Genomic DNA, 57,671 nt, shown 5'->3' with positions numbered 1-57,671 from the left:
CACTCGCATCCGTGGGTAGTTGGGCCGACGACGAACGCGCCAGAGACAGGAAAACTACCCGCTGGCATTTCGTCGAAATACCATCCGCAGCTACAGCCTATGACGCGACTCGCCACTGCACACCTGACCCGGCGCAGGGTGATTGCATCATCGCAGCGACCGACCGGGAACTCGCGGTCATCGCTGCCAATGCACCGATGGAACAGCGGCAGCGGGCGTTGAAGTTCCTGGTTCACCTCATCGGAGATCTCCACCAACCGTTGCACGCAATCAAGGACGAACGCGGCGGAAACGACATCGATGTTACGATAACCACCCAAGCGGGGGTGAATGGAGACCTGCCCTTCAACACAAACCTGCACTCAGCTTGGGACGCGGCCCTGATCGACAAGACCGCCTGGTCATGGGGTAGCTATGTCGAGCGTCTTGAAACCGGTTGGCTCAGGACCGCTGATGCCACTGCCGTTTCTGCCGGTACCACGGCCGACTGGGCCAACGAGAGCCATCGCATCGCAGTCAGACTGATCGCCAGCGTGCCGAATAACATCGTGCTGGATGATGCTTATCGGAATGAAAATCTTCCTCTGATCGACCAGCAGCTGGGAACCGTAGGCCTTCGGTTGGCGGAACTTCTCAACAAGGCCTTCTCGACCAGCAGCTGCCTACCTAATGACTGAGTAGACGCCGTCACGAAGCGTTGTGAGGTGGCCGGAAGAGCTCCGGCGCGGGAGGTGAACATGCCAAGAGCTCCGCAGGAATTGTCGCTTTCGCCCGAGGCTCGAAGGCAGCTGTACGCGGCACGCCGATACGTCCAGCGGGACGTGCAGGCGGAACTGAACCTACGCATCCCGTTCGATGTCTATTTTCAGGACCCGGCCATCACCGCTTCGGACCAAAATTTCGATTTCGCGGATGGATTTCTGGTGCCCTGGGAGCCGGGGCTGGGTGATGGCCCAACCAGTGCACGATTCGTGGTGGTCGATTATGACGGCGGCACCGAGTCTCTCGCTGTGCCGGCGAAATGGGATCCTCAACGAAGCATTTTTCTCGACGGGGATGGCGATGAGGTAACCCGGAACAAGCTGAACACGCCTCAGTTTCACCAGGTCAATGTCTGGGCGACGTTGCAGAACGGACTCGACTACTTCGAGAACGGGTTTGGATTGGGACGGCCAATTCGCTGGGGTTTCGAGGGCAATCGGCTTATCGTGGTTCCCCACGCCGGATACGGGGAAAACGCCTACTACGATCGAGAAAGCAAGTCGCTCCAGTTTTACTACTTTGACCGACCGGCCGGCCGCGTCTTCACCTGCCTTTCGGCGGACATCATCAACCACGAGTTCGGCCACGCCGTGCTCGATGGCCTGCGTCCCTACTATAACGAGTCCGTGCTGCCCGAGACTGCGGGATTTCACGAGTTCATGGGCGACATGGCCGCAATCCTGATCGCCTTCCGCAATAACGACTTCCGGGCCCAACTCGTCGCTAAAACAGAGGGCGATCTCGACAGCGAGAGCGCGTTGTCGAGCATCGCCGACGAATTCGGCAGGCAAGTGAAAGACCGGCCTTACCTGCGTAGCGCTCTAAACCGTCAGACGTTCACTTCGGTTAAGGACAGCCAGTCCCAACACTTCATGTCGGAGGTGCTGACCGGAACGATATTCGACATCCTTCGGCGACTGTCGCGATATTATATCGACGCCAAGAAGTTCTCCGTCGCGGAGGCATTTTCATACACCGTGCGACGGATGCAAAACGTTGCGGTACAGCCTCTCGATTTGCTGCCGCCCGTAGACGTCACTTTCAGAGATTATGCGCTCGCCGTCCTTCGAGCCGAGGAGATCGCCAATCCGAGCGACCCGGACGGTCAGCGAGCGATGATGCTCGACGCGTTCACACAGCGAGGGTTGATCGACGAGGCTGAGCGGGAAGAACTAAGCCGAGCAAAGGTCACATTCCGGCGTCTTCCTGTCGACATATTTCACGATGTCGAAACCATCGCGAATTCGCGGGCGTACGCCTACCGGTTTCTCGACGACAACCGTAAGTCGCTGCTTATTCCGTATACGGCAGACATTGTTCTTCCTGAGGTCACGACCGCCCAGAAGTTTACCATCGACGGGCGCCGACAGCCAAAGCAGGTCCTCGTCCAATATATCTGGCGCGAGGATATCGAACTCAAAGGTCCTGAATTCGGCGCCTATGAGGGGCAAACCACCAGTCTGCTGTGCGGTGGCACGATCGCGCTCGACGAAAATGGCAACGTTCTTCACTGGGCTCGGAAGCCAGGCACAGGTCCACAGCTTGGTAAAGGTCAGGACGTCGATGATGAGCTTGATGAAGGGCGAAAGCGCAGGGCGACCTTCCTCTCGGCGTTGGCGCGTCGGGTTGCGGCGGGGAGAATCAACAACCCGATTGGCGGCGAGGCTGGGCTGCTCGAGAAGAGCATAGCCCCTCTCAGCTCGCGCGTGATCGATGGCACGGTGCGCTTCCACCTCGCCCCGCATATCGGCCTTCATGATGATCGCGACGATGAAATGGGAGATGTGCAGTGGCAGATAAGCTCCTAGTCCGTGCCTACGATGTCGAAGTCGGCGATTGCATCTATTGCCGCATTCCTGAGGCACGTCAGAAAGACGGCGCGGTCGACGATTTCCATATCCTCATAGACTGCGGCTCAAAGGGCAAGGCGGCGCTACTCAAGCACGCGATCGCAGATCTGAAAGAGATCCTGCCAGACGCCGGCGGTGGCCAGGTGCGGCTCGACCTTCTGGTCGTGACACATGAACATGCCGACCACATCAAAGGGTTCGACCCTGAGGATTTTGACGGCATCAAAGTCGAAAACATCTGGATGAGCGCGGCGATGAACGCGCAGCATCCTCAAGCCGAACACGCCTTTGCCCTCAACCAACTTGCGACGCGGGCTATGCGCAATCTAGCGGCAAGGAACTTGTCCCTGAGCCCCGAGCTCCAGGACCTCGTTGCCCTCTATGAGCTCGGCAACGACGACGCGATGGAGGCGTTGCGAACCACGCTTCCGACCCGAAACGCGATCCAGCCCAAATACGTCCATGCCGACATGACCAAAGACGAGTTGGCGATCGAGACGCTGCAGGGCGCAACTCTCAAGGTTCTCGGGCCCGAAGAGAATATCGACCGCTACTATCTCGGTGATGAGGGGGCGGAGATCGTTCACGCTTTCAATGAAACGACAGGTGCTCTGCGACCGCTCAGTGATGAGCCCCAGGCTCGGCCGGCCAGCATAAGCGGCTCCGATTTCCGGCGTCTGCGGTCGCGGATGATGTCAGGATTGTTCGCGTTCACGCAGGAAAATGACAAAGTCATCAACAACACCAGTGTTGTTCTGCTGATCGAATGGAAAGGACGGCGTCTCTTGTTCGTCGGCGACGCCGAATGGACCAATAAGTTCCGCGCCACGCAGGCAAACGGCTCCTGGAACACAATGTGGAACAAGCGGTCCGAACTCTTAGCCGCCCCGATCGATTTTCTCAAAATCGGCCATCATGGCAGCGAGAACGCTACGCCGTGGTCCAGCAGCGGGAACGACCAAAGCGAGCCTGCCAGGATCCTGAATGCGATCCTTCCCCTCCCCGGCGATGGAGAGCAGCCAACCGCGAAAGCGCTCGTATCAACGGCGCGCGGGAATTCGTATCCCAGCATCCCGCGCTCGGAGCTTCTCGTCGAGCTGGGCAAGCGCGTCGGCAACGCTCGAAAGTATCTGGATAGCCTCGGGGCGGCCGGCGCCGCCAACCTGCCGCATTACGCGGAACGGGAGGAGCGATGGCTCATGGAGGCGCAACCACTGCGAACGGACCTCGAGTGCATTCTCAGCGGCAAGACGTATGTGGATATCGAAATCGACGCGGCGTGACCGTTCGCGCATCGATTTCGAATACGCGGCGACGCCGCAATAGTGCGTTCGCAATTCCTCGCATGACACGAATCGTCGTTTAGCAAAGGGAGGGTCACATGAAACCAAGATACATACATATCGGCAGTTGGAATATCGAACATTTCGGCCGAGTGGATGATTCACCAAACAACCAATACGCCATCGCCGAGCACATCGAACTCTCCGGCGTCAGCATTCTAGCGCTACAGGAACTTTATATCACAGATGACTTCCCACCGGGCGGCCGGCTCGGAAACAAGTTCCTTAGATCGTCCTTGGATCTTGTCGAGGAACACACCGACAATCATTGGGAGTACGAAATCTTCCCGAATCGTGATCCGAGTGATCGAAGCCAGCTTTGCGGCATCGCCTGGAACACTGCCAGAGTGACAAAAGTCGGCGAAACGCTGCGAGTCAACGTGTCGAACCAGGCAGTGGACGACAATGGAGACAGACTCTCCCTTTGGGACAGGCATCCACATGCGGTGAAGTTTGCGGCGCGACCGGGTGAAGACGCAGCCATACAGCTGACAGACTTCGTTGTGATTCCTCTCCACATGAAGTCGAACGTCGGGCAACGCCACGTCGTGATGCGCACGCGATATCATGAGGCGCGCGAATTAATGGCTCAGCTCGGCGCTGTTAGCGAGGCGTTCGCCGAGCGCGATATTATTGTCCTCGGTGACACCAACTGTAAGAGGCGTGACGAAGGGGCGATCCAGGCTTTCATTGACAATGGCTATGAAGACTTGAACGAAGACGACATCCCGACATACGCGATCGGCAATGATGCGCCGTTCGACCGCATCTTTATCCCGCGCGGCGCCGAGCGGAAAACATTCCGGTTTAGCCACCAGTATATTCTGAGGTCGGCAAGCCCCTTGGCGCATGATAAGTATCTTTCCGACCACTATTTGGTGAAAACATCCATCGTGGTGCGTCGAGACGATGATTTTGGCGTCTCCGAGGTTGCGGCTGCCGTGAGCGGAACGCAGGCCTGAAGAGTTCGGCTCTCATCGCCTGCGGGAAGGCGATGCATGGTGGTTGATCGATGTGGAGGGGGCATGGGGCAGACACTCATTGCGATAGGCATCGCCATTCTCGCGGTAGGCCTCCTTGTCGCGTTCGCCCTGAGGCCGGAGGCGCTTCGCATCGTCGGCGATTTCACGCGAATCGGATCGGGTTTCGACAGCGCCCTCCCGCTGCCACCGGATGAAATCAACAAAGCCATCAGCGAAGCCAATGCCATCGCGACTAGCATTAACGAGGCGACCATTGAGACCAAGTCCTGGGCACAATGGCTGTTGATGCTGGTCGTCGTGTTCGGAGCCGCAACGACGATTCTCGCTGGCCTGCAGAAGGCAATTCAATGGGGACCGCGGGCCAGCACCCTCCTGACCCTTGCTATCGGTTTGCTCGGCGCAGGTGCTGCCGTCTCGACATCCGGTGCAACTTATCTGAATGGCGCCGCCGACAGCCGTTTCGCCTGCGTAGACAACATTGAACAGCAGGCCGCGAAAACGCTCAGTTCGGTCAGAGATGAAACCGACGCGCAGGCGGCGCGCCAATACCTTGTTGATTTGCTCCGGTTCGCGAACCGGTGCAAGGCATGAAATGCCTGTACGACTGCTGTCATTCGCCTCGTTGGCGCTAATTCTGAGCGTCGCGAACGCCGTCGCCGCCTGTGATTTTGCCCTGCGGAGCACGAAGCTGACAGATGCCCAGATCGAAAGGGCGATCGACATTGTTAACGCGGCCGTGCGCGATCCAGAACTCGTACTCTTTTTCTCAAACACGATAGAAGGTAACGCGGACAGCGACGGCATTCCCGTCCATCACATCAGGCTGGACCAAGCCAGGCCAGTCGTCGCAGAAGTACCCGCAGGCTGCAGGGCAATTGTGATCAGCGGCGTACATTTCGAGCGCAACTTCGCGGTTCTGTCAAAGGACAATGAGCTCATGCAGGACAAGCAGATTTCGATGCTCGTGTTCCTGCTCCTGCATGAGCTGGGGCATATCGTGAACAAGCACTACGGTGCGTTCCTTCCGGCCACAGCCGATGCCGTGCCAAACAACGACGAGACCGAGGCGAAAGCGCGGGAGCGCCAAGCCGACGACTACGTTGCGACAATCCTGAAACGGGAATTTGGCCGGCTCGGAAATGGCAACCCGCCGATCGATAACTACGACCTCTATTTCGGCACCACCGAGGCGATTATGTTCCTGAGCAGCCTCTCCTTCGTGGTCTCAAGCGAGGCGACACTCGACTGTTTCGGATGCCGGTCCCTTGGAGATCCCCGAATATTCTGGGATCATGGGCAGTCTCACCCTAATCTGGAGTATCGCCTGCTGCTCATTAATCACGCAATCAGCGCTACTGCGGAATCGCAGGCGTTGTTAGACAGCTATGAGAAAGCGCGCGACGAGTTAAGTGCTCGCTAGCCTTTGTAACAGATGGACGTGAGAGCGTTGAGCGATCAGATCCGATGACCGCCGAACTGCCGAACCTTTCGCGGATTGAGCTCGCGCTCGGCGAGCAGGTGGGAAAAGTGGCTGCGCCCCTGCTTAACCAGGGCATGGCGCTTGAAGAAGCCCTGGCGACTGCCTACCCGATCGCGGCGCGGCAGCTCATCGAGGCCGGTGAAAATGCGCAGGAAGTCGAGACGGCTCTGACCCGTCAGCTCACCTCTCGCGGAATCCTGCCCGAGCATGAGACTTTGCCCTCGCCGACGTGCTGCACGCCGCGCTCATGGAGAGCTTCGATCAGGCGCTGAGTACGCTGCCCGAAGGGCCGGTCCGTCTCGACGAGGTGACGGTCAAGGCGAACACCGGCTTCAAAATGGTCCTCTACCCCAACGAGTCCCAGCACGCCGGTTTCCCCCACGTGAAGGTCCAGCTGCAGGATGGCGACGTCAACATCTCGATCGATGATGAGCCACGTGTCGTGGCCGGGAAGCGCAGCCTTCGCGGCGAGGCGGCCGCCCTCCGCGCGGTGAAAGATCACAAGCAAAGCTTGCTCGCCGAGTGGCACGCGACCCGGCCCGACGACCAGAAGACCAGAAGCTTCCGAACGCGGCGAACTCCGCGCCGGCAAACCAGCCCTGATCTAGCCTAGGGGGTGAACCCTCGAACGGGCGGCTATTACGTCCTATGGGTTTCCCTGTAGTCGGTCTGCCCTATGCGTCCCGATTACGGTATGTCCTTCCTTGGGTGCCGCCACGGCCACCCGGACTCCCGTCCTTGCATTCAGGGGCAGGCGAACTTGCGTACGCCCCAGGGCGTACCAGCGGTCGCCCCGTCAACTGCCTCAACGGCTTGATTTCCGGTTGGTTTGGACAGATGTATTGGAGCAACGGACGCTGTCCTATACGTCCTCTCACTATGCGACAATGGCAAGCGCTGTGCGAGCGAGGCGGACGTCAGGGTTTAGTCCGACCACATCACCGGTGCTGGCGTCATAGGCGCGCATGTGGGCGAATTGCTCATTCTTCCAATCGGAGCACCAGAACAGGAAATCGCCATGCGGTGCGGCACCGCACAGCTCATCTGAAGTGGGCAGCCTTGTCCTTGAATGCAGGGCGAACGCGACCGCGTCGTACCAGGAGAGTCGACAAGCCACTGATTGAGAACCGTCGCCATGACGCCGGCCCTTGTGAAGGGCGCCTGATCGGTGCTGATCATAGGGGAAGGTTGCTGATTCCACTCCATCGGAGCTACGCGCAATGCTCGGATGAAGCCCATAGCCCGTGCTTCGGCGCCACCCGCTCTTTTTGAGAAACTCCCGATACTCTCCAGGAACAATCGGGCGCACCCGTTCCGTACCCGTTTTGGCTTGGCGGCGGAGCTCTCTGTTAAGCATCGGCACCAGCAAGCGATTGATGTTGTAGCCGTTGACGAGATCGATGTGCGCGATGGTGTCCGACGAGCACTTACAAATTTCCTCGTACATCAGCGTCGCGAAAAAATATTCCCAAAGGGTGTAATGCGCCCAGCCTATGTTGTTTTGGTCACGTGTCAGCAGGCCGGCCTTCAATCCTGCCTCTATCTCCTGTTCCGCTATTTGCCGGTTCAAGATGTTGGAAAAGCGTCGCAGCCCGGAGATGGCCTTTGTGATTCCCGATTCCCTTATGTGGGGGATGTTCCGGATGAGGGCATGCCGAACATAGAGGGCGTAGATCTTGTCTAGTGCAGGCGCGCCCGCTTCGACCAGAGACGGGAGCACCGTCTTGAGAAGCAGCAAGAGGATCGGCGATGCGAGGAACGGGTCCCAGCGGCGATCGCCACCAAATGCCGCTTCGAGCATGCTTGGGTTGTTTGCCGAGGCAAGGAAGGCGATTGCCTCTTGTCGCGGCACGGCGCCGATCTCGAGAATCTCGAGCGGATCGGCGTTGCCGATAACCTTTCCGATGATCGACTGGTGAAGGAAATCTCGTTCCGCTGCATTGTCGGGAAGAGCGTCGCGCAGCAACCGATCGATGCTGCCATAGGCGACCTTCCGGCAGGTCGCGATTACAGGGCTCCCCGCCGGTAGGCACGCCGCCAGCTCAACCAGTGCGTCTGACGCCACCGCCTCGCCGCCCAGATCGGCACCGACGAGTTCGTCCAACCCGTCGAGGAGCAATACGAGCTTGTGCGACGCCGTGATCTCCGCCGCGAGCTCGGGCGCCAATGGCGGCTGCGCCTTGGCGAACAGGAATGGCAAATCGATCGTTTGTGCAGAGCGGAGTCGCGCTGCCGGGACCAGCAATGTGACGACATCTTCCCGTCTCTGAAGTTCGCTCTCCGCCCAGATCACGAGCCCCGATTTTCCGGAGCCCGCTTCCCCGATGATAGCAAGATGACTCGTTAGATTGGACGCGCACCACTCGGAGATATACTCTCTCGCATCGCGCACTCCTGCGGCCGTCAGGACCACCAACGAGATGGGCCGATTCCACCAGTCGAGCTGCTCGATCCGGCGTAGAATTGCTTTCCGATGGTCCGCCAGATCGACCTGCGGAGCGTGCTGGCCAGGCCTAGCACTGGGTGTTGGCGAGCCGGTCAGGCGCTGAAATGCTGCGGCCTCGGCTTCAGCTTTCCATCTGTGAAGTTCAGTGGGAGGGTAAAGAAGCGGGTCGCTGTCGATCAACTTGGCGCAATTCTGACAAAGCCAGATCGCATTTTCGATGCTGCTGCGCTCTTCCGCCGACGGCTGCGGGTCGTATCGCGGACCACCGGGAGCGGCCGCAGTGATGTGTGCGGCAACGCCGATGTTAATCGCTTTGCTTACATTTATTTGGGGACCGGAGGTCGCGCGCTCGCAGCCTGGACGCGAGCAGATCAAGCCCACCCGTCTGGCCAGCATGTCCTTTACATTGGCGGAGAAGTCGTCGCGCACGGCCATGATTGGAGATTCACTTGACCACTATTGAATATCACGCAAGTCGTCATTTCGTATTGGTCAGTCGGCATAGAGAGGGCTACGGCGCGCTTCTTCGCATAACGACCGCCGTGATCCCAGCAAAAACCGTGTGCGCTCTCAGCAACGTGGCGGCACTTGCCACAACCTGGTCCGCGTTATTGCACCGGTGATCATGTAAAAACCACGTCTATAAAGCCATTTCCTCCCCTGATTCGCTCGAAGTCCGTGCGCAGGGGCTGGGCTTTGCCGAGCCATTCCCGCTCATACGCTTCAAAATCGGCAGGGTCTTTCGGTTTGAAATCTTTGAGATCGGCCTTGTAGATCCGCGTATCGCCGATGCGCCGCGCGATTTCGGTCATCAGCAGCCCGCGTGGAATCGTGCGATACTTCCCACGTTCGGTTGACACGACTGCTATTGCTTGTGATCGATGACCGGCTGCGGGCAGCGGCAGGATTGCATCCAGGATCGCAGTCGCTTCGCTGGGTTTTCCCTTGCCCATATCCCAAGGTGTGCTGTTTTCACTGCCATGATGGCCGATCTTGAGGAAGTCGACTGCCTTGCCGAGCAGATCTCGGCGCTCCTTCCACATCACGTTCCATGAGCCATTCATCTTGCCCTCTTTGAAGTCGCCATGCCATTCGGCGTCGCCGACAAACAGCAAGCGCTTCTTGTTCCATTCGACCAACAGGACAATGCTGGAGTTGTTTTTTAGCGTGCCATCCAGTTCTGCAAATGCCAGAGCGTTCGACTGCATGCGGGCGCGAAGGGCGCGAAAAGAGGCCGGGCTGATATTGCGGGGCAAAGGCGGCTCTTGCGCTTTTGCCGTGGCATCAAACTCTTTTTCCGCGTCGAACGCGGCCGCTCCCAGCACATCCTTCAATGTTCGCTGAGCGGTCGCGCTGAGATAATAACGATCGAAATCAGCCTCCGGGCCAAGGATGTTGATTTTCGCTTTATGGAGTTCAATGCCATGTGTTTCGTTGGTTTCGCCGGCATGCACATAGGTCGGCTCTCCGCCATCGAGCAGCGTCTTGCGCAAGGTCTGCATGGCGCCTTTGTTGTCAATCTGGAAAACTGACAAGAGCTCGCTTGCGCGAGGGCTCAGACTCGGCCCAAGCCCGGCAAGCCCCCGCATGGCTTGCTCAGCGACCCCTCTAATCTTTCGGGTCTTTCTCGCCTGCGGATGTTTGGGATCCATGGCGCAGTTCATCCAAACCGCGCCGACCTTCATGTTCTCGAATTGCTTGGGATCGAAGCCCGCTATGTGATCCTTGTGCTCGTGCGTGACAACGACAAGATCGAGCCGCTTTTTTCCGTTCTGTGCGTCTGGCAACTCGCTCTCGAGCTGTTTCATCGCCGCGACAAGATACTTCTCTTCGCTCCAGGTGCCGCAGTCGATCAGCATATGGAATGCGTCTTCCTTTTTGTCGGTCTTGCCGGGGATGCGGACATAAACGCAGTCGCCCAGACCAACATCGTAGAGGCGTATCAGGAGCTCATTTGCCATCTAAGGGCTCCCAGGCTGGAACCATCGTCATCGTAAACATGAAAGTGTGGCGAGAGCTCAAACCGAACTGAGCCGTCAACTTCGCGCGCAATCAGCGGCGGTGTAAGGCTTCCAACGAGACCTTCGGGACCGGCGAGTTCCTCACCAACCATCCCCTCCTCGATGCGCCTAGCAAGCGCGTCGAGATACTCCCGCCTGCGCTGCTTGCCAGCCTCCAGTTCAGCCAAGGCTGCCTTCTCAGTACCAAAGAGCTTTTTCCGTGCTTTCACCTTCTCCCTCGCCACGCTTGCCGTCGCAAAGGGTTCGCTACCTGCCTTGCGCGCCCAATAGAGCAGACTGCCATTGACGTCGAAGACCATCGTCCCGCCACAGAGCAGGCTGGTCGTCTTGCCATTAAAGGAGCCAAATCGCGTGCCCAGCAACACCAAGTCCTCGCGCCACAGATATTGGAGGATGATCTGTTTGGGCTGAAAGAGGCCCGGACCGACCATTTTCTCGGAGGTGAAGACCTCATCAACGATGATGTCGACGTTGTCGGGAATGAAAAGCTTATCGCGGTTGTCGTCGAGATACCGGTAGGCCGCTGCACGCGAACTCCCGATGAGCTCTGGATCGTGCGAAATTGTTCCTGGCATCCGATCGTACAAGGGCGCACGCACCAGCAGGTCCGTTCTCTCCTCTGCGGTTATGATCTGCCGATTGACGAAAATGTCCGCGATCATCTTGCGATAGTTGTTGGGGTCGGTTGGATTTGCGATCGCGAGGTTGCGTAAGACAGCGCGCGCATAGTCGTTGAACGTAACCTCGACTGGCGGCAAAAGATCGAGCGCCTGGATGGCAATTATCTGCATCTGGGCGACCGCATATTGTAGCGACTGAGCCGGAGTGTGGGTTTCGCCGTCACTGCGCTCTCGCTTGAGATATTGCTCGGTCAGCGCAACGAAGATGTCGAACATCGCTCCTGTCATCACCTCCGAGAGCGTGTGCGGTTCGATCTCATCCTTGTATTCGCCAAGCAAATGCTCGTTTGCCGCGCTACGAAGGTATGGTTGTCCTGCCACGGCGTTGCCGAACTCCGTGGCGACCGACGCTATGAGTTCGTCGCCGGATTTCGTCTTCAAGTGCCCCTTCGTCCGGGCCGCAAGTTCCTTGCGGAATGAACTGTTCCGCAGTGTCATCAAGATTGCAGTCAGGTCACCAAGGAATTCGTGAAAGGCACCCGTCTGCGGCGAAACCGCCTCCAGGTAGTATGGGCGAATCCCATCCAGCAATGCATGACCGAACTCGTGATTGACGATGTCGCTGGACAGGCAGGTGTGAATACGCTGACCGCTGTCGTCGTCAAAATAGTAGAACTGGAGCGACTTGCTCTGGCGATCATAATAGGCATTTGCGCCGTAGCCGGCATTTGGCGTGACCAGAAGCCGATTGCCTTCGAACGCCCAGGAGATGCGCCGGCCGAGGCCGCTTGGGCTCTCGAAGAAATCAAGTGTGCTTTGCAGGATCGCCCAGGTGCTGACCTGGCGGAAGTGAGCCGTTTCTTTCAGCGCTCGATCGACCCTGCGCCCCTTCGGATCGAGAAAAACCTTCTCGCCGACGCTCCATTTGGCCGGTTCTTCCAACCTATTTGTGGTGCTGTCGTAATCGACAATAGCGAACCTGGAACTTGTCGGGCCATCGCCAATGCGTGGCTCCCAAGGCACATAAAAATCGTCATCGATTTGCAGGCCGGGATTCTTCTTCGCGACAAGGGGATCCTTGTAATATGTGTCGAAGCGGACCTTGAGGCCGAGCTTCTTCTGCGTCACCCCATCCAGGAACCGTCGAGAAGCGTAGACGTCTCGCGTCTCTGCAGGTGACAGGGCCACCGCCACAGTCTTTTCACCCTTCTTAACGGGACTGCTTTTTTTCGCCATCTGCATCCCCCTCGGATGACTGAGAATTGGCCCTGCAATCGTGAACTTCGAGATATCAGGCTGTCTGCGCTAGCTGGCAGCTTCTTTAGCCAGGCGATCTTTCATGAGGTCACCATAAGGCTCAACATCGAATGCCGTTGGAAAATTCTCAGGCTTATATGCCGACATGGCCGCCTTCCGATCCAGAACCGACTGATGAACAAACGGCCGCGGCTCCTGTCGCTCGATCGTGCGAGGCTCGGCCTGCGGAATATAGAAACCGAGCGCCGATTTTCGCTTCCATTCACGCCATTTGGCCGATTTTGGAATCCATTCGAGCGCCTTCCAGCCCCAGGTCATTGAATCGTGCACCGTCCCAAGTGGATTGGGGCTGACGAAATTCATCTTCCCCTCACCCTCTCCTGTTCCGAAGACGAGGCGCTCCCGCAGCCGAGAATTGATCTGCAATCCAAATGCCGTGGCTTCATCAATCATCCAGTCGAGCGGAAATTTAGAGATCGCGCTGTCCTCTTCAGGATAGCCACCACCGACATCCGAATGACATCCGGCAAACCAGACTTGCCTGATATCCTGCTCTTGTGCCGGCGCGGTTTTGTCGAAAGGATTTTCGACAAATATCTGCGGATCGAGCCACCGGTTCAGCCGGAACATGCGACGATGCTCATCGATCGCAATTGCATGTCGAAAGACCTCGACGCTCGGGTTGGTCCTTGTATGCGGCAGTGTCAGAAGCTGTGGTAGAAGTCGGTCTCCTCGCGGCACGATGACCGACGCCACCGTATCCCATACGCCAAGAAATTTGACGCGAGCATCTCGGGCACCGGAGACTTTGGAGAAGTGCCACGCGATGCTTAGGTCGTGTTCATCGCTGGCCTGCTTATAGGAGCTTACAGCATATCGGACGATATTGAGCTGGTCCGGTTGCAGCAGACCGATCATGTGGATCAGGCCCGCGACGGCTCTAACTGTGTAGGCACCGCGGCTGAAGCCAAAGAGGAAAATTGCGTCCCCTTCCGAATAGTGCCGGGAGATGAATGCGTAGGCGCCTGCGATTTCAGCGTCGAGTCCATAGCCGGTCGCAAGCTCAAACACTGATTTGGTGTTTTGTCGCCAGCGGGCCCAGGCGTCACTGGCGCCGATCGTGCCTATGCCAGCATCGTAATACACACACTGTTCGTCGTTCTTCCTCAGGATGCGAAAAATCTTCAAGACATTCGAGAGATTGCGCTCGATCTGATTTCCCGTACCGTCGCAGCAGACAACGATGTTTTTCCCCATCAACGCTCCCCACTGATGCACTAAGATTAACCCGGACAACTTCGAACTTCTATTGCCTAGCACGTTTTTCGTATAGGCGTTCGCTGGAGCACTTCGTTCGCCCCGCTATTTTCGCGCCGACCTCGTTCCGAGTGGCTGCTTCCGCCAAAAGCGGATGTTAGCAGTGTTAGAAGTTCCCCGGTCGCGCTTGTATTTTTCAATGTCGGTCAATGAAACTGCCGTCGCCATATCGATCGCTTCCGGAAATCTGCCCAGCTCTTCAAGGCACAGGGAAATAAGGTTGCGATAGCTGGATGTTCGGCTTCGCGCGTTCGGGTCATTACATCTACGCTCGCCGACTTGCGAACGCACTCAGAAGCTGCAATATCCAGACAGGCCTAAGGCGGGGAATCTAATAAATGTCGGAGCTTACGGGCGCAGAACTCGACGCCATATTGTCGGGTGACCCTGACGCATTGGATATACATCTACGTCTCGTTGAACGAGATCTTGCAATTGATGGGCACAAGGTGACAGTGCACTGCCATTGCCTAACAACGGATGCAAATGGAAGAGTAAAGGTCAAGCGTCTCGTAGAGTTCATGCGCAACGCAGTGGCTGACTACGCCATTCCGCGCAAACGGATTGAAGAGGCAAGACAGCGCGACGCGAAATTTCGCTCAACCTCCGCTGTTTCCGCCCTTCATCAGGAGGCGCGAGCGGTCTTCACGGACCTTGCAACCACGGGAGAGGGAGGCGAGATGCTGTTGTTCCTCCTGGCAGAGCGCTATCTTGGGCTGCCGCACGTCCTATGCAAGATGGATCTGAAAACCGACACTCGGATGCATTACCATGGCGCCGACGGTGTCTACGCGGCCGTCACGGATGATGGCCGCTTAAAATTGTATTGGGGCGAGTCGAAGGTTTACGGCAATCCGACCGACGCCATTCGAGACTGTCTCGCATCGCTGGCCCCATTTCTTCTTGAAGAGGATCATGAACAATCCTCGCGCGAGCGTGATCTCGTGCTCCTCAGTGATAAAGCTGATCTAGGCGACCCACGCCTGTCCGAGGCGTTCAAACGCTATTTCGATAGGACGTCGATCCTATCAAACCGCGTCGAGTATTGTGGTGTTGCCTTGGTTGGCTTCGACGCTGATTTTTATCCATCAAGAGAAACAAGGGGCGCGTTGGATGACATGATTTCCGCAGCGAAGGCCGATCTGGAAAACTGGAAGATTGCTGTCGGACGCAGGCTGACCGCGGAAAAGCTCGAACATTTCGAGATTCACTTTCTGTGCATGCCCTTGCCTTCGGTTGAAAAATTCAGAGAGGCGTTCCTTGCGACTATGGGACGTTCATGACCGAAAGTGAACTTCAAGACTGGCTCTTCGAGACGTCGCTGCATCGCGAGCTTCAGCAACTGGGCGTCCTCACAGCATTCCTCGAGCTCGACAACGTCACAAAAGATCAATCGCTCGAAACCGTCTCGTTCGACTGGCGCCGCTTGCTTTTCGCAGCAAGCATTCTCGCCAGATCGGAGACGAGAGCGCACAAAGAAGCGAGCTTGCGAATCGCAACCGGCGCGATGCTGCTTCCCACTTCGGAACCAGTTAGGGATACTGCGGCGGTGCTGTTCGACAAACTGTCAAACCACCGGTCCGCTGCACTAGCCGAACAACGTGGGCGATTGCGCCCCAATCTGGTATCCAGGCTGGGAATTGCCTTGCGCATCGAGGATCAGCGAAGGCAGCTGGAACGCTCAGTTCTCCTTGAGGCGAGCGGCGAGCGCCTGGCTGTCAACGATTTCCAATTGAAGTTCTGGTCGGCCGCCGCCGATGACAAGGCTTGGTTGTCCGCTTCTGCTCCGACAGCATCCGGCAAGACGTTCCTCGTGTTGAAGTGGCTTGTCGACTCCCTGGGCACAGGTAAGGTCCAACGAGCCGTGTATCTTGCGCCAACTCGCGCTCTGGTATCGGAAATCGAAGCCTCCCTGACGCAGATCATATCGCAGTCCGATCTGGATGCTGAGGTCACCTCCCTGCCATCGGCCCAGAAATACAGCGCCGCAACGAAGGGCTCCAAGAAGTGCGTCTTCGTGTTCACGCAGGAGCGGCTTCATCTCCTTGCGAACCTTATGAAGGAGGAACTCGATATTGACTTGGTGGTCGTCGACGAGGCCCATAAAATCGGCGATCCTCAACGAGGCGTCATTCTTCAGGACGCGATTGAGCGACTCTTGCGTTCGAGCCCAAACATGCGTGTTGCCTTTGTTAGTCCGGCAACGCAGAATCCAGAAGTCCTCCTGGACGACGCGCCGGAGACCACGCCGAAGATCGCCGTGGACAGCGACATAGCCACAGTTTTGCAAAATATCATTGTCGCTCACCAGGTGCCCGCAAAGCCAACCAAATGGGCGCTGCAATTCCGCCACGGAGAGGAATACCTGCCCGTCGGTACGTTGACCCTGTCAAGCAAGCCGAACACGATGAAAAAACGCCTCGCATTCATCGCGGCGTCTGTCGGCCAGCGCGGTGGCACTCTTGTCTACGCCAATGGCGCAGCTGAGGCAGAAGAGGTGGCCCTGCTTATCAGCCAGTTCACCGAGAAAACGGAGTCAGTTGATCAAGAGCTCTTCGATCTGGCCGACCTTGCCCGAAAGTGCGTGCACAAGAACTATATGCTTGCGCCATTGGTCGAGCGGGGGGTGGCCTTCCACTACGGCAACATGCCATCTCTTGTCAGGTTGGAAATCGAGCGTCTGTTCCGGACCGGAAAGCTGAAATTCCTCGTTTGCACATCCACTCTGATTGAAGGCGTTAATCTGTCGTGCCGAACCATCGTCGTTCGTGGGCCAAAGAAGGGCAAGAAAACCCCGATGGCGCCTCAGGATTTCTGGAATTTGGCCGGACGCGCGGGGCGCTGGGGCGATGAGTTCCAAGGCAACATCATCTGTATCGACGCTTTAAACGAGGACGTCTGGCCATCGGGTGTGCCACAGCGGACACGCTACCCGATCCGTCGTGAGACGGATGCTGCCATGTCGAAACTCAACGCCCTCACGACATACATTGTAGACCGGTCGACCGTGGGTGCGTTGGATGCCAACCAAGTTAGAACATTCGAACAGGTCAGTGCCTATCTGACCGCCAGCTACATGCGTGATCGATCTCTGGCCGCGGCGCCGTGGGCAAAGCGTACGTCTGAGGAGGATCTTCGCAAGCTTGAAGACATCCTGGCGCAGGCGACAGCCGGAATGGACGTCAGCCCGGAGACCGGCTCGCGAAATCCAGGTGTCAGCCTGTTCGGCCTACAGCGTCTTATAACCTATTTCCGAAGCTATACCGGGCCGCCGGAGGACCTGTTGTTGGCGCCATCCGAGAGTGACGACGCATACGATCGCTTCACCGAGGTCATGGAGCGGCTGAACGAACATGTTCTTGCTGTCTTCCTTCCTGGCACGTTAATTCCGCTTCATGCGCTGATCGTTCTGGAGTGGATGAAAGGTTTCTCGCTGCCGACGATTATCCGCAAGCGCATAGAGTATCTTCAGCGCCGAGACACCGCTTTCGACACCGCACAGGTGATTCGCAACACCCTCGAACTTATCGAGGGTACAGCCCGCTTCTTGGCGCCTCGCTATTTCTCCGCATATGTCGATGTCTTAAATCAGCATCTGCGGGAAATCGGAAGGGAAGACCTCATTGATGATGACCTTGATATCGGTGTAGCGCTCGAATTCGGGGTGACCTCGATCACTATGCGCTCACTCATGGAGCTCGGAATGTCACGCATGAGCGCCGTGGCCCTTTACGAAATCATTGCTCTCGATGGCTTGGATGAGGAGGGCTGCATTCAGTGGGTAGCAGAACGTCGGGACCAACTCGATAGCATCGGTCTCCCGGCTATTGTTGCCCGAGAGGTGCGCGAAAGAGTGCTCACGAAAGTTCCATTGGAGGAGGATTGATGCCCAAGCCGGTGGAATTGTCGAATGGTCGGATCTGGAAAACTAAAACCTCGGCAAAACAGCATTTCAAAGAGATGTTGGCGCGCTACAAAGATGGAGATGTAGTCATCGATTACGACGACCATATGGACCTCTCCGCCCTATTGGAGCGGTTCGATGTGCTGGTGGCCGATGGTGCGTCAAAGATTGGCGCGGGGATCGAACGGTTTGAGCGGCGACTGAATAAAGGCGACGGCTGGTCCAGCCCAGGCTTCTGGGTCGTTCGAACCGACAAGACGTCGACTGATTTTAGTTATGTAAAAGCGGTGGAAGGCAATCCTAAATCTCAATCGCAAGAATTCTACGATGCCTGCCACAATGCCGTCTCGCGAGACCTTTTGCATATGAAGCAGCGGCAGTTTGATCACTTTGCGAACGCCGACGGCGAAATCGAATGCGACATCACGGGCAAGCTTGTCGTTTATGCAGACGCCAATCTTAGCCACGCCAACCCGCCTTTCGGCACGATTGTAAGCGATTTTCGGAAGTCCAAGGGATGGGAGCTTGCATTTCCTTCGGGTACGCTCACGTTTTCCCAAGATGCACAGCTATCGACACATTTTGCCGACGAGGCATTAACTCGCGAGTTCAGAAACTATCATCACAAAATCGCCCTGTTGCGCATCGTGGCCAAGTCGAGGCCACCTGGAAGCACGACCATGTCCTTATCGGTGAACCGACCGTTGCACTTCAAATAGGGGGCAGAATAAGAACGGTTCCCCCAGATCTGGGAAGGGGTCGGTTGTTGTTCGATTGGCAGAATTTGGACCAAAATCCCGCAACGATCAGGGTGAGACTTGCGGTATCAGAGGGAGCGCAGGGTGGGCGTCAGGCGGCTTAGGTGGGGCAACAAAGCTGAGGGCCATAGCGACTGCAAAGAAAATGATGCCGTTTCGGATAAGGTCGATTGCAGCAGACGCTTCGTTTGCTCGTATCATATTGAGAACTTCGAAGCTGGCGGCAGCCTCATTTAATGTCTTTCGAGCGTCCTCCCCGCCCGCTTCGACAGCATTCATAAATTTCACGCCATAACCGAATCGAGGCTTGGGTCGTAGGCCTCTGAATCCAAGAATGGCTCCGTATAGGAAGAACACCATCGACAGGAATAAAATCGTAAGCACGGCGATCTTGATTAGCGATGCAGCCAAGCCGTCGACAATCGTTTTCGCCACTGCTCCACCCACAGTCAGCGCAATAGACAACGATGCTGTAAGTTTCGATAGTTTGTCATCCAGTTCTTTTGCGCGCGTCCATTCGGAATCAATATACTTCTTAATATCACCGTCACTGAGCGACCTAATATCACTGAACTCGTGTGAATCGAGTGATTGAAGTCGCTTCGCTATACGACGATTGACCAAAGGCGTCCGAAACGCATCGAAGAGAAACGACCACAGTGCCTTGATCACGTTCGGACCTCCGAAGCCAGTTCCTGTGCTATGACCTCCGAGATTCCGCGACCATCGCGATCAAGCCAGCCCCACTCACCTGTCGGGTTGATTTCTATAAACCAATATCGCCCTGCGGAGAGAGCCAAATCGATCGCACCATATCTTAGCCCCAATACGCTCATCAACGCCCGACAACGTCGTTCGACTTCGGCTGGAAGTTGGTGCTCTTTGTAAACGAGTTCTGTCTTTGGCCGTAGACGCCAGTCCCCCTCAACTCCACCTTCATCGGTTTCTACCGTGCTGCACCAAAGGCGTTCACCGATCAATGTGACCCGGAGATCCAACTTCGGTGACAAGAGCGCCTGGCAGGCAACAGGAACCGTGTGAAAGTCCACGTCGATACAATCGGACCAATCGGTAAGGATGGTATATCCGAAATGTTGACTGCTCCCCTCCGATAGAAGAACCGTATCAACGCTCTTGATCGCCAATTTCTGCCCCAAGAGACCAGGAACGTCGGCGGTCTTGTCATTTGTAACAAGCGTTTCAGGCACATCGAAACCGAGCTTGTAGGCCACCCGTAACTGATACGGTTTTGATTCTGCGCGATACGTCGCAGCAGGATCATTGAACCAACGGGCTTCATCAAAAAGCATCAGCCCACGCATCGCTGCAGACCATTGAGAGCGATCGAGTTGTTCCTCGACGGTCAGCGCTCTCCCTGGCGTGTTTCTGAGAAACGTTGGCTGCCGCCACCACACCGACTTAAGATTGGACGCTATGTTCCATACATGGTCGGCATAACTGCAGGTCAGGCGTGCTCTCAAAGGGTCTATTTGGAGTCCAAGGTCCGGCAATTGTTCTCTGTTCAAGCGTAAAAATTGAACACCCATCGCCGAAAGATGATAGCAGACGCGATCGGTGGAGAGATCAGCTAAGCTCGATAAGAGCAGTACATCCACCTCAATTTGCAAGTTATTCCCCTTTTTGGTCCTCTCCGGTTTCAAGGTCATTTTTCTTGGTAACGGGGTCGTTCCCATCCTGGAAAGCTACTAATCCATGCTGATTGCGCCAAACCCCGGCCACAAAATCATAAATAGCGTCCTTGGGCTGTCCGTCTCCGTTTGCTTGGTATTTCTTCGCTTTGGTTTGCAAAAAATGCACCAGGATTGTCCCTATTCTGGAGAGTGATTATGAACGCGGCAGACGATCAGGTACCGTATACGATAAAGTAAAACAGTGAACACACAAACTCTTGGGCCGGTCATTTAAGGGCGCTGATCCCGAGCTTTCAATCTGTCCAAGTGGGCGGCCGACAAAGCCGAATCAAGGCATTTCCCATCGAGCCTCCCCACGACCCATTCTGAATATACGGCAGCTTTGTCTGTCAGGCGCGTATTCAACCTGCAACAAACTCGGAGCTAGTTGCAGGATGCGATGCTGGATGCCGGTGACGCGCTTGAAATCCGGAGTCGTCACTGAGACCGCGCCATTGGCCGGATCGATGCTGATCCGACCAGGAAACGCAGGGCTCGCGAATGCAGGAACAGCGCCCTGCATCGTCCATTCTTGCACGATCCACTTCAATATTGGCCCTGATAGCGCCTCGTTTCGAAACTGTTTCCAGATCGCAGCGGTATCGACCGTCGGCCAGTCCGCCTGGTCGCTAAGCGCCGTGACCTCATTCGAGCCCAACCATTGATTCATCTCACCGCGAGTCACGAAATTTGGTTGCGTCTCACGGATCACCGTCATGGCCGCGACACGCGAAGGCAGCCCTGCTCGCACAAGCGTCGCCATCATCGTCTGCGGAACGCCGGCCTCAATCGTAGCGGCGGCGCTTCCTTCGATAACCTCAGACTCGCCGCCGCTAGCGCGGCGACGCATCCGGACGGCTTCGATCGCCCAGACGAGCCGATAGACAAAGGCGTCCTCAACAACTCGCATGTTGTCGAGTCCAAGGACGACGACATCGGTGCCCGCCAACCATGCACTGAGCAGATCGCGCCAGTTGCCCGGTAGCTCGACATCCGGGATGAACGGCCGGATCGCGAACAGCCGTTCAGCCATGCCAATGAGCGCGCCGCTGAGGCCAGGATGGTCTCCGGCCGAAGCGGCAGCATCTGCCTGGTCGAGCAAGGCGGTGAGGTCTTCTGCTATCGCGTCGATTGCTAAACCCGCCTCCAGCCCGACACCCATGGCGAATGTCGCGCGACGCTGCATCGCGCTCGACTTGTTCCAAATCAGGGTCGCACGCGCCCTAAGTACCCAGAGCTGATTCGACCGGGCCTGATCGCCAAGGCGCCCGATCTGCCGTGCCCAAAGGGAGCCGGTCAGCGCCTCGTCCAGCAGACGAGGCAATTCCGCGCTATCGGCGTCGAGCGCTTCGATCAGCCCGAAGACAGTCGCATCCAAACGTTCGATCAAGCTTTCAATTGTGTCCGCGTCACCAGCCTGATCTTGCGGAAACCACGCTTCCTGCGCGTTGGCGAGGTATTCCATGGCATCCGCCCGCAGGAAGACGTTTGTCCGCGCGAGACGCGCCATGACTTCAGCAACGACCGATATGATCCCGCTGGTTAGAGATCGCGCCTTTGCGGACCCAACGAGGTCGCGCCAAGCTCGGAGGCGCCAGTTTTCGGGTTGGTACATCACGTGGAGAACGAGGCCCTCCAGATCGACGAAGGCGCGGCCGGCGCGGCCCGCCACGTTGGCGAACTCTTCGCCCGAAAGTGGCACGCCCGCTCGATAGAGCGTCGGAATAAGCAGCACCGCAGCGTTCAGATTGAGCCCCTGCGCGAGAGTGGGCGAGGCGACGGTTACGCGAAGGATCCCGGCAGTGAGCAACGCCTCGACCTCACGGAGGAAGGGGCCTGGCAGACGACCATGGTGTATTGCGACGCCGATGGGCAGGCATCGCACCGCCGGATGGTCCTGACCCAGCCATTCGTGACCAACAGCCAAAGCGCGTTCGACTTGCGCAGCGTCCTCGAGTAGAGACGGCAAATAACCGCGCCTGTGCAGATCGACAATCGTCTCTGCGTAGCCCTCGACGTGATCACGTTGCGTGCAGAAAATCAGCGCCCGTTTCCCTGTGCCGAAAACGTCCATGCCGCAGCGAGCGTGAGCTCCTTGTTGTCCCTCGGAAACGGTGTTCTCCGTGGTCGGATTGCAGGCTGCTCAGGAATGAAGTGCCTGATATAGGGGCCGCCTGCTTCAAGGTCGAAACTCAGCCGGCCAGAATTGCCCTGCCAAGCGAGCGTTCCAAATCGTTGCCGAGTCGGGCGCCAGCCCGACTGTATTGGGGTGCCGGCCGCGTCACTGCGTACCCAGGCGGTGAGATCGTTGAGTTGGTCTCCCTCGGGGAGAATCGCAGAGAGGCATACGATGCGGCGGCCCGCATTGTCCGGGCGGCGGAGCAGTCGTTGCACCAAACTCTCATAGCGAATCTCGCGTTCGCTTGGTCCGATAAGATGGCCTTCATCGAGAACGACAAGCCCAACATCGCCGATAATGGTTGGATCGTTGCGTAGCGCAAAGTCGAGTTTCTCGGGTGTCGCAATCACGATGTCCTGCGATCGCAGGGCGTCCTCATCGCCGATTGCCACACCGCTTGCGCCATATAGCGATGATACCGTGAAGCCGAGACTGGAGAACGTCTTCCGAAAGGAGCGCTCCGTCTGCGCAGAAAGGGCGCGCAACGGTGTCACGATCAGAACGCGGCGACCCGATGCGAGCGCCATCAGCGCAGCAATCTCGGCTATGCGCGTTTTGCCGGCGCTCGTCGGGAGAGCAACCACAAGATCATCGCTGAGGTCTGTTGCTCTGTGGGCCGCCTCGAGCTGCGACGGCCATAGCTCGACCTCGGCAACACGCCGGGAATAGAGTTCTCCTACGAAGAGTTTCCGCAGGGCCTGATATCCCTCGGCACCAGCCGGACCGTCGACAGGAAGGACCTGATGCAGGCTGCTGGCCCACAAGTCATCGATCAGGTTCAGCGCGATCCGTGCAGTCCACCACAGGCTCACCGCGTTGGCATGCTTTGCCAAGGAAATTGCCCTGCGCAGCAACAATCTCGCCTCGTCGGCAAGGGCTACGACTCCAGTTTGAAGTGCGAACTCAAAAAACGCGAACGCGCGGAAGATCGTCGTCGTGACAATGACCGTCGCCACATCATCCGGGTCGAGCTCGCCATCGGCGGCTGAACGCGCGATGCCATCGTCTCCGTGTGCGGGGTCGAGAAGCCAAGCCCTTGCTCGCGTACCGAGTGTGTCCAGATCGCGCAGGATAAGAAACGCCAGGGCCTCCTCCGCCGGTGCAAAGTTCGGTCGGTCAGACCGCTGTGCGATCAGCGAGAAGGCCAATGCGGAATAGCTTGCAAGGTGATAGGAAGCAGCGCCCGCTATTCGATAGAAGCCACGATTGACGTCTTCTGGCGCGCCATTTTGGACCAGCGCCTCAAACGCGTTCCCCGCGCGTGCAAAGCCTTTCCGCCAAACATCGGCGTCGCCTTGCGACTCGCGAAGAGCCATCGATGCACGCAGCAGCGATAACGCGTATTCCGCGAGATCCGTGTCGATGGTGTTGCCAAAGGCGGGCGCGTCGTCGGGAAGCACCCCCTCCCGGCGAATAATTGCACGCGCTTCGCCGCGTGCCTGCAGTCGGCCCCTGGCGCCGTCCGCTGCCGTCTGGGTCAGAAAGACGGTCAGCTCCTCAATCGTTTCCAAGGGCGAGCGCTCCTTCGTAGGACAGCCTTATAAACTCCTGATGGTCAGCGATCCGAAGATGAACGACGGTGTGGGTCCGCTCCGTACCGGCTGCCTGAAGATCATCCAGCAGAGCCTGTGGCGCGGCGTTTCCCGACATTGTGAAGAGGGCGTGGTCAATGCGCGCGGCCGGCACTGCACGATTGGCCACTTCATTGCGGATCGCGCGGCCCAGGACTGCGCCATCATCCTCGTGCTCCATCAACCGGTCGGCGATAAAAAGCAGTGACGTCGCGGTCGGACGCCCGTTGTCGCGGGACAGAGCCGCTCGGGCTTCGGATATCGTTGCGCCGGCAAGATTGGCTCGACTCTTGGCCTCCCCCCTTTAGCAGGAAGAGTTCCCCTGCGGCATCGACACGCACGCCGATGAAGTCGTCGCCTCGCAAGGCCATCTCTCGACCGTCCTTGTAGCGAAGTCGCCGAACCGGAACGGAGAAACCGAGTTGCTCCTCGACGAGTTCCGTTGCAAAGATTTCACCCAACTCGCCCGATCGCGCACGCGATGATCGCGGAAGGCGCTCCGCCAGCACCGCAGCGGCGCCAGGAAAGCCCAACTCGCGAATATCGTCCGCGATGCGCGCCATGTCATCGTAGTGCGAGCGAACAAGATCCGGCAGTCGGTCCGCGATGGCAGCCCGGCCATCGGCGCGTTCTGTGAGACGGCGAAGATGCTTGCGGCCATCCTCCTGATGATCACAGTCGCACCAATCATCGAACAGCGGCATCGTGCCTCCCTATTTCAGTCGCGACTCGTCTGGTCACGTTCGGACCTTATCGGCCGTAGATAGAAACTCCTCTAACCTTCTCGAGAAAGCGCTCGACGAGATCGGGATCGTCAACCCGCTCGACCCGTGCGGGACGGGACATTGCGGCAGAGTTTGTGTTTGGAAAACCCCACACCAGCTTTGGGTTGCGCTTCAAATTCTTCATCGCAAGCAAGACACTGAACGATCCGCGAAGTTCGGAATCGTCTAGAAGCAACTGAATGTCACGGAGGTGGCGACCTAAGGCTTCGTGGAACTCATGAATCGTGATCCGCCCGTTGGCATCCGCAGTGATGGGATGGGCGACATAAGAGTGGATCAACCAATCGTCACTGATGAAGAACCGCGATGTCGCGCGGTTTTCTACCAACGTGACGTCGCGGACCTCGACGCCGTCATCGCATCCCTTGAACACGCCACTCCCGCCATGTTCGTGGTAGTGACGGATGGACTTGAGAACACCTCGCCCTGGGTCGAAAGGGGCTCTTCCGCGTTCATAGTGCTCCTGAGGCACGATTGCGATGTGCAGCGTCGCGCCGTTGTTCTGCATTATGTCTCTGGCTTCGACCGAAGCGTTCTCCCGCTCCATGAGTTTTACCGCGTCCGCCTCGAACTGCTCAATGGACGTGAACAGCGAATGGACCTGATCTCGTGGAATGGGAGTGTTCTGCGCCCCGGTGCGCAGGTAGAAACCGCCTGTAATCTTGTTTTGGTACGGTCTCAGCCGATGGGCCGGCAGCACGATGTCAATGATGTAGTTTTCGCCATCGATGTCGAGAAACTCCACCGACACCTTCATCGGCTTTGGATCGATGCTGTCCTGAATGATGGAAGTCAAACGCCGGCGAAGGACATCCTGGTCCCCTTGCAGCGGCTGGAATCGCTCAAACACCCCTCTTTTCTCACCGACACCAACAATGAGATGCCCTGCCCCGGCATTGAGGAAGGCCACAACATCATCAATAAGGTTCGACTTTCCGCGCGGATCATCCAGATTGACGAGTTTCTTGAACTCGTACGCCTGACCCTCTTGGATCATACCATCGCGGATACGCTCCATTGTGAGCGCTGTAGATTTTCCGGTAATCAATAGACTCCCCAACCCACTTTATGTTCATCGACTCTCTTATCGCGCTTTTCTTCATCGATGGATACTCTGCCAAGTCGGCGCAATGGAGGAGAGTGACCCTCAGCCTCAGTTTACTCGATGCCCTCCTGGTCGTTTGTGGTCGATTCTTCACCGGGACCAAACGTTCCGAGCAAATCCCCAGCCAGCAGCTTCTCCTTGCTCAGCAGTCCCGCATCCTTGAGCGCCTCGAAATCCGGCAAATCGCGCAGCGTATCGAGCCCGAACTCCAGCAGGAATTCTTTTGTCGTCACGTAGGTGTAGGGCGCGCCCGGCGTCGGGCTACGCGGACCGGAAGCGATCAGACCCGCACCGCGCAGATGACCAATAAAATCGCGACTGATCTCCTTGCCGAAGAAAGATGACAACTCCGCGCGGGTGATCGGCTGGAAGTAGCCGATGCACATCAGCACGAGCACCTCTGACTGCGTGAGGTCTGCCGCGCGCTCGTTACCGCCGACTGCATTGCGGATGGCGTCTGCATAGGCCGGCCGGGTCAGGTGCTTCCAGCCACCTGCAACGGCTACCAGATCGTAAGGGCGGCCACGCAGCTCCTCGCGAATGTCATCGATCAAAAGGTCAACGCTGCAGCTTTTCGCGACGATCCGCGCCAGCGTCTCGCGGCCGACCGGCTCGCTGGCGGCGAAGATCGTTGCCTCGACCCGGTGCATCCATTCACGCCAACGCGCTTCCGGCGGCAGATGATCCAGTTCCCGGTCAAACAGCTGGTCAGCTGATCGACGGTCAGCTGACCGCTCCCTCCTCTCCTGCGCGCTGCCTCCGCCATAATCGTCACAGCCCGTAGATGCGGAACGCGGGGCGGCCGGACAGCTCGCGGACGGCGCCGAGCTCGACCAGCCGGTCGAACAGGCGGCGCAGGCCGCGGTCGCTCATTCCAGCGATCTTTTCCGAGGCAACGATCGCGTCGTCGGACAGGAGCTTTTCGACAACAGCATCCGCCGCCCTGGCCCTGAGTTTCGGGGCAACAGCAAGCAGCCGGCTCGCGCGGCGCTCGAGCTCGGTGGACAGATCGATGGCGCGCAACGCAGCGCGCGCCTGCGCGGCAAGTAGGCTTTTCGCACGCTCAGGATCTGTCGCAATGCTTGTCGCCAAAGAGCTCGCTGCCGATCGACGCGTGCGGGCGCTTGTACCCAAGGTCGCTTCGGCGCCCAGCAGCGGCACCGCGTGTGCCCAACCCAGCCGTTGCGCCAGCAGGGCGTCCGTCACAATGCCGACCATTCCGATGCCCGCGGAAAGCTGTCGAAGATCGCCCGCCAAGTCGCTGACTGCGTCGTCGTCGCGGCGGAGACCGAGGTCATCCAGCACCGCGCCGATGGCCGCCTCGGTCAGCAGATTCTCGGCAGGCGTGCCGGCCAGCCGGCGCCAAGCCAGCAGCATCGATCCGGCGGGGCCGACGGATAAAAAATCGCCCGGGCGTGTGAGCAGCACGGCGTCGCGCAGCGCGCTTTCGTCCTCGACGCGGCCAGCCTGCCTCGCTGTTGCCGCAGCCGCCGAAAGCGCCAGACGCTGCCGCCAGGCGCCAGCCCATCGCTCCTGCCGGCGGACCACCGCATCGAGCGCGCCGATGGTGGCGCCTGCGGTGAGCGCGACGTCCTCAACATCTTTTCCCGCAAGGCTTTGCGCATCCGGGACGGCGCGGCGCAGCCAGGCGGGCACCGTTGCCATCAGCGCGATCGAAGGGGTACCGGAAAGCGTGGCGTGGTGGCGCGGAGAGCGTTTGGGACGCAGAACCATCGAGAGCACGATGAATCATGGCGGCGCTTTTGGCAACGGAAATGAACAAAAAGCGCTGCGCCTGTCTTGTATTAAAAACGAACGATAATGTTGCATTATCAGTGGCTTACTATTTTGTGATTTGCGGGCATCAGCTTCTCAACGCTCGGCTCAAACCACCCCCCACGCCCGAAACCTTCCCCTCCCCGTCATCTCGCGAAGGCCGAGCTCGCCGATAAGATTGAGCGCGCCCTGCTTCGAGACTTTTAGCACCTCCTGGATCATGCCGGTCGAGACGATCGGCCGCGAGAGTACGAATTCGACCAGGTCGGCCAGTTTCGAGCTGGTGCGCCGTTGTTTGAGCCGCCGTTCCATCTGGCATTTCGCCATCACCAGCCGGTCGTGCTCCTTCAGCCCCACGAGTGCGGCCTCATGGATCGCATCGAGGGAGGCCAGCAACCGGTCACTGCGATTGCGTGCTCGCCGACGCTCTCGTGGAATGTTTTTCGCGCCAAGATGAAGGCAGGCGAGATGGTGGGCGGCAAGGCCTTCCTGCCGCAACAGCGCGGCCACCAGCAGCGGTCCGAGCCAGATGCCATGCTGCAGCACTTCGATGTCCGACCAGGCTTCGAGCAGGATCGCCGCGCGCAACACCGCCGGCAACTCCCGCGTTTCCGCAAGGACGGCCTGCCATTCGGCCAGCCGTTCTTCTTCATTCCAGTCGAGATCGTAGATCAGGTCGGGCCGGTCACGTCGTGACGTTTCCACTTTTCGAGCAGACACGTCGGCGCCGCTCAGAATCTTCGACGAGCGCGCCAGGACAGCATCGATCTCGGCAAATTCTTCGGCCAGAAGATCGTCCTCAGCATAATTCTCACCGTCGGATTCAACGGCGCTGCTCCTAGCCCCCTCCCCATCCCGGCTTTTTTGTCCCGCCGCCGGCATGGTGCCGCCCCGACCGGTCAAGGTCAAAAAACCGTCGCGGCTGAGCGCCCAGTCCGGCTTCTGAGACAAAATTCGACAGCGGGTTCGCAGGACTGCATGTGCGCGGGTGAGTTCGTGGGTCGGGGTACGGATGTCCATGTGAGCATCGTGCAGGACGAGGTCCTTGAGATGCACGAGCTCGCCCTCCAACCAGAGTGCTGCGGCCGCATCGACAAAATGCTGACGCTCGACAAAACCGTCGCGGACCGGCGAACGGGCCAGCCGTTCGTCGAACCGCGCCAGAGTCTCGCTCGCGAGCGTCACGGGCCCGATCAGGGTTTTCAGGGACAAAAGACCGATGTCGTAAGCCATTGTTTTCATGATGGCTGATTCGCGTTAGTCAAGCTATCTCGATGTTAAGTTGACTTGCAGGGGATTTTGTCTGGCGTCTTTCTCACTATCGATAATGACCTCTTATCGATATTGATCTAATAGTTCGCTGAGTTTAACTATTAACCGATAATATCAAGCGATTACTTCCATGTATCTGCTGCGCTATCCCAGTCCTGACGTTGGAGTGTCGCTCCTCACCTCCTCCACCACTCACCAGCCCGACGGGAATATCGCCCGCCAGCAGCTTCTCCTTGCTGAGCGCGCGGCAACCTCAAGCGCCTCGAAATCGGGCAAGTCCCACAGTGTGTCGAGGCCGAAGTGCAACAGGAAGGTCTTGGTCGTGACGTAGGTGTAAGGCGTGCCAAATTGCGGGCTGCGCGGCCCGGAGTCGATAAGATCCTGCGACCGAGCGCCCTGATCGGGTCGCGGCTGAACGCCTTCAGGGTCTCCCTACGGTCCTTGGAGTTTGGCCTGATCTCTGATGTTGAAATGATTGATGAGGACTGTGGTGCCCGGGTAAATATAGGCGTCACTCATCAAGCGGCACGGGCACGCCCAGCTGATCGCAGTCCGCTCGCTCAACGGCCCGGCCTCTTCGCACAGGACGAGTAACTGTTCGAACAGGTTCGGCTTGTCTCGCAAACGGCCATTGCCGAAAGCGCAGCCTTGTGACCATCCGCCAGCATCGCTGCGACGATCGGCTCAAGCGGTTTCTGGTCGAGGGCTCTGATGACCTGTTTGGCAAGCCGCAACGCATGCGCTCGATCCCCCGTAGAGCTCGCCGTTTGCCCTTTCGAAGATGCGCACGTAGCGCGGCCGCTTGCCGCGACCGGTCCAGCGCTCGCAAGAACCCAGCACCAACAGGCTTTGCGTCCGATCACCCTAACCCTTGATGGAGTATGCGAACTCCATTGTCGGTGGCGCGATTTCGGGATATTGCGCGACCGGAAGCTGCGTGTAGGCGATGCCGCCGACGAGCACGAGCACGATCGACAGCACCACCGCGAAGATCGGGCGGTTGACGAAGAAATGGGCGAAGTTCATTGCGTCTGCCCTTCGGCTTCAACCTTGGGCGGCAATGTGGTCATCTCGGACTTGACGGTGACGCCTGGCCGCACTCGCACCAGCCCGTTGATTACCACGGTCTCTTCGCCGGTGAGGCCCTCGCGGATAACGCGATAGCCGTCGATGCGCGGGCCGGTGCGGACCGGCTTGGCCGAGATCAGGCCTGCCTGGTCGACAACGAAGACGATGCGACGGTTCTGGTCGGCGCCGATCGCCTCGTCAGGCAGAAGCACGCCCGGATGCGGCAGCGAGCCGGGCACGTTGATGCGGCCGAACATGCCCGGCTGCAGCACGCCGTCCTTGTTGTCGAAGCGCGCCCTGGCCCGCATCGTGCCGGTAGCTTGGTCCAGACGATACTGCGAATCATCGATGAGCGTTTCCAGTTTGCTGCGGGCTGGTCTGGCTAACCTTCAAATTGGCCAGCGCGTAGTCCGCTAGGCTGGGATCGTCGTCACGGTTTCTGATAGCTCAGTTCCTGCCCGTCTGATGCGCGACAGATTTTCGATGCAACGCTCAAGCGCGGCGATCGTCTTGGAAAGCGCCTCGTCGCCAATCCCGGTGGCGTGAAGGCGTTCCCAGTGGGCCTTGATGTTGTGATCGCGCTTCCTGTCACCGCGGACAATTTGCGCGGCGACCAGCCGATCGGTCGCGCATTTCAGCGCCAGCTCGATGGCATGGCGCGCGTTGTAAAGGATGGGCAGGACAAGCGTGTCGCGTTTGTCAAACATTTGCTTCTCGATGCCGCGTCAGCAAGCTCCATCGCTGCCTCGATTATAGCCCTCGACATAGTTTGCCTCCTCGCCCTGCCTGCCAATGCAGGCACTCCATTCAGAATCGTCCACCATCTTGAAGAAAAGGTCGTGTGCATAGGGGTCCGGTTCAACCATCGCTCACTAAACTCAAACGCGAGTATGTCCGATACGGTATCAGAAGTGATTGTGGCCATGGCTCAATCAGGCGCATTGCTGCTGCGTGCCGTTGCGCAACCATCATGTCCTATGCGGGCGATGATAGGGGCAATCTGCACAATCTGACGATGCTCTTCACGCCCGCACCGTCACACCCCCAACCTCGCTTTCACCTCAGATGAGGCTTCCGACCAGGACAAAAGGGGACTTTTCCGCCGTACCGTTCCGGATCTGTGTGATATAAACATCAAAGTTATGGACGAGGCGTATCCTGAACTGCCTCTTTGCTCCGCCATCTTCAATTGGTGGAGCGATGAGAGGTCGGGAAATCGGAGGCAGCGGACCTGCGATTTGCTCACGCACCATGCAATGCGATCGACAGGACTTATCTGGACCAAACTCGAGTAACGATAGCAATGGGCTTTTGAGATAAGGTCGGGACGCGATGGCATTGAGCGGATAGAGCGATATCCGGGAACCGAACCAATCCACAGAAATATTTCGTTGGTATTTTTGTTGGCTAGCCCTGATATAGCGTGAGTCCTAACCGTTTGGAAACAGAGAGAGTTTTCCATCGTTTGGATTCCGCCTCTGGGCACCATTTTTCCAAGGCAATTTCAGCAAGTTGCGCATGACGCCCGCTTGGCTGAAATCGGTTGGGGGAATTCAGGTCGCCGTGTTGCGGGAGGTTGCGTAGCGGTTCTCGGCGACCTCCAATCATTTTTCCCGCGCCCGACAGGGCCGGCACTGGCGAAACTGTTTGCTCGCATTGGGCGAATGACGGATTTGATTTGCTTGGTGATCCCCTATCCTTAGGGCAAACTGCCCGCTGGGGCTCCAGGAGGCGAAATGAGAGCACGCGCAGCAACGGTTGGAGATCTGGAAAGTGTTTTCCGTGATCTGTCCAAGCGAATATCGGACGAGTACGTCGCGGCCGGCAAGGACAGCAAGATCGCCTACGACAATCTGATGATGAACTTGAAGGAAGGCCGTGCTCATGCGCTCGTGCAGGGCGAAAAAACCGTAGCGCTCATCGCCTGGCACGAGAATAGCGACGCTGCCGATACGCTGTTCGCCGCGCAGGAAGATTTCTTCAGCGCCGCGACCGTTCGCTTCTGCAAGCGGCACATTCGCCATATCCAGGCGCTTGCCGGCAACCTCCCCATTCACTCGCGCAGCTGGCTCCAGAGACCGGACGTCGCAAAATGGTTCCGGATAATCGGCTATGTCGAGCGGGGCCAGAAGAATGGCGCCCATCTGTTCGAACTGCCGCCGGCTCCCGCCGCCTGACAAATCTCGGCGGACTGCGAAACGCTGCCGCAACCGGTAGCCACGTTCGGGGCCGATGCTCTAGCCAAAAAGGCCCGCCGCTCCATTTGCGAAGCGGCGAGGCTCGATATTCGGGAACGACTTCCGGGCCGTTGCCCCGGCATTGCTTACTGTGCAATTCAGGTGCCAGACGGGTTGACCGATAATGGGACACCGCACCGGGAAAGCGCGAACCATCTTCCGCGATCACACCACTGCCATACCGCACCATTCCTTGCTATGTTTGCTCGCGGCGGACCTGATTTCCGCTTGGCCGGCGCCCATCAGGCAATCTACCCCAACGCCCCCCCAAAGTGGCGCCGGCCACTCTTCACCACCTCTTCGCCGCCGGCCCAATCTTGGCCAACGGCCCAATCTTCGCCACCGGCAACTTCAGGCGCGGTCAAGCCGAAGCCAGGACAGCGGTTCTTAATCCGCCTCCAGAGCGGCGGCCCTTCACGACAAAACGCCCTGACTGGCGATTCCAGTGCGACAGATCGCCTGGAACGGCAGCACGATCCGACCTGAAGCGCGTCGCGTTTGACCGGCGACGCGCTTCAGGTTGTTGTTTTTTTGCATGTCGTTACCGCAAAACCGCTGCACACTTTTGCGCGACATGCATTAAATCCAAAAAGACGGTAGCAAGCCGCGGCCAGAAAGTGTTGAAGACCGTGCCGATGGCATTGAACGCGTCGCGATCCGGTTGCACTCGGCAAGGCTTGATGATTTGTTGCCGCTTCAAGGAGAATGAATGATGCACGAGCCTGCCGGTCAAGACGAATATGGGTCGGCCAGCCCCTTCGACCCGGACGACCTGACGACGTTGAACGTGATGGGTCCGGGTGTGGCCAGCAACGATTTCGAGAAATACGCGGTCGCCGTGATCATCGTGTTCGGCGCCCTCATCATTGGCGGCTTGATGGCCGCAAACCTTGCCCTGGGGCACCGTAACGGCTTCCTGTACGCGCTTGGCGGCGCCACCGCGGCGTGGATATCGGGAAATGCGCTGCTGCTCGATCGGCCGCGTATCTATGCCTTGTTCGTCGGCATCGCGGCGGTGATGCTGATTGCGTCCACCATAACGCTGGTCATCTGACCGAAAGAAATTAATATCCGATCGCCTCGCCGGACGCGGCGCGGCTGTCGATGGCGCCATTGTAGCGGGCGCCGCCGCCCTTTTCGATCTCGGCCAGGCTCTTGCCGCCGACCAGGATACCGGCCGCCTGACCCCAGGTCGCATCGGTGACGTCGATGCGATAGCCCATCCCGGCAAGCAGTTTTTCGGTATCGGGCGACAGGCCGAACGGTTCGACATAGACCGTGTCGGGCAGCCATTGGTGATGGATGCGCGGCGCGTCGATCGCCTCCTGGATGTTCATGCCGTGATCGACGACATTGACGATCGCTGCCAGCGTGATGGTGATGATGCGCGAGCCGCCTGGGCTGCCGATGACCATGAACGGCTTGCCGTCCTTGGCGACGATGGTCGGGCTCATCGACGACAGTGGCGTCTTCCTCGGGGCGATCGCATTCGCCTCGCCCTGGACGAGGCCGTAGAGATTGGGCACGCCCGGTTTCTGGGTGAAATCGTCCATCTCGTTGTTGAGCAGGATGCCGGTGCCGTCGGCGACGACGGCGGCGCCGAACGAGCCGTTCAGCGTGTAGGTCACCGCGACGGCGTTGCCGTCATTGTCGACGATCGAATAATGCGTCGTCTCATGGCTCTCGCCAAAACCCTTCGGCATCAGATCCTGCGACACGCCGGCCCGGAACGGATCGATCTTTTCGCGGATTTCTTTCGCATAGTTCTTGTCGAGCAGCTTTTCGACCGGATTGTCGACGAAGTCGGGATCGCCGAGCGCCGAATTGCGGTCGACATAGGCGTGACGCATCGCCTCGACCATGACTTTGATGGTTTCGGCAGAACCCGCGCCGAGATAGGACAGCGGGTAGAATTCCAGCACGTTGAGTATCTCGCAAATGATGACGCCGCCCGAGCTCGGCGGCGGCGAGGAGGTGATCTCATAGCCGCGGTAATTGCAGGTCACCGGCTCGAGCTCGCGGACCGCGTAGGTCTCGAAATCCGCCTTGGCCAGAATGCCGCCCTTCTGCGCGCTCGCCTTGACGATGCCGTCGGCGATCGGTCCTTTGTAGAAGGCATCACGACCTCGTTCTGAGATGGCCGAGAGCGAGGCGGCGAGATCGGCCTGGACAAGGCGCTCGCCGACGGCATAGGGCTTGCCGTCAGGCTTCAGGAAGATGGCGGCCGCGGCCGGGTCCTTGGCCAGCCGCGCGGCGCCGCCTTCGAGGGAGGCGACATCGCCCTGCTCCAGCACAAAACCATCCCTGGCATAGCGGATGGCCGGCACCATCAAGTCCTGCCGCGTCAGCGTGCCGTATTTTTCCCGTGCGGTCTCGAAGCCTGCCACCGAGCCCGGCACGCCGACAGCGAGATAGCCGTCGAGGCTGGCGCCTTTCACCGGCTTGCCGTCCTTGTCGAGATACATGGTTTTCGTCGAGGCGAGCGGCGCGCGCTCGCGGAAATCGAGAAACGTCGAGCGGCCGTCCTTGAAGCGGATGGTCATGAAGCCGCCACCGCCGATATTGCCGGCGTTTGGATAGACCACAGCCAGTGCGTAGCCGACGGCGACTGCGGCATCGACGGCGTTGCCGCCCTTCTTCAGCACCTCGACGCCGACTTCAGACGCCAGATGCTGGGCGGTCACCACCATGCCATGCTCGCCCTTCGCCGGCTGCGGCGAGGCGGCCAATGCGGCCGCCAGCGGCGCAAAGGTCAAGGTGAGGGAAAGACTGAGTGCGATTAGGGTGCGGCGGTGCATGGCCGTTCTCCGGGGCGTGGGATGCGCCTAGAAAAGCCGTTTGGAGAGGTTGAGTCTACTGACAATAAAGAAGATTTCGGCGGGCTTGCACGCCTGCGCCGGTTCGGTTCGTAACCACCGTTGCGATCTTCGGCTGATGTAACGGCATGGATCCTAGGGTCTCCGCTACGTCGCTTCGCTCCTGCTCCGCCCTAGGATGACGAAGGCGTGTTGGCTTGTAGCTAATCGCAGATGGCGGAGATTTGGCAGTTGCGTCGCAGCGTAGGTAGGCTGATGACAAGCGAAGGCTTTCGAAATTAGCCGACGCGTCTCTCGCATCGCGCCGCAACCCGCCTCAGGCGGGTTTTTTTGTTTCAGGCCGACATCAAACAATCCCACCGCCGCCGCCGGCAACCGCCGGCCGTTCCGCCGCGACCTTGGCTCGGTAGCCGGCGGCGCGATAGGTGGCGACCGGATCGATGGCGCCGCCCGTGTTCAGCCGCGCCATGGCGAGGATCGGCTCGACATCGGTGCGATAGGCGGACTTCAGCGTCTGCGTCGCCATCAGCGCGTCGTTGGCATCCTGATAGCCTTCCAGCGCCTGGCGATCGACCAGCAGCGCCTGCGCATAGGCGCGCTGCACCTCGACCGCTGACAACATCAGGCTTTCGATCGGGTCGGTGACATTGTGGCTCTGGTCGAGCATGTGAGCCGGATCAAAACCTTCGGCACCGGCAAGCTCGGCATCGACCAGCTCGTTAAAGACGAGGAACAGCCGGTAGGGATCGATCGAGCCGGCGTCGAGATCGTCGTCGCCATATTTCGAATCGTTGAAATGGAAGCCGCCGAGTTTCTTGAACTGGATCAGCCGCGACACGATCATCTCGATGTTGACGTTGGGCGCATGATGGCCGAGGTCGACCAGGCAGAACGCCTTGTCGCCGAGCTCTTTGGCGATGATGTAGTTGGTGCCCCAATCCTGCACGACCGTCGAATAGAAGGCCGGCTCGTACATTTTGTGCTCGGTGAACAGCTTCCAGTCGTCCGGCAGCTTGGCGTAGATCTCCTTCATTGCGTCGAGATAGCGCTCGAACGCCTTTGCGAATTTGACCTGGCCGGGGAAATTCGAGCCGTCGCCGATCCACACCGTCAGTGCCTTGGAGCCCAGCGTCTTGCCGATCTCGATGCATTCGAGATTGTGCTCGACGGCCTGCCGGCGGGTGCCGGCGTCGGCATGCGACAGCGAGCCGAACTTGTAGGACAGTTTTTGATCACTGGCGTCGGAGAAGGTATTGGAGTTCATGGCGTCGAAGCCGAGGCCGAAGCGCGAGGCCGCCTGCTTCAGCCGGTCCGGGTCGGCCTTGTCCCACGGAATGTGCAGCGAGACGGTGGGTGTCGCCCGCGTCAACTGCCGGATCACGGCGCAATCCTCGATCTTGTCGAAGATATCGCGCGGCTCGCCGGCGCCGGGAAAGCGGGCAAAGCGGGTGCCACCGGTGCCGACGCCCCAGGACGGGATCGCCACGGCGAATTTTTCGACCTTGTCGCGGATGGCGTCGACGGCGATGCCGCGGCGGTCGAGGCGTTCGCCGAGCGCATCGTAATCGCGCTTGAGCTCGGCCGCGCGCGCGAGATTGTCCTTGTCGACGATGTCGGCTGAGATGATGGTTTCGGACATGGTGCTTCCTCCCAAATGCGTTCGGTTGGCGCTGCCCCTCATCCGCCTGCCGGCACCTTCTCCCCGTATAGCGACGGGGAGAAGGACAAGCGTGTCCGGCATTGGCGACCCCCTCTCCCCGTTGTTCGCGGGGAGAGGGTAAAGGGTGACGGGCAGCGCCACCCTCAAAAAATGATCGCCTAGCGCGTAAAACTCTGGGCGTTGCCGGCGTCGACATTGACGATGTTGCCGGTCGACTTGGCCGACATGTCGGAGGCGAAGAAATAGATCGCCTCGGCGATGTCTTCGGGGAACACCGAACGCTTCAGCATCGAGCGTGAGCGGTAGTGTTCCTCAAGGTCGTCAGTCGACATCTTGTAGGCGGCAGCGCGCTGTTCCTTCCATTCGCCGGTCCAGATCTTCGAGCCGCGCAGCACGGCGTCGGGATTGACGACATTGACCCTGATCTGGGCCTCGGCGCCTTCCAGCGCCAGGCAGCGCGCCAGATGGATTTCGGCGGCCTTGGCCGTGCAATAGGCGGCGGCATTGGGCGATGCGGCAAGCCCGTTCTTGGAGGCGACGAAGACGACATTGCCGCCGATCTTCTGCGCCCGAAACAGCCTGAATGCTTCGCGCGACGCGAGGAAATAGCCGGTCGACAAGATGTCCATGTTCTTGTTCCACAGCGCCAGCGTCGTCTCCTCGATCGGCGCCGAGGTTGCCAGGCCGGCATTCGACACCAGGATGTCGATGCCGCCGAACTCGACCGCCGTCTCGGCGAAACCGGAGATCACCTGGTCCTCTGACGTGACGTCGATCACCACCGGCCGCACGAAATCCTTGCCATGGGCCTTGGCCAATTCGTCATTGGCGCTGGCAAGGGCGGTCTCGTCGATGTCGGCCAGCACGACGCAGGCGCCCTCGCGCAGCAGCCGGTTGGCCGTCGCCCGGCCGATGCCGCCGGCGCCGCCGGTGACCAGCGCGATCTGGCCGGCAAGCGCTTTCGGCTTGGGCAGGCGCTGCAGCTTCGCCTCTTCGAGCAGCCAGTATTCGATGTCGAAGGCTTCCTGCTCGGGCAGGCCGACATAGGTCGACACTGTCGAGGCACCGCGCATGACATTGATGGCATTGACGTAGAATTCGCCCGAAATGCGCGCCGTCGCCTTGTCGCCGGCGAAGGTGAACATGCCGACGCCGGGCATCAGATAGACCACGGCGTTCGGATCACGCACCGGCGGCGAATCCGCATGCTCGCACCTGTCATAATAGGCCTGGTAGCCAACGCGATACTCCGCCAAATCGTCGGCGAGGCGGGCGATAAGGGCGTCGACATCGGGATTTTTGGGATCGAATTCGATGACCAGCGGCCGGATCTTGGTGCGCAGGAAATGATCCGGGCAGGAGGTGCCGAGCGCCGCCAGCCGGCGCAAATCCTTCGAATTGACGAATTCGAGCACGGCCGGCGAATCGTCGAAATGGCCGAGCTTGTGACTGTTCTCCGAAATCAGGCCGCGGATCCTCGGCATCAGCCTTGCCGCCACGGCGCGACGCGCCGGCGCGTCGAGCGATTTGACGACTTCGCCGCCGAAGATCGGCTTGCCTTCAGACTTGCGCTCGAACCAGTCGATCGCCTGGTTGATCACCGAGATCGTCGTCTCGTAGCATTCCTTTGGAGTGTCGCCCCAGGTGAACAGGCCATGGCTTGCCAGCACAACGCCCTTGGCCTCGGGGTTTTCGGAGCAGAATTTTTCCAGCCACAGGCCGAGCTCGAAGCCCGGACGCTTCCATGGCAGCCAGCCGATCGCGTCGCCGAAGATCTCCCTGGTCAGCGCCTGCGAATCCTTGGCGGCGGCAATCGCGATGATGGCGTCGGGATGCATGTGGTCGACATGCGGCTTCGGCACGAAGGCGTGCAGCGGCGTGTCGATCGAGGCCGCGCGTGGGTTAAGATTGAAGGTGCAATGGGGCAGATAGCCGACCATCTCGTCCTCATGCTCGAGGCCGCGATAGAGACCCTTCAGCGCGCGCAACTTGTCCATGTAGAGGGTGGCGAAACCGTCGAGCTTGATCGAGGCGCTGTCGCCGCCCGAGCCCTTCACCCACAGCACTTCCACGCTTTCGCCGGTGAGTGGATCCTTTTGCCATATCTTGGAAGAGGTGTTGCCGCCGCCATAGTTGGTGACGCGCTTGTCGAAGCCAAGAACATTCGAGCGATAGACGAGACGTTCCGGCTCGCTCATTCCCAGGGCTGTCGCCTCATCCCAAAGATTGGTGAGGCGCGTGCCGGAGCGCTTGTCAAGCATAGGTAATCCTCCCGTGACGTGAGACGCGCAAACGGTGCGGTCAATTGCGACCGCATAGCGGGTCAGCTTCGGTCGAATGTCCACGGAAGCAGCGGCATTGTCAATCACAAACGATCAAGATTGATCATATTGCACTGCACAATGGAATAATATGATCGGAAATGATTGACACTGCGCGTTTTGGGTGCCTAGATGTTGAGGCAGGGAGGAACCATGCACGAGAAAGAGCGCCACAGGATCATTTTGTCCGCCGTCCAGGAAAAGCCTGTGGTGACGGTGCAGGAGATGGTCGACCTGACGGATTCATCCGAGGCGACGATCCGGCGCGACATCGCCGCACTGCATGTGCAAAAGCGCCTGCGCCGGGTGCGTGGCGGCGCCGAGGCGATCACCCCGCCGCAATTCATCGGCCTTGCCGGCCGGCCTTTTTCCGTCAACGAGACGATCAACGCTGTGCAGAAGCGGGCGATCGCGCGGGACGCCGTGGAACTGTGCAATGACGGCGAGCCGATCATCATCAATGGCGGCACCACCACCTTCCAGATGGTGCATTTCCTGACCGGCCGCCGCATGCCGATCTTCACCAATTCCTTTCCGATCGCCGAGCACCTGCTCAAGCACTCCAAGAACACGGTGATGCTGTCGGGCGGCACCATCTACCGCGAGCAGAACATCATCCTGTCGCCCTTCGACAATGACGTGACGCGCAATTTCTATGCGCGCCGCATGTTCATGGGCGCGCAAGGGCTCGGGCCACTCGGCCTGATGGAAGGCGATCCGCTGCTGATCCAGGCCGAGCAGAAACTGATCGATCAGGCCGACGAACTGGTGGTGCTGGTCGACTCGTCAAAATTCCGCAAACGCTCGAGCCTGATCCTGTGCGGCCTGTCGCGCATTGCCACGGTCATCACCGACGACGGCATCGAGGATCGCGAGGCCAAGATGTTGGAGGCCGCCGGTGTGACGCTGGTCGTCGTCCGCACAACGGCAGGCAATAGGGAAGAATCTTCGCTGCAGGCCTGAGGGTTCGCAGCGGCGATGGAATGCAACGCTCAAGGGAGGATATTCGATGAGCTTTCTGAAGAAATTGATGGTTACGGCGGCGTTCTCCGCCGCCATCTTCGTGAATGCGGCCTATGCCGAGAACGTCAAGATCGCGCTGGTGGTGAAGTCGCTCGGCAACGGCTTCTTCGATGCCGCCAACAAGGGCGCCGAAGAGGCGGCCAAGGAACTCGGCGACGTCGATATCATCTACACCGGCCCGACCAAGGCGACCGCCGAAGCGCAGATCGAGGTGATCAATTCGCTGATCGCCCAAAAGGTCAACGCGATCGCCATTTCGGCCAATGACGCCGACGCGCTGGTGCCGGCGCTGAAGAAGGCGATGGATCGCGGCATCACCGTCATCTCGTGGGATTCCGGCGTCGCTCCGGAAGGCCGCCAGCTCCACCTCAACCCCTCGGACACAAACCTGATCGGCGAGACCATCATCAAGCTTGCCGCCGACTATCTGCCGGAAGGCGGCGATGTCGCCATACTGTCGGCTTCGTCGACCGCGACCAACCAGAACGCCTGGATCGAAGCGGCCAAGAAGGTGCTGCCGGAGAAATTCCCCAAGATCAATCTCGTCGCCACCGTCTATGGCGACGACGACTCGGCCAAGAGCACGGACGAGGCCAAGGGCCTGCTGAAATCCTATCCGAACCTCAAGGCGATCATCGCACCGACCACCGTCGGCGTCGTGGCCGCTGCCCAGGTGGTGACCGACCAGGGCCTGATCGGCAAGGTCAATGTCACCGGCCTGGCGCTGCCGTCGGAGTTCAAGAAGTTCATCGACAACGGCGCCAGCCAGGCTGTCGCACTGTGGAACCCGATCGATCTCGGCTACTCGGCCGTCTACCTCGCCCATGATCTGGCGGTGAAGAAGGAAGAAGCCAAGCCGGGTGCGACGCTGTCGATCGGCCGTGTCGGCAAGGTCACCCTCGACGACACCAACTCGGCCGCGATGGCTCCGCCCTTCAAGTTCGACAAGTCGAACATCGAAGAGTTCTCCAAGATCTATTGATCCTGGAGCCCTTCAAGCCGGCGCGGCGGAGCTCAAGTTCCGCCGCGTCCTCAAACGGACCTGCTTAAGGGCTTGATACGACTATGGACACGACAGCCCAACTCGACCCGACCACTGAGCAGCCTTTGGCTGCGGCTCCGCGCCTGACCCTGGCCGGCATCTCGAAGAGTTTTCCCGGCGTGCGCGCGCTGCACGACGTCAGCCTGTCGCTCTACCCAGGCCAGGTGACCGCGCTGATCGGCGAGAACGGCGCCGGCAAGTCGACGCTGGTCAAGATCATGACAGGCATCTACCAGCCTGACACAGGCACGATCAGTATCGATGGCCAGGCCGTGACCTTGCCCAGCGCGCATGCCGCCTTCGGGCACGGCATCACCGCCATCCACCAGGAAACCGTGCTGTTCGACGACCTGACGGTGGCCGAGAACATCTTTCTCGGCCATGCGCCGCGATCGCGCCTCGGCACCATCGACTGGCGCACCATGCGCAAGAATGCTCGTGAAGTACTGAACACCATGGGCGCCGGCCACATCGACGCCGATGCGCGGCTGAAGGATCTCGGCATCGCCAACAAGCACCTCGTCGCAGTCGCCCGCGCCATGTCGATCGACGCCCAGATCGTCATTATGGACGAGCCGACCGCAGCGCTGTCGCTGAAGGAGATCGAGGAGCTGTTTTTGCTGGTCGAGTTCCTGAAGAGCGAAGGCAAGGCGATCCTGTTCATCAGCCACAAGTTCGACGAGATCTATCGCATCGCCGACCGTTACACGGTGTTCCGCGACGGCGAGATGGTCGGCGAAGGCCTGATCAGGGATGCCGGCCAGAGCCAGATCGTGCGCATGATGGTCGGCCGCGCCGTCGATCACATCTTTCCGCAACGCAAGGCCGAGATCGGCGCGCCGGTGCTTGCCGTCTCCGGCCTGTCGCACCCGACCGAGTTCGACGACATCGGCTTCGAGCTGCACAGAGGCGAGATCCTCGGCTTCTACGGCCTTGTCGGCGCCGGGCGCAGCGAGGTGATGCAGGCGATATCAGGCATCACCCGCACCAGCAGCGGCACCATCACGCTGGAAGGCAAGGCGATCATGCCGAAATCGGCGGCGGATTCGATCGACGCCGGCATCGTCTACGTGCCGGAAGAACGCGGTAAGCAAGGCGTGGTGATCGGCCTGCCGATCTTCCAGAATATCTCGCTGCCCTCGCTCAAGCGCACATCCAAGTCAGGTGTGTTGCAGCTGGCCGAAGAGTTCGCGCTAGCCCGTTCCTATACCGAGCGGCTCGATCTGCGCGCCGCCTCGCTCAGCCAGGACGTCGGCACTTTGTCGGGCGGCAACCAGCAGAAGATCGTCATCGCCAAATGGCTGGCGACCGCGCCCAAGGTGATCATCCTCGACGAGCCGACCAAAGGCATCGACATCGGCTCGAAAGCCGCCGTGCACGGCTTCATGGCCGAACTGGTAGCTCAAGGGTTGTCGGTGATCATGGTGTCGTCCGAACTGCCCGAGATCCTCGGCATGTCCGACCGGGTCATCGTCATGCGCGAGGGCCGCATCGCCTCGATCTATGACAACAAGGGGCTCGACGCCGAAACGCTGGTCAAGACGGCAGCAGGGATTGTGGCATGAAGGTTTTGCTCAAATATCGCGAAGTCTGGCTGCTCGCGGCAATCGTCGTGGTGATCGGGCTGATCTCGATGCGCTTTCCGGGCTTTGCTGCCTTCGGCAATCTGCGCCAGGTGTTCAACGACACCTCGATCCTGATGATCCTGGCGCTGGGGCAGATGGTGGTGATCCTGACCCGCTCGATCGACCTGTCGATGGCGTCGAACCTGTGCTTCACCGGCATGGTGGTGGCGATGCTGAACGCCGCGGATCCGGCAATCCCGATCCCGCTGCTGATCGTCATCGCACTTCTGGTCGGCCTGGTGCTCGGCGCTATCAACGGCCTGCTGGTATGGCGGCTGAACATTCCCTCGATCGTGGTGACGCTCGGCACGCTCACCATCTATCGCGGCGCCACCTTCGTCATTTCAGGCGGCGCCTGGGTCAATGCCGATCAGATGAGCCCTGATTTCATCGGCCTGCAGCGCGCGGCCTTTCTCGGCATTCCAGTGCTGTCGTGGATCGCCATACTGGTCATCGCCTTGTTCTTCCTGTTGATGACGCGCACCGCGCTCGGCCGCTCGATCTATGCCATCGGCGTCAATCCGACAGCATCGATCTACGCCGGCATCGATGTCGGCCGCACCAAGTTCATTGTCTTCTGCATCTCGGGGATGGCCGCCGGTCTGTGCGGCTATCTCTGGATCTCACGCTATGTCATCGCCTCGGTCGAGGTCGCCAATGGCTACGAGCTCAACATCATCGCCGCCTGCGTCATCGGCGGCATCTCGATCGCCGGCGGCATCGGCTCGGTCGGCGGCGCAGTGCTTGGTGCGCTGTTCCTCGGCATCATCTCCAACGCGCTGCCGGTCATCAACATCTCGCCGTTCTGGCAGATGGCGATTTCGGGCAGCGCCATCATCCTGGCCGTGGTGCTCAACGCGCGCGGCGAACGCCGGCAAGGCCGCATTATTCTCAAGAAGGCGGAAGCGGCATGACCGACACCCCAGCCCCGCGCCACATTCCCGACCGGCTCGACACGCCGCTCAACTCGGCGATCTTCTCGTGGGAGGCGCTGCTGGTCGCGGTGGCGGTCGCCATCTTTGCCGTCAACAGCTTCGCCTCGCCCTATTTCCTCGACGCGTGGTCGCTGTCGGACCTGACCTTCAACTTCACCGAGAAGGCGCTGATCGCGCTCGCCATGGCGCTGCTGATCATTTCCGGAGAGATCGACCTGTCGGTCGCCGCCATCATTGCGCTGGCCTCGACGATGATGGGCATGGCGGTGCAGGCCGGCGCCGGCACGCCGGTGCTGGTGGCGATCGGCATCCTGGTCGGGCTCGGCTGCGGCGCCTTCAACGGGCTGCTCGTCACCAGGCTCGGCCTGCCGTCGATCGTCGTCACCATCGGCACGATGAGCCTGTTTCGCGGCATCGCCTTCATCGTCCTCGGCGACCAGGCCTACAAAGGCTATCCCTCCAGCTTCGCCTTCTTCGGCCAGGGTTATGTCTGGTGGGTGGTGTCGTTCGAGCTGACGCTGTTCCTCGTCGCGGCGGTCATCTACTGGTTCCTTCTGCACCGGACCAGCTTCGGCCGCCGCGTCTTCGCCATCGGCAACAACCCGGTCGCGGCACAGTTTTCCGGCGTGCGTGTCGGCCGCATCAAGTTCATCCTGTTCTGCCTGACCGGGCTGATGGCGGGCATCGCCTCGGTGCTGATCACCTCGCGGCTCGGCTCGACCCGGCCATCGATCGCGCAAGGCTATGAATTGGAGGTTATCACCATGGTGGTGCTGGGTGGCGTCAGCATCCTGGGCGGCGCCGGCAGCATTTTGGGCGTGGTGCTCGCCGCCTTCATCATGGGGCTGGTGACTTTCGGCCTGGGGCTGCTCAATGTGCCCGGCATAGTCATGTCGATCTTCATCGGCCTGCTGCTGATCATCGTCATCGCGCTGCCCATCGTCTGGCGGCGGGTGCGGCGGGAGCGTTTTACCTGATGGCCGAGAAATACGCGTTCAAGATGAAGCTCAATCCCGGCATGAAGGCCGAATACAAAAGGCGTCATGACGACATCTGGCCGTCGCTGGTCGCACTGCTGAAACAGGCCGGCGTTTCCGACTATTCGATCCATCTCGACGATGAGACCAACACCTTGTTCGGCGTGCTGTGGCGGCGCGACGGCCACGGCATGGACGAATTGCCGAAGCACAAGGTGATGCAGCGCTGGTGGGCTGAAATGGCCAACATCATGGAGACCGGGCCTGATAACGAGCCGGTGGCGGTGCCGCTGGAAACAATGTTCCATATGGAATGACCCGCCACGTCGCCGTCATCGATATCGGCAAGACCAACGCCAAGGTGGCGCTGGTCGATCTCGCCGATCTGCGCGAAGTTGCGCTGCGCCGCATGGCGAACGCGCCTGTCCTTGACGGTCCCTACCCGCACCACGATGTTGAGCTTCTGTGGTCGTTCATCCTCGACAGCCTCGCCGAGATCAATCGCGAACAGCGCATCGACGCGATATCGATCACCACCCACGGCGCGACGGGCGTGCTGGTGGACACTGCCGGCGAGTTGGCGCTGCCGGTGCTCGACTATGAATTTGCCGGGCCCGACACCCTTGCCGAGGACTATGACACGAAGCGTCCGGCCTTCGCCGAGACGGGCACGCCGCGCCTGCCGGTCGGCCTCAATCTCGGCGCGCAGCTGTTCTGGCAGCAGAAGCGCTTCCCGGCGGAGTTCGCCAAGGCCGCCGCGATGCTGATGTACCCGCAATACTGGGCCTTGCGCCTGACCACCGTCGCCGCCAACGAAGTGACTTCGCTTGGCTGCCACACCGATCTGTGGAACCCGTGGAAGGCCGATTTTTCGTCGCTGGTCGACAAGATGCAATGGCGTCATCTGATGGCGCCGGTGCGGCCGGCGAAAGATCGCCTTGGCCCGATCCTGCCCGCGCTTGCGATACGGACCGGGCTTGATCCGCAAACGCCGGTGTTTTGCGGCTTGCACGATTCCAACGCCTCGCTGCTGCCGCATCTCCTGTCCGATACGCCGCCGTTCTCGGTCGTCTCGACCGGCACCTGGGTGGTGTCGATGGCGGTTGGCGGCAACAAGATCGCGCTCGACCCGGCCCGCGACACGCTCGTCAACGTCAACGCGCTCGGTGATCCGGTGCCGTCGGCGCGTTTCATGGGCGGCCGTGAGTTTTCGCTGCTGACGGAAGGCCAATCGGAAGACTGGACCAAAGAGGATATCGCCACAGCGCTCGCGCGGAAGACGTCCCTGCTGCCTTCGACCCAACAGGGTTCGGGGCCGTTCCCGCATCACAGGGCAGCATGGCTCGACGCAGACGGCATCAACGGCGGCCAGCGCTTTGCCGCCATCTCTTTCTACCTGGCGCTGATGACCGCGACCTGCCTCGACCTGATCGACGCCGGCGGCCCGACGACCGTCGAGGGGCCGTTCGCCCGCAACCGGCTTTTCACGCGCATGCTCGCTGCAGCCACCGCACGTGCCGTCATCGCGTCGGAGGCCGCAACCGGCACCAGCATCGGCGCCGCCCTGTTGCCGTCGGACCAAGGAACGGTACAAGGCGCCGGCGAAAGGTTCGAACCGCCGGTCGACCCGGCCTGGGCGGATTACGCACGTTCATGGCGCGCGGCGGTCGACGCACAGGGCTGATCACAAAATCCGCTTGCCAAACGCCGACATGACGAAATTGACCGTTTCCGCCGCCAATCGCGGTTCCAGAGCTGATGTCAGGCCGGAAACGTCCATCGACAACAGCCCGCCGGACAACGCGATCGCCTCCATGGCCTGATGCGTTTCGCGCACCGTGATGCCGGAGCCTGCCGCCCAGCCGGCGAATTCGGTCACCTCAGGCGTATAGCTGACATGAAAGCCTTGCGTGCCGGAGCTGGCGATGCGGATCGCCTCGTGCATCACGTCGCGCATGCCCATGGCGTCGATGTCGGTCATGGTGAAAGCGCAGACGCGCGAATCCTTCAGCACCCGGGCCTCGGCCGGATCTGCATGGCGCAAACCGACAATGACGACGTTTTCCGGCGACAGTTGTGGCTGCAGCGCGCCGGGCTTGTGATCGAGGCCGAGCGCCCGCGCCAGCACCGAAGCTTCCGGCAGGTCGATGCCGTCTTCGTCCTCGGGCATCAGCGCGGCGATGGAATCGATCCAGATCAGGCCAAACGAGTGCGTCGCCCGCGCGGTCGCCGTCAGCGCCGTGTGGGCGATGCGCCGGTCGCTGCCGGCGGTGAGCCGGACCAGGCCGGACGGCGGCCGCTCGATATCGGCCAGTTCGACGACATCGAAATTCATCGCCTCCAGCCGGGCGCCGGTCGCCTCCCTGGCCAGGATGCCGGCCGCCGCCGGTTCGGCAGATATCGACACCATCTTGCGGCCGGAGAAATCCTCGACATCGTGCATTGGCGCCTTTTCGACATATTCCGAGGTCATTGCCAGCAGCATGGCGCCATAGCTCATGCGGAAGGCGACACGATCGCCGACGGCGGGTGGCGGCTCGGCATCGGTCACGTCGAGAAGCAGATGGTCGCTGGAGGCGCCAAGCACCCGCACGCCCTTGGCAATCGGCGTCAAACCTTCGATCAAGACATCCTCGCGGCCGATATTGGCGATGGCGCGCAACCGGTCGCCATCGTCGGCAAACACCGGCTGGTTGCCGAAAGCGTCGTAGCCGGATTGGCCGATCGGCCGCGACGGCTTCAGCTTGACCTCGATGATGTCGCTGGTCAGCCGGCAGGCATCGGGTTCGAGTTCGGCCCACGGCGTCTCGCGGAAGGTTTCGACGCCACCCTGAAGGATCGCCTCGCCGACCCGCAGATTGTTGATGCCGGCGGGCAGCCTGCCTTCGAGCAGCAGCGTCAGCGACGATGACGCGCCGCCCGAGATCCAGTCGAGCCTTGCGCCGGACAGGCGCTCGGTCTTGTAGGCATGGGCGACGAGCTGTCCGAGATTTTCCTGCGTCGGCATGATGGCGCCGAAGCAGCCGAGATTGGTGCCGATGCCGGCGATGCGCACGCCGCTGAGCGCCAGTATCTGTTCGACCGTCGGAATGAGGTCGTTCGGCCAGATGCCTTCCCTGAGGTCGCCAAGATCGATCATCAGCATGATGTCGTGGACGCGGTCCATACGCTCGGCGATGCGCGATAGTTCGCGGATGGTGGCGAGTTCGGATTGCAGGCTGATGTCGACGGTGCGCACAACCTCCTCGATGCGTGCCATCGGCGGACTGCGCAGCAGCATGATCGGGGCGGTGATGCCGCTGTCGCGCAGCCGGCGGATGTTTTCGAAGCGCGATTCGGCGATGCCGGCGACGCCGCCGCGCAGCATGGCGCGCGCCACCTGCGGCATGCCGCAGGTGCCCTTGGTAACGCCGAATACCCTGATACCGGACAGGGCGCAGCGGTCGACGATGGTGCGCGCATTGCGCTCGATGCGGCCAAGGTCGATGGCGACTTGCGGTCCCGACATTTTTCTACTCAGAATTTGTGCACGGTATTAGACGCATTTATCTTCCCGGTGCCGACACGACGATTAATTCTCCCTCAATTGACATAGACCAGCCCTTGCGGGTCGATCTCCGGCTTGCGGCCGGCGACCACATCGGCAAGGAATTTTCCCGAGCCGCAGGCCATGGTCCAGCCGACATGGCCGTGGCCGGTGTCGAGGTAGAGATTTCTGTAGCGCGCCCGGCCGATGACCGGCACCGAGTTCGGCATCATCGGCCGCAAGCCGGCCCAGAGCTCGGCCTTGTTCTCGTCGAAGGCGCCTGGGAAAAGCTCCTTGCCGGTCCTGAACATGGCGGCGAAATCGCTCGGCTTGTGGCTGCGATCGAAGCCGGTGAACTCGGCGGTCGAAGCAAGCCGCAGCCGGTTGCCGAGCCTGGAATAGCCGATAAGCTGATCCTCGTCGGCGCCGCCCATGGTCGGCCCTTTGCCCTCGTCCTCCAGCGGCACGGTCGCGGTGTAGCCCTTGACCGGATAGACAGGCAGGTCGATGCCGTAGCGGCGGCCGAGCAGGCCACTCTCCGGCCCCATCGAGATGACCACGGCGTCGGCTGTTATCGGGCCGGCCGAGGTCATCACCGCGCGCACCCGATCGCCTTCGATGTCGAGGCCTTCGACCGTCGTGCCGTAGAGGAACTGGACGCCGAGTTTCTCGGCGGCATAGGCAGCGAGGTTTCGGGTGAATTGGCTGGAGTCGCCGGTCTGGTCGATCGGCGAATAGACGCCGCCGGCTATTCTGTCCCTGGCCCCGGCAAGGCCGGGCTCGATCTCGACCAGCCGGTCGCGGCCGACGATCTCGATCGGCAGACCGTGCTCGGCGAGATAGCGGTAATTGTCGGTGCCGGTATCAAAACTCTGCTGCGAGCGGAAGAAATAGAGAATGCCCTTCTTGCGCTCGTCATAGTGAATGCCGGTGTCGGCCGAGATGGCGTTGATGCAGTCGCGCGAATAAAGCGCCAGGCGCAGCTTGATGTCGGTGTTGGCGCGCAGTCGCGCATGCGTGCATTGGCGCAGGAAGCGCAGACTCCAGGCGAAGAAATAAGGATCGAAGCGCAGCCTCACCTTGATGCCGAGATCGTGGTTGTAGAGCGCGCGCAAAAACGTCCTCAGCGCAGCGGGCGAGGCCCAGGCGGTGGCGTCGCCTGGCGACACCAGGCCCGCATTCGATTGGCTGGTGCCTCGCGCCGCCATCGGATGGCGTTCGATCACGGTCACCTCGTGGCCGTCGCTCGCCAGATAGTAGGCCGCCGCCGTGCCGACGACGCCAGCGCCAAGGACCAATATCTTCATGCCGCCCCCAAAGGATCAGACGCGGCCGAAACGCCTCCACGTTTCAGCCGCGCAGCTCCTTCAATAGCGCTTCCACGCTCGATCTACGAGCCCACGGAGGAAAAACCGGGACTTCAGCTCCGCGCCGAATTCTTGCCGGTCAGGATACGCTCCCAAGCCAGCGCGTCGGCGACGATCCGGTCGAGGTCATCGCGTTGCGGGGTCCAACCGAGCTCGCGGCGCGCCAGCTCCGAATTGGCGACCACCGCCGCCGCGTCGCCCGCACGGCGCTCGCCGATCCGCACGTCGAAATCATGGCCAAAGACGCGGCGCACGCTGTCGATAACTTCGAGCACCGAATAGCCGTGGCTGTAGCCGCAATTGGCGACGAGGCTTGGTCCCCCGGCGCGCAGCCGTTCCAGCGCCAGCCGATGCGCCGCCGCCAGATCGCTGACATGGATGTAGTCGCGCATGCAAGTGCCGTCGGGCGTCGGATAGTCGGTGCCGAACACCTCCATGAAGGGCCGCTTGCCGAGCGCCGTCTCGCAGGCGACCTTGATCAGATGCGTGGCGCCCGGCGTCGACTGGCCGGTGCGGCCCCTCGGATCGGCGCCGGCGACGTTGAAGTAGCGCAACGCCGTATAGCGCAAGCCGTGGGCGATTGCGGCGTCGCGCAGCATCCATTCGCTCATCAGCTTGGACAGGCCATAGGGCGATTCCGGTGCAAGGCGCGCATCCTCGCGCACCGGCTCCAGCCCGGCGCCGCCATAGACGGCGGCGGTCGAGGAAAAGATGAAATTGGGCACGCCTTCGCGCACCGCGGTCTCGATCAGCGTGCGCGTCTTGCAGGTGTTGTTCTCGTAATAGCCGAGCGGGTCGGCGACCGATTCGGGAACCACGATGGAGCCGGCAAAATGGATGATCGCATCGACATGATTGTCGCGGATGACCCCGCCGACCAGCTCCTTGTCGGCGACATCGCCGACGACAAGCTTTGCCTCCGGCGCCACCGCCCATTCGAAGCCGGTCGAAAGCCGGTCGAGGACGACAACGCTCTCGCCCGCGTCCAGCAGTTCCCAGACCATATGGCTGCCGATATAGCCAGCGCCGCCTGTCACCAAAACCGTCATCCGTGTCCTCGCTGCTCAAGATTAATCGGAAGCTGTCTCCACACCCGCCTTACTGGAAAGCCTGCCACTGGGCCATTAGTCCATTTCCATCAGTGCCTGCGGTAACCAGTCTCATCGGCGCATGGCATCGTCCTGAAACAAAATTGATCCACATCAAGGGAATAGGCCATGATCCGTGGCCGTTAGGAACAGGCTTGGGGCGTGGCATTTTGACCAAAAAGGCCAAGTAGACGGCGAATAGGGCAATGATTATGATCCCACGCAAAAATTGGGAAGCCGAAATGAACTATCAGCGGTTCTTCGAAGACGCGATCGACCAGCTCCACGCCGAGCGTCGCTATCGCATCTTCGCCGACCTCGAGCGCATCGTGGGGAACTTCCCACGCGCCATCTGGCGCGCCAACGGCCGCGCCCAGGAAATCACCGTCTGGTGCTCCAACGACTATCTCGGCATGGGCCAGCATCCCGACGTCATCGCCGCGATGCAGAACGCCGCCGGCAAGATGGGATCCGGCGCCGGTGGCACCCGCAACATCTCCGGCACCAGCAATCCGCTGGTCGAGCTCGAACTGGAACTGGCCGACCTGCACGACAAGGAAGCTGCGCTCGTCTTTACCTCCGGCTTCGTCTCCAACGAAGCTTCGATCTCGACCATTGCGCGGCTGCTGCCCAACTGCCTGATCGTCTCGGACGAGTTGAACCACGCCTCGATGATCGAGGGCGTGCGGCGTTCGGGCGCCGAGAAGAAGATCTTCCGCCACAACGACGTTGCGCATCTCGAAAGCCTGCTGCAGGCGGCGGGCCGCGAGCGCGCCAAGTTGATCGTCTTCGAGAGCGTCTATTCGATGGATGGCGATATCGCGCCGATCAAACAGATCGTCGAACTTGCCGAGCGCTACAACGCCATGACCTATATCGACGAGGTGCATGCCGTCGGCATGTACGGACCGCGCGGCGGCGGCATCACCGAGCGCGAAGGGCTGGCCGACCGTATCGACATCATCGAAGGCACGCTGGCCAAGGCGTTCGGCACGCTCGGCGGCTATATCACCGGCACAAGTGCGGTGATCGATGCCGTGCGCTCCTATGCGCCGGGCTTCATCTTCACCACGGCGCTGCCGCCGGCCATTGCCGCCGCGGCGACCACGTCGATCCGCCATCTCAAGCGCTCACAGGCCGAACGCGCCGCGCAGCAGCGCCAGGCGACGCGGACGAAGCAGGTTCTTACCGCCGCGGGCCTGCCGGTGATGGACTCCGCTACCCACATCGTGCCGCTGCTCGTCGGCGATCCCGAACTGTGCAAGATGGCCAGCGACCGCCTGCTCGGCGTCCACGGCATCTACATCCAGCCGATCAACTACCCGACCGTGCCGCGCGGCACCGAACGGCTGCGCATCACCCCGACGCCATTCCATTCGGATCAGCTGATCGCGGCGCTTCAGGACGCGCTGGTCGAGACCTGGGATGCCTTGGGCATCTCTTACGGTTCTGCGGGCCGGCCGGCGGTGAGGGAAAGCGACCGCGTCATTCCGCTGCTGGTGCCGAAGTCCGGCGGCTGAGCTTCCGCTACCTTCGTCTTCCTAGGGCGTAGCAAGGAGCGAAGCGACGCGGCGCAGACCCTAGGATTACGTTGGCCAAGGAGTGCAACGGTTCGCAGCTGTCCGGCTTGGCGCGGACCTCAACCTCACACACTTTTCATCCACTTCGCCAGCCGGTGCGCGGCCTCCTCGAGCTGGTCGAGGCGGCGGTGGAAGCATAGCCTGAGGAAGGCTTCGCCGCCGGGACCGAATGCGGTTCCGGGCGCCAGGCCGACATTGGCGCGGTCGACGATGTCGAAGGCGGCGGCGCGTGAATCGGTGATGCCGTCGACTGCGAAGAACAGATAGAACGCGCCCTGCGGCACGGTAAAGCGTGCCCTGCCGGTCGCAGCTAGGATGCCGCAGACCAGGTCACGCGCCGCCCTCGCCCGCTCCACCTGCTCGACGATGAAGGCGTCGCCTTCGTCGAGCGCGACGACGGCGCCGCGCTGCATGAACTGGGCAACGCCGGAGGTCGAATACTGGACCAGGTTCTCGAACACCTGCTGCAGGCAGGGATGGACCTTGATCCAGCCGACCCGCCAGCCGGTCATCGACCAGTTCTTGGAAAAACTGTTGACGAACAGGATGCGATCCTCGTCGGCCATGATGTCGATGAAGGACGGCGCGCGGCTGTCGCCGTAGTGGAACAGCGAATAGATCTCGTCGGCGATGATCCACAGCCCCCGTTCGCGGGCAAGGTCGAGGATCGCCTGCAGCGTCTGCCTGTCGGCGGTCCAACCGGTCGGGTTGGACGGTGTGTTGACGAACAGCGCCTTTGCCCTTGGCGTGATCGCCGCCTCGATCTTGCCGATGTCACAGGACCAGCCATTGCCGGACTGGTCGAGCGTGACCGCGACCGGGACGGCGCCCGCCACGCCGGCGGCTGCGGCGAAGTTCGGCCAGGCCGGCGACAGATAGACGACCTCGTCGCCATTGCCGGCGATAGCGTCGAGCGCCAGCTGGATGGCATGCATGCCAGAGCCGGTGACGATGAATTCTTGCTCGGCGAAGCTCTTGCCGAAATGCCTGATGTAATAGCGGGCGAGCGCCTGCCGCAGTTCGGGGATGCCTTTCTGCCAGGTATAAAAGGTTTCGCCGCCGGCCAGCGCCCGGGCAGCGGCATCGGTGATGAAGGCGGGCGTCGGCAGGTCGCCCTCGCCGGCCCAGAGCGGGATCATGCCGTCGCGGTCGCGGCCGCGGTTCATGACGGCGACAATGCCGCTTTCGGGCGCGGCCCGGGCCTCGGCGCGCAAATTCTCGATCAGGGTCATGGATGGATCCGTTTTTCGCCTTCCGGACAGCTAGCGTGTTTTGCGACAGGCGAAAATAGAAAACCCCGGCCGAAATCGACCGGGGTTTTGGTCCAGAGATCTTGCCCCTGCGCTATTTCCTGGCGAGGAGATCGCGAATTTCGGTGAGCAGCGCGACATCGGCCGGCGGAGCGGCAGCAGGCGCAACGGGCTTCTCACGCTCCAGCCGCCTGCGCAGATCGTTCACCGCTTTGATCATCAGGAAGATGATGAAGGCGAGGATGATGAAGTTCAGCGCCACGGTGATGAAACTGCCATAGGCGAAGACTGCGCCCTGCCTCTTGGCTTCCGCCAGCGATGTGGCGTTGACCGCTGAGGACAAGGGCAGGAAATAATTGTTGAAGTCGAGTCCGCCGAAAATCGCCCCGATTATCGGCATGATGATGTCGTTGACTAGGGAATCGACGATCTTGCCGAAGGCGGCGCCGATGATGACGCCGACGGCCAGGTCCATGACATTGCCCCTGGAAATGAATTCCTGGAATTCTTTCAGCATCCGACCCTCCTTGTCCTGACGGGCCAGGCCGCCTCCTCTGCCCGCTTCGTTCGGCCCCGCTTCGTTCCCCCCACTGGCACAATAGCAAAAACCTACGGTTGCAGCATCGGCAAAAGACCGGTTCCGGCCAAAATTTCCCGAAGCCGCAGCCATCCTGCGCCGAAAGCCGCGATGGACTTGATCGCCAAGCTGTGATTGCGTCTCAGCAGGCCGGATGCAAAAACCGGCAAAGGAGGATTTTTGGGCCGTGCAGGGCTGGTTCATCGTCATCATCGCGATCGCCTATGTGACGTTGCTGTTCGTCATCGCCAGCCTCGGCGACCAACGCTCGACGACATCCGGGCCTGACCGAGCCCGGCCCTTCATCTATGCGCTCAGCCTGGCGATCTACTGCACCTCCTGGACCTTCTTCGGTTCGGTCGGCCTTTCCTCCGAGCGCGGCCTCGAATTCCTCGGCATCTATATCGGCCCGGTGCTGGTGTTCGTGTTCGGCTTTCCGCTGCTTCGGCGCATCGTCAGGCTGGCCAAGACAGAGAAGATCACTTCGATCGCCGACTTCCTCGGCGCCCGCTACGGCAAGAGTTTTGCCGTGGCAGCGATCGCCACGCTGATCGCGACGATCGGCGCGGTGCCTTACATGGCACTGCAGTTGAAGGCGATTTCCGGCTCGGTCAGCCTGATGGTCGAGCATTATACCGGCTCGCCGCCTTCGTTCGATCCATTCGTCAGCGACATCTCGCTGGTCGTCGCCATGCTGCTTGCGCTATTTGCGGTGCTGTTCGGCACGCGCCACGCCGACGCCACCGAACACCAGGACGGGCTGGTGCTGGCGGTAGCGGTCGAAACTGTGGTCAAGCTCGCCGCCTTCCTGGCGATCGGCCTGATGGTGACCTTCCTGATCTTCGGCGGCCCGGGCGATATGGTCGACAAGCTCGCCGAGAATTCGCAAGTTCAGCAAGCGATGAGCTACAGCACCTCGCTCGCAACCTGGCTGGTGCTGACGTGTTTGAGCGGTTTCGCCATCATCATGCTGCCGCGCCAGTTCTATGTCACCATCGTCGAGAACCGCAGCGAGGCCGAACTGCGCACCGCGACATGGGTGTTTCCGCTCTATCTGGTGGCGATCAACCTTTTCGTGCTGCCGATCGCGCTCGCCGGCCTGGCGCTGGTCGGCACCAGGACCAGCAGCGACCTCTATGTCCTGTCGCTGCCGCTGCTCAGCGGTCACGATGTGTTGGCTATGGCGGCGTTCATCGGCGGCCTGTCGGCGGCGACCGCGATGGTGATCGTCGAAAGCGTCGCGCTGTCGATCATGATCTCCAACGACCTCGTCATTCCACTGTTTGTGCGTCGCCTGCTCAAGACCACGACATCCGAGAACGAGGACTGGTCAGCGCTCATCCTCAACGTGCGACGGGCGGCGATCTTCATCATGCTGTTCGTCGCCTTCCTCTATTATCGCGAGAGCACCAACAGCGCGCGGCTCTCCTCGATCGGCCTGATGTCGTTCGCCGCGATCGCGCAGTTCGCGCCGGCCTTGATCGGCGGGCTGATCTGGCGCGGCGCCAACGGCAGGGGGGCGGCGCTCGGCATGGTCGCCGGCATCGTCGTCTGGAGCTATACGCTGCTGCTTCCTTCGCTCGCCGCGTCCGATACCGGCATCGTCGTCCACGGCCTGTTCGGTTTCGAAGCGTTGCGGCCGCAAGCGCTGTTCGGCACCGTCGCCGAGCCGCTGAACCACGGTGTCCTGTGGAGCCTGTCGGTCAACACGCTGTTCTTCGTGCTAGGCTCGCTGTCGCGCGCGTCGGTGCCGCTGGAGCGCATCCAGGCGTCGATTTTCGTGCCGCGCGAGGCGAGCCCGATGCCGAGCCTGCGCCGCTTCCGCACCACCGTCACCGTCAACGACCTCAAGGACACCATCGCGCGCTATCTCGGCGTCGAACGCACTGAACGGTCGTTTCAGTCGTTCGAAAAGAGCAACGGCGCTTCGCTGCACGGCAACGAGCAGGCCAGCATGGACGTCATCCGTTTCTCCGAGCAGCTTCTGGCAAGTGCCGTCGGCTCCTCTTCGGCGCGGCTCATCCTGTCGCTGCTGCTGCGCCGCAATGATCGAGAGGCGAAGGACGCCTTTCGCCTGCTCGACGACGCCACCGAAGCGCTGCAGCACAACCGCGACCTGCTGCAGATCGCGCTCGACCAGATGGAACAGGGCATCACCGTCTTCGACAGGGATTTCCGGCTGATCTGCTGGAACCGCCAATATCGGGCGCTGTTCGACCTGCCCGACGAGATGGGCCAGGTCGGCGTCTCGCTCGACCGCATCCTGCGCCACCTTGCCGAGCGCGGCGACATTCCGGCCGACCAGCGGGTGGTGATGCTCAACCGCCTCACCAGCTTCGTCAGCCCTTGGCAGATGGAGCTGAAGACCAGCGGCCGCATCCTGGAATTGCGCTCCAACCCGATGCCGGATGGCGGCATCGTTGCCACCTATGCCGACATTTCCGGGCGCGTCGAGCAGGACCTGGCGCTGAAGCGCGCCAATGAAACGCTCGAACAGCGCGTCAAGAACCGCACCGTCGAACTGACCCGCGTCAACGAGGAGCTGGCACAGGCGCAGATGCTGGCGGAGGAGGCCAATCTCGGCAAGACCCGCTTCCTCGCTGCCGCCGGCCATGACATCCTGCAACCGCTGAACGCTGCTCGTCTCTATTGCTCGTCGCTGATCGAAAAGGCCGGCAAGGGACCTGCGGGCAAGGCCGCGATCAACATCGAATCCTCGCTGGAATCGGTCGAGACCATTCTCGGCGCAGTCCTCGACATTTCCCGTCTCGACGCCGGCGCGATGAAACCGGACGACACGGCCTTCAGCCTGGACGGACTGCTGCGCCAGATCGGCAACGACTTTCAGCCGCTTGCCGCCGAGAAGAAACTCAGCCTGACGATCATGCCATCGTCGCTCAGCGTGACGACTGACCGCAATCTGTTGCGCCGCCTGATCCAGAACCTCGTATCCAATGCCATCAAATACACCCGCCATGGCCGCATCCTGGTCGGCGTGCGGCGGCGCGGCGAACTGGCCGAGATACAGGTGATCGACACCGGCATCGGCATTGCCGCCGACAAGCTGAACACGGTCTTTCACGAATTCACCCGGCTCGATGAGGGCGCCCGCGAAGCCGAAGGCCTGGGGCTCGGCCTTTCGATCGTCGACCGCATCGCTCGCGTCTTGCGCCTCGAACTCCAGATATTTTCAAGCCCGAGCAAGGGCACACGCTTTTCCGTCGTCCTGCCGGTCGCGGCAGTGCAGGAGCCGCGGCGCGAGATCGAGGCCAAGGCGCCGGTCCGCACGGCTGCTTCGCTTGCCGGGCTCCGCGTGCTCTGCATCGACAACGACGCCCGCATCCTCGACGGCATGCGGCTGCTGCTCGAAGGCTGGGGCTGCAGCGTCGACACGTTTGCCGGCTCGGGGGACCTCGAGGGGGCCGGCATGCGTCGACCCGACATCGTGCTTGCCGACTA

General features: G+C 60.4%; 47 protein-coding genes and 2 pseudogenes (2 of these 49 cut by a window edge). 22 read left to right on the top strand and 27 right to left on the bottom strand.

Features of this window, described 5'->3' with window-relative positions; translation table 11 throughout:
* From AC0L2Z_RS11655 to AC0L2Z_RS11620, 8 genes are all read left to right on the top strand, one after another.
* Positions 1–677, top strand: partial view of a S1/P1 nuclease gene (locus AC0L2Z_RS11655; RefSeq protein ID WP_473628047.1) — the 3' portion only. Its footprint begins 160 nt before the window's first position; the window shows 677 of its 837 coding nt (coding positions 161–837); its start codon lies beyond the left edge, outside the window; its stop codon occupies positions 675–677.
* A 60-nt stretch (positions 678–737) separates the two neighbouring features.
* Positions 738–2,570: a gluzincin family metallopeptidase gene (locus AC0L2Z_RS11650; protein ID WP_473628046.1), complete on the top strand. Its 1,833-nt coding sequence runs from the start codon at positions 738–740 to the stop codon at positions 2,568–2,570.
* Positions 2,552–3,895, top strand: a complete 1,344-nt coding sequence (locus AC0L2Z_RS11645) for an MBL fold metallo-hydrolase (RefSeq protein ID WP_473628045.1) — start codon at positions 2,552–2,554, stop codon at positions 3,893–3,895. Before AC0L2Z_RS11650 ends, AC0L2Z_RS11645 begins: the two co-directional genes overlap by 19 nt.
* Positions 3,896–3,993: 98 nt before the next feature.
* On the top strand, positions 3,994–4,917 hold the full coding sequence (locus AC0L2Z_RS11640) for an endonuclease/exonuclease/phosphatase family protein (RefSeq protein ID WP_473628043.1): 924 nt from the start codon (positions 3,994–3,996) through the stop codon (positions 4,915–4,917).
* A gap of 63 nt (positions 4,918–4,980) precedes the next feature.
* On the top strand, positions 4,981–5,529 hold the full coding sequence (locus AC0L2Z_RS11635; RefSeq protein WP_473628041.1) for a hypothetical protein: 549 nt from the start codon (positions 4,981–4,983) through the stop codon (positions 5,527–5,529).
* A gap of 1 nt (position 5,530) precedes the next feature.
* A complete protein-coding gene (locus AC0L2Z_RS11630; protein WP_473628039.1) occupies positions 5,531–6,358 on the top strand; it encodes a hypothetical protein in 828 nt (275 codons plus the stop codon).
* Positions 6,359–6,402: 44 nt separating this feature from the next.
* Positions 6,403–6,690 (top strand): hypothetical protein, encoded by a 288-nt coding sequence (locus tag AC0L2Z_RS11625; RefSeq protein WP_473628038.1) that lies wholly within the window; start codon positions 6,403–6,405, stop codon positions 6,688–6,690.
* On the top strand, positions 6,666–7,031 hold the full coding sequence (locus AC0L2Z_RS11620; protein ID WP_473628037.1) for a DUF4160 domain-containing protein: 366 nt from the start codon (positions 6,666–6,668) through the stop codon (positions 7,029–7,031). Before AC0L2Z_RS11625 ends, AC0L2Z_RS11620 begins: the two co-directional genes overlap by 25 nt.
* A gap of 264 nt (positions 7,032–7,295) precedes the next feature.
* On the opposite strand, the gene AC0L2Z_RS11615 is transcribed toward AC0L2Z_RS11620, so the two are convergent.
* The 4 genes from AC0L2Z_RS11615 to AC0L2Z_RS11600 form a co-directional block, all read right to left on the bottom strand.
* Positions 7,296–9,299, bottom strand: a complete 2,004-nt coding sequence (locus AC0L2Z_RS11615; protein ID WP_473628035.1) for an NACHT domain-containing protein — start codon at positions 9,297–9,299, stop codon at positions 7,296–7,298.
* A gap of 188 nt (positions 9,300–9,487) precedes the next feature.
* A complete protein-coding gene (locus AC0L2Z_RS11610) occupies positions 9,488–10,825 on the bottom strand; it encodes an MBL fold metallo-hydrolase (protein ID WP_473628034.1) in 1,338 nt (445 codons plus the stop codon).
* Complete coding sequence (locus AC0L2Z_RS11605) at positions 10,807–12,741, bottom strand: gluzincin family metallopeptidase (RefSeq protein WP_473628032.1); 1,935 nt, start codon at positions 12,739–12,741, stop codon at positions 10,807–10,809. Before AC0L2Z_RS11605 ends, AC0L2Z_RS11610 begins: the two co-directional genes overlap by 19 nt.
* Before the next feature lie 69 nt (positions 12,742–12,810).
* Positions 12,811–14,019: a DUF2235 domain-containing protein gene (locus AC0L2Z_RS11600; protein WP_473628031.1), complete on the bottom strand. Its 1,209-nt coding sequence runs from the start codon at positions 14,017–14,019 to the stop codon at positions 12,811–12,813.
* A gap of 398 nt (positions 14,020–14,417) precedes the next feature.
* On the opposite strand from AC0L2Z_RS11600, the gene AC0L2Z_RS11595 reads away from it, so the two are divergent.
* The 3 genes from AC0L2Z_RS11595 to AC0L2Z_RS11585 are packed head-to-tail and all read left to right on the top strand — an operon-like array spanning position 14,418 to position 18,702.
* On the top strand, positions 14,418–15,362 hold the full coding sequence (locus AC0L2Z_RS11595) for a HamA C-terminal domain-containing protein (protein ID WP_473628030.1): 945 nt from the start codon (positions 14,418–14,420) through the stop codon (positions 15,360–15,362).
* Positions 15,359–17,965 (top strand): DEAD/DEAH box helicase, encoded by a 2,607-nt coding sequence (locus AC0L2Z_RS11590; RefSeq protein WP_473628029.1) that lies wholly within the window; start codon positions 15,359–15,361, stop codon positions 17,963–17,965. Before AC0L2Z_RS11595 ends, AC0L2Z_RS11590 begins: the two co-directional genes overlap by 4 nt.
* A complete protein-coding gene (locus tag AC0L2Z_RS11585; RefSeq protein WP_473628027.1) occupies positions 17,965–18,702 on the top strand; it encodes a DCL family protein in 738 nt (245 codons plus the stop codon). Before AC0L2Z_RS11590 ends, AC0L2Z_RS11585 begins: the two co-directional genes overlap by 1 nt.
* 87 nt (positions 18,703–18,789) lie before the next feature.
* On the opposite strand, the gene AC0L2Z_RS11580 is transcribed toward AC0L2Z_RS11585, so the two are convergent.
* The 15 genes and pseudogenes from AC0L2Z_RS11580 to AC0L2Z_RS11510 all read right to left on the bottom strand — a co-directional run bounded on the left by AC0L2Z_RS11580 (position 18,790) and on the right by AC0L2Z_RS11510 (position 30,895).
* Positions 18,790–19,413 carry a hypothetical protein gene (locus tag AC0L2Z_RS11580; protein WP_473628025.1) on the bottom strand — a complete coding sequence of 208 codons (624 nt, stop codon included), beginning with the start codon at positions 19,411–19,413 and terminating at the stop codon, positions 18,790–18,792.
* Positions 19,410–20,369 carry an MvdC/MvdD family ATP grasp protein gene (locus AC0L2Z_RS11575; protein ID WP_473628024.1) on the bottom strand — a complete coding sequence of 320 codons (960 nt, stop codon included), beginning with the start codon at positions 20,367–20,369 and terminating at the stop codon, positions 19,410–19,412. Before AC0L2Z_RS11575 ends, AC0L2Z_RS11580 begins: the two co-directional genes overlap by 4 nt.
* A gap of 1 nt (position 20,370) precedes the next feature.
* The gene (locus AC0L2Z_RS11570; RefSeq protein WP_473628022.1) at positions 20,371–20,559 is read right to left on the bottom strand and encodes a hypothetical protein; all 189 of its coding nucleotides are present in this window, start codon (positions 20,557–20,559) and stop codon (positions 20,371–20,373) included.
* Positions 20,560–20,721: 162 nt separating this feature from the next.
* Complete coding sequence (locus tag AC0L2Z_RS11565; RefSeq protein ID WP_473628020.1) at positions 20,722–22,506, bottom strand: hypothetical protein; 1,785 nt, start codon at positions 22,504–22,506, stop codon at positions 20,722–20,724.
* Positions 22,473–24,122 carry a DEAD/DEAH box helicase gene (locus AC0L2Z_RS11560; protein WP_473628019.1) on the bottom strand — a complete coding sequence of 550 codons (1,650 nt, stop codon included), beginning with the start codon at positions 24,120–24,122 and terminating at the stop codon, positions 22,473–22,475. Before AC0L2Z_RS11560 ends, AC0L2Z_RS11565 begins: the two co-directional genes overlap by 34 nt.
* Positions 24,109–24,423, bottom strand: coding sequence for a hypothetical protein (locus AC0L2Z_RS11555; RefSeq protein WP_473628060.1), 315 nt, complete (start codon positions 24,421–24,423; stop codon positions 24,109–24,111). Before AC0L2Z_RS11555 ends, AC0L2Z_RS11560 begins: the two co-directional genes overlap by 14 nt.
* Positions 24,347–24,886: a Hachiman antiphage defense system protein HamA gene (locus AC0L2Z_RS11550; protein WP_473628017.1), complete on the bottom strand. Its 540-nt coding sequence runs from the start codon at positions 24,884–24,886 to the stop codon at positions 24,347–24,349. The genes AC0L2Z_RS11555 and AC0L2Z_RS11550 overlap by 77 nt, the downstream gene beginning before the upstream one ends.
* A 46-nt stretch (positions 24,887–24,932) precedes the next feature.
* Positions 24,933–25,985 (bottom strand): AlbA family DNA-binding domain-containing protein, encoded by a 1,053-nt coding sequence (locus AC0L2Z_RS11545; protein WP_473628016.1) that lies wholly within the window; start codon positions 25,983–25,985, stop codon positions 24,933–24,935.
* A 140-nt stretch (positions 25,986–26,125) separates the two neighbouring features.
* The gene (gene scpB, locus AC0L2Z_RS11540; RefSeq protein ID WP_473628014.1) at positions 26,126–26,722 is read right to left on the bottom strand and encodes an SMC-Scp complex subunit ScpB; all 597 of its coding nucleotides are present in this window, start codon (positions 26,720–26,722) and stop codon (positions 26,126–26,128) included.
* Between the two features lie 121 nt (positions 26,723–26,843).
* Positions 26,844–27,737, bottom strand: a complete 894-nt coding sequence (locus AC0L2Z_RS11535; RefSeq protein ID WP_473628013.1) for a DUF1403 family protein — start codon at positions 27,735–27,737, stop codon at positions 26,844–26,846.
* A gap of 219 nt (positions 27,738–27,956) precedes the next feature.
* A complete protein-coding gene (locus AC0L2Z_RS11530) occupies positions 27,957–29,090 on the bottom strand; it encodes an RHE_PE00001 family protein (RefSeq protein ID WP_473628012.1) in 1,134 nt (377 codons plus the stop codon).
* A 124-nt stretch (positions 29,091–29,214) separates the two neighbouring features.
* A pseudogene (locus tag AC0L2Z_RS11525) lies at positions 29,215–29,510 on the bottom strand (hypothetical protein); the annotation flags it as partial.
* 477 nt (positions 29,511–29,987) lie between these two features.
* A pseudogene (locus tag AC0L2Z_RS11520) lies at positions 29,988–30,146 on the bottom strand (efflux RND transporter permease subunit); the annotation flags it as partial.
* Entirely contained in the window at positions 30,143–30,538 is a 396-nt protein-coding gene (locus AC0L2Z_RS11515; protein ID WP_473628058.1) for an efflux RND transporter periplasmic adaptor subunit, read from the bottom strand. The gene AC0L2Z_RS11515 and the pseudogene AC0L2Z_RS11520, both read right to left, overlap by 4 nt.
* Before the next feature lie 63 nt (positions 30,539–30,601).
* Complete coding sequence (locus tag AC0L2Z_RS11510) at positions 30,602–30,895, bottom strand: hypothetical protein (protein ID WP_473628010.1); 294 nt, start codon at positions 30,893–30,895, stop codon at positions 30,602–30,604.
* Between the two features lie 1,029 nt (positions 30,896–31,924).
* Between AC0L2Z_RS11510 and AC0L2Z_RS11505 the strand changes: the two genes are divergently transcribed.
* Together AC0L2Z_RS11505 and AC0L2Z_RS11500 are read left to right on the top strand one after the other, a co-directional pair.
* Positions 31,925–32,365 carry a hypothetical protein gene (locus tag AC0L2Z_RS11505; RefSeq protein WP_023803281.1) on the top strand — a complete coding sequence of 147 codons (441 nt, stop codon included), beginning with the start codon at positions 31,925–31,927 and terminating at the stop codon, positions 32,363–32,365.
* 769 nt (positions 32,366–33,134) lie between these two features.
* On the top strand, positions 33,135–33,479 hold the full coding sequence (locus AC0L2Z_RS11500; protein WP_036263803.1) for a hypothetical protein: 345 nt from the start codon (positions 33,135–33,137) through the stop codon (positions 33,477–33,479).
* Positions 33,480–33,489: 10 nt separating this feature from the next.
* Here AC0L2Z_RS11500 and ggt read toward each other — a convergent pair whose 3' ends face one another.
* From ggt to AC0L2Z_RS11485, 3 genes are all read right to left on the bottom strand, one after another.
* Complete coding sequence (gene ggt, locus AC0L2Z_RS11495) at positions 33,490–35,223, bottom strand: gamma-glutamyltransferase (protein ID WP_473628009.1); 1,734 nt, start codon at positions 35,221–35,223, stop codon at positions 33,490–33,492.
* Between the two features lie 364 nt (positions 35,224–35,587).
* Positions 35,588–36,880, bottom strand: coding sequence for an L-rhamnose catabolism isomerase (gene rhaI / locus AC0L2Z_RS11490; protein ID WP_473628008.1), 1,293 nt, complete (start codon positions 36,878–36,880; stop codon positions 35,588–35,590).
* 179 nt (positions 36,881–37,059) lie between these two features.
* Positions 37,060–39,162, bottom strand: coding sequence for a bifunctional rhamnulose-1-phosphate aldolase/short-chain dehydrogenase (locus AC0L2Z_RS11485; protein WP_473523730.1), 2,103 nt, complete (start codon positions 39,160–39,162; stop codon positions 37,060–37,062).
* 213 nt (positions 39,163–39,375) lie between these two features.
* Between AC0L2Z_RS11485 and AC0L2Z_RS11480 the strand changes: the two genes are divergently transcribed.
* From AC0L2Z_RS11480 to AC0L2Z_RS11450, 7 genes are all read left to right on the top strand, one after another.
* Positions 39,376–40,185, top strand: a complete 810-nt coding sequence (locus tag AC0L2Z_RS11480; RefSeq protein ID WP_473628006.1) for a DeoR/GlpR family DNA-binding transcription regulator — start codon at positions 39,376–39,378, stop codon at positions 40,183–40,185.
* 46 nt (positions 40,186–40,231) lie between these two features.
* Positions 40,232–41,227, top strand: coding sequence for a rhamnose ABC transporter substrate-binding protein (rhaS, locus tag AC0L2Z_RS11475; protein WP_023803287.1), 996 nt, complete (start codon positions 40,232–40,234; stop codon positions 41,225–41,227).
* Between the two features lie 83 nt (positions 41,228–41,310).
* Positions 41,311–42,852 carry a sugar ABC transporter ATP-binding protein gene (locus AC0L2Z_RS11470; protein ID WP_128177979.1) on the top strand — a complete coding sequence of 514 codons (1,542 nt, stop codon included), beginning with the start codon at positions 41,311–41,313 and terminating at the stop codon, positions 42,850–42,852.
* Positions 42,849–43,826 (top strand): ABC transporter permease, encoded by a 978-nt coding sequence (locus tag AC0L2Z_RS11465; RefSeq protein WP_473628005.1) that lies wholly within the window; start codon positions 42,849–42,851, stop codon positions 43,824–43,826. Before AC0L2Z_RS11470 ends, AC0L2Z_RS11465 begins: the two co-directional genes overlap by 4 nt.
* On the top strand, positions 43,823–44,824 hold the full coding sequence (locus AC0L2Z_RS11460; protein WP_023803290.1) for an ABC transporter permease: 1,002 nt from the start codon (positions 43,823–43,825) through the stop codon (positions 44,822–44,824). Before AC0L2Z_RS11465 ends, AC0L2Z_RS11460 begins: the two co-directional genes overlap by 4 nt.
* On the top strand, positions 44,824–45,141 hold the full coding sequence (rhaM, locus tag AC0L2Z_RS11455; protein WP_473523732.1) for an L-rhamnose mutarotase: 318 nt from the start codon (positions 44,824–44,826) through the stop codon (positions 45,139–45,141). Before AC0L2Z_RS11460 ends, rhaM begins: the two co-directional genes overlap by 1 nt.
* Entirely contained in the window at positions 45,138–46,508 is a 1,371-nt protein-coding gene (locus AC0L2Z_RS11450) for an FGGY-family carbohydrate kinase (RefSeq protein WP_473628004.1), read from the top strand. Before rhaM ends, AC0L2Z_RS11450 begins: the two co-directional genes overlap by 4 nt.
* Here AC0L2Z_RS11450 and AC0L2Z_RS11445 read toward each other — a convergent pair whose 3' ends face one another.
* From AC0L2Z_RS11445 to galE, 3 genes are all read right to left on the bottom strand, one after another.
* On the bottom strand, positions 46,509–48,332 hold the full coding sequence (locus AC0L2Z_RS11445) for an alanine racemase (protein WP_473628003.1): 1,824 nt from the start codon (positions 48,330–48,332) through the stop codon (positions 46,509–46,511).
* A gap of 74 nt (positions 48,333–48,406) precedes the next feature.
* Positions 48,407–49,657, bottom strand: coding sequence for a D-amino acid dehydrogenase (locus AC0L2Z_RS11440; protein WP_128169122.1), 1,251 nt, complete (start codon positions 49,655–49,657; stop codon positions 48,407–48,409).
* 113 nt (positions 49,658–49,770) lie between these two features.
* Positions 49,771–50,766, bottom strand: coding sequence for a UDP-glucose 4-epimerase GalE (galE, locus tag AC0L2Z_RS11435; protein ID WP_128169123.1), 996 nt, complete (start codon positions 50,764–50,766; stop codon positions 49,771–49,773).
* 281 nt (positions 50,767–51,047) lie between these two features.
* Between galE and hemA the strand changes: the two genes are divergently transcribed.
* Complete coding sequence (gene hemA, locus AC0L2Z_RS11430) at positions 51,048–52,325, top strand: 5-aminolevulinate synthase (protein ID WP_077376755.1); 1,278 nt, start codon at positions 51,048–51,050, stop codon at positions 52,323–52,325.
* A 125-nt stretch (positions 52,326–52,450) separates the two neighbouring features.
* On the opposite strand, the gene AC0L2Z_RS11425 is transcribed toward hemA, so the two are convergent.
* Positions 52,451–53,617 carry a pyridoxal phosphate-dependent aminotransferase gene (locus tag AC0L2Z_RS11425; protein WP_473523735.1) on the bottom strand — a complete coding sequence of 389 codons (1,167 nt, stop codon included), beginning with the start codon at positions 53,615–53,617 and terminating at the stop codon, positions 52,451–52,453.
* A 112-nt stretch (positions 53,618–53,729) separates the two neighbouring features.
* The gene (mscL, locus tag AC0L2Z_RS11420) at positions 53,730–54,152 is read right to left on the bottom strand and encodes a large conductance mechanosensitive channel protein MscL (protein ID WP_023803298.1); all 423 of its coding nucleotides are present in this window, start codon (positions 54,150–54,152) and stop codon (positions 53,730–53,732) included.
* A 247-nt stretch (positions 54,153–54,399) separates the two neighbouring features.
* Between mscL and AC0L2Z_RS11415 the strand changes: the two genes are divergently transcribed.
* Positions 54,400–57,671, top strand: the 5' portion of a protein-coding gene (locus tag AC0L2Z_RS11415) for a hybrid sensor histidine kinase/response regulator (RefSeq protein ID WP_023803300.1). 217 nt of this gene lie beyond the right edge of the window; only the first 3,272 of its 3,489 coding nucleotides appear in the window; the start codon lies at positions 54,400–54,402; its stop codon lies beyond the right edge, outside the window.

This window comes from Mesorhizobium sp. WSM4850 (genome assembly GCF_055811735.1).
This window is presented reverse-complemented; position numbering and strand designations above follow the sequence as displayed.

What these genes read in the sequence shown, in the direction of transcription:
- galE (WP_128169123.1), bottom strand. Translation starts at nt 50,766, where the DNA reads ATGACGGTTTTGGTGACAGGCGGCGCTGGCTATATCGGCAGCCATATG.
- ggt (WP_473628009.1), bottom strand. Translation starts at nt 35,223, where the DNA reads ATGCACCGCCGCACCCTAATCGCACTCAGTCTTTCCCTCACCTTGACC.
- AC0L2Z_RS11635 (WP_473628041.1), top strand. Translation starts at nt 4,981, where the DNA reads ATGGGGCAGACACTCATTGCGATAGGCATCGCCATTCTCGCGGTAGGC.
- AC0L2Z_RS11530 (WP_473628012.1), bottom strand. Translation starts at nt 29,090, where the DNA reads ATGAAAACAATGGCTTACGACATCGGTCTTTTGTCCCTGAAAACCCTG.
- mscL (WP_023803298.1), bottom strand. Translation starts at nt 54,152, where the DNA reads ATGCTGAAAGAATTCCAGGAATTCATTTCCAGGGGCAATGTCATGGAC.
- rhaS (WP_023803287.1), top strand. Translation starts at nt 40,232, where the DNA reads ATGAGCTTTCTGAAGAAATTGATGGTTACGGCGGCGTTCTCCGCCGCC.
- AC0L2Z_RS11630 (WP_473628039.1), top strand. Translation starts at nt 5,531, where the DNA reads ATGCCTGTACGACTGCTGTCATTCGCCTCGTTGGCGCTAATTCTGAGC.
- AC0L2Z_RS11545 (WP_473628016.1), bottom strand. Translation starts at nt 25,985, where the DNA reads ATGGAGCGTATCCGCGATGGTATGATCCAAGAGGGTCAGGCGTACGAG.
- AC0L2Z_RS11615 (WP_473628035.1), bottom strand. Translation starts at nt 9,299, where the DNA reads ATGGCCGTGCGCGACGACTTCTCCGCCAATGTAAAGGACATGCTGGCC.
- AC0L2Z_RS11460 (WP_023803290.1), top strand. Translation starts at nt 43,823, where the DNA reads ATGACCGACACCCCAGCCCCGCGCCACATTCCCGACCGGCTCGACACG.
- AC0L2Z_RS11650 (WP_473628046.1), top strand. Translation starts at nt 738, where the DNA reads ATGCCAAGAGCTCCGCAGGAATTGTCGCTTTCGCCCGAGGCTCGAAGG.
- AC0L2Z_RS11595 (WP_473628030.1), top strand. Translation starts at nt 14,418, where the DNA reads ATGTCGGAGCTTACGGGCGCAGAACTCGACGCCATATTGTCGGGTGAC.
- AC0L2Z_RS11550 (WP_473628017.1), bottom strand. Translation starts at nt 24,886, where the DNA reads ATGCCGCTGTTCGATGATTGGTGCGACTGTGATCATCAGGAGGATGGC.
- AC0L2Z_RS11585 (WP_473628027.1), top strand. Translation starts at nt 17,965, where the DNA reads ATGCCCAAGCCGGTGGAATTGTCGAATGGTCGGATCTGGAAAACTAAA.
- AC0L2Z_RS11535 (WP_473628013.1), bottom strand. Translation starts at nt 27,737, where the DNA reads ATGGCAACGGTGCCCGCCTGGCTGCGCCGCGCCGTCCCGGATGCGCAA.
- AC0L2Z_RS11565 (WP_473628020.1), bottom strand. Translation starts at nt 22,506, where the DNA reads ATGGACGTTTTCGGCACAGGGAAACGGGCGCTGATTTTCTGCACGCAA.
- hemA (WP_077376755.1), top strand. Translation starts at nt 51,048, where the DNA reads ATGAACTATCAGCGGTTCTTCGAAGACGCGATCGACCAGCTCCACGCC.
- AC0L2Z_RS11450 (WP_473628004.1), top strand. Translation starts at nt 45,138, where the DNA reads ATGACCCGCCACGTCGCCGTCATCGATATCGGCAAGACCAACGCCAAG.
- AC0L2Z_RS11590 (WP_473628029.1), top strand. Translation starts at nt 15,359, where the DNA reads ATGACCGAAAGTGAACTTCAAGACTGGCTCTTCGAGACGTCGCTGCAT.
- AC0L2Z_RS11640 (WP_473628043.1), top strand. Translation starts at nt 3,994, where the DNA reads ATGAAACCAAGATACATACATATCGGCAGTTGGAATATCGAACATTTC.
- AC0L2Z_RS11510 (WP_473628010.1), bottom strand. Translation starts at nt 30,895, where the DNA reads ATGTTTGACAAACGCGACACGCTTGTCCTGCCCATCCTTTACAACGCG.
- AC0L2Z_RS11485 (WP_473523730.1), bottom strand. Translation starts at nt 39,162, where the DNA reads ATGCTTGACAAGCGCTCCGGCACGCGCCTCACCAATCTTTGGGATGAG.
- AC0L2Z_RS11620 (WP_473628037.1), top strand. Translation starts at nt 6,666, where the DNA reads ATGGAGAGCTTCGATCAGGCGCTGAGTACGCTGCCCGAAGGGCCGGTC.
- AC0L2Z_RS11600 (WP_473628031.1), bottom strand. Translation starts at nt 14,019, where the DNA reads ATGGGGAAAAACATCGTTGTCTGCTGCGACGGTACGGGAAATCAGATC.
- AC0L2Z_RS11440 (WP_128169122.1), bottom strand. Translation starts at nt 49,657, where the DNA reads ATGAAGATATTGGTCCTTGGCGCTGGCGTCGTCGGCACGGCGGCGGCC.
- AC0L2Z_RS11480 (WP_473628006.1), top strand. Translation starts at nt 39,376, where the DNA reads ATGCACGAGAAAGAGCGCCACAGGATCATTTTGTCCGCCGTCCAGGAA.
- AC0L2Z_RS11465 (WP_473628005.1), top strand. Translation starts at nt 42,849, where the DNA reads ATGAAGGTTTTGCTCAAATATCGCGAAGTCTGGCTGCTCGCGGCAATC.
- scpB (WP_473628014.1), bottom strand. Translation starts at nt 26,722, where the DNA reads ATGCACCGGGTCGAGGCAACGATCTTCGCCGCCAGCGAGCCGGTCGGC.
- AC0L2Z_RS11425 (WP_473523735.1), bottom strand. Translation starts at nt 53,617, where the DNA reads ATGACCCTGATCGAGAATTTGCGCGCCGAGGCCCGGGCCGCGCCCGAA.
- AC0L2Z_RS11605 (WP_473628032.1), bottom strand. Translation starts at nt 12,741, where the DNA reads ATGGCGAAAAAAAGCAGTCCCGTTAAGAAGGGTGAAAAGACTGTGGCG.
- rhaM (WP_473523732.1), top strand. Translation starts at nt 44,824, where the DNA reads ATGGCCGAGAAATACGCGTTCAAGATGAAGCTCAATCCCGGCATGAAG.
- AC0L2Z_RS11505 (WP_023803281.1), top strand. Translation starts at nt 31,925, where the DNA reads ATGAGAGCACGCGCAGCAACGGTTGGAGATCTGGAAAGTGTTTTCCGT.
- AC0L2Z_RS11500 (WP_036263803.1), top strand. Translation starts at nt 33,135, where the DNA reads ATGATGCACGAGCCTGCCGGTCAAGACGAATATGGGTCGGCCAGCCCC.
- AC0L2Z_RS11625 (WP_473628038.1), top strand. Translation starts at nt 6,403, where the DNA reads ATGACCGCCGAACTGCCGAACCTTTCGCGGATTGAGCTCGCGCTCGGC.
- rhaI (WP_473628008.1), bottom strand. Translation starts at nt 36,880, where the DNA reads ATGTCCGAAACCATCATCTCAGCCGACATCGTCGACAAGGACAATCTC.
- AC0L2Z_RS11445 (WP_473628003.1), bottom strand. Translation starts at nt 48,332, where the DNA reads ATGTCGGGACCGCAAGTCGCCATCGACCTTGGCCGCATCGAGCGCAAT.
- AC0L2Z_RS11470 (WP_128177979.1), top strand. Translation starts at nt 41,311, where the DNA reads ATGGACACGACAGCCCAACTCGACCCGACCACTGAGCAGCCTTTGGCT.
- AC0L2Z_RS11610 (WP_473628034.1), bottom strand. Translation starts at nt 10,825, where the DNA reads ATGGCAAATGAGCTCCTGATACGCCTCTACGATGTTGGTCTGGGCGAC.